The 41,562-nt window shown below is 36.1% G+C and carries 41 protein-coding genes, 1 pseudogene and 1 riboswitch; of the genes and pseudogenes, 16 read left to right on the forward strand and 26 right to left on the reverse strand.

The window, feature by feature from the left end; translation table 11 throughout:
* Positions 1-122: 122 nt before the first annotated feature.
* Together recQ and ACQKIH_RS19850 are read right to left on the reverse strand one after the other, a co-directional pair.
* Positions 123-1,889 (reverse strand): DNA helicase RecQ, encoded by a 1,767-nt coding sequence (recQ, locus tag ACQKIH_RS19845; protein ID WP_427768379.1) that lies wholly within the window; start codon positions 1,887-1,889, stop codon positions 123-125.
* 121 nt (positions 1,890-2,010) lie between these two features.
* A complete protein-coding gene (locus ACQKIH_RS19850) occupies positions 2,011-2,865 on the reverse strand; it encodes a hydroxymethylglutaryl-CoA lyase (RefSeq protein WP_427768380.1) in 855 nt (284 codons plus the stop codon).
* A gap of 295 nt (positions 2,866-3,160) precedes the next feature.
* On the opposite strand from ACQKIH_RS19850, the gene ACQKIH_RS19855 reads away from it, so the two are divergent.
* Positions 3,161-4,402, forward strand: a complete 1,242-nt coding sequence (locus ACQKIH_RS19855; RefSeq protein ID WP_427768381.1) for an MFS transporter — start codon at positions 3,161-3,163, stop codon at positions 4,400-4,402.
* 83 nt (positions 4,403-4,485) lie between these two features.
* Here the strand turns inward: ACQKIH_RS19855 and ACQKIH_RS19860 are convergent, their stop codons facing one another.
* Complete coding sequence (locus ACQKIH_RS19860) at positions 4,486-5,670, reverse strand: hypothetical protein (RefSeq protein ID WP_427768382.1); 1,185 nt, start codon at positions 5,668-5,670, stop codon at positions 4,486-4,488.
* A gap of 256 nt (positions 5,671-5,926) precedes the next feature.
* On the opposite strand from ACQKIH_RS19860, the pseudogene ACQKIH_RS19865 reads away from it, so the two are divergent.
* From ACQKIH_RS19865 to ACQKIH_RS19875, 3 genes and pseudogenes are all read left to right on the forward strand, one after another.
* A pseudogene (locus tag ACQKIH_RS19865) lies at positions 5,927-6,136 on the forward strand (Type 1 glutamine amidotransferase-like domain-containing protein); the annotation flags it as partial.
* Positions 6,137-6,410: 274 nt separating this feature from the next.
* Entirely contained in the window at positions 6,411-6,992 is a 582-nt protein-coding gene (locus ACQKIH_RS19870) for a copper resistance CopC family protein (RefSeq protein ID WP_427768383.1), read from the forward strand.
* 958 nt (positions 6,993-7,950) lie between these two features.
* Positions 7,951-9,555, forward strand: a complete 1,605-nt coding sequence (locus ACQKIH_RS19875; RefSeq protein ID WP_427768384.1) for an ABC-F family ATP-binding cassette domain-containing protein — start codon at positions 7,951-7,953, stop codon at positions 9,553-9,555.
* Between the two features lie 193 nt (positions 9,556-9,748).
* Here the strand turns inward: ACQKIH_RS19875 and ACQKIH_RS19880 are convergent, their stop codons facing one another.
* The 3 genes from ACQKIH_RS19880 to ACQKIH_RS19890 form a co-directional block, all read right to left on the reverse strand.
* Complete coding sequence (locus ACQKIH_RS19880; RefSeq protein ID WP_427768385.1) at positions 9,749-9,934, reverse strand: hypothetical protein; 186 nt, start codon at positions 9,932-9,934, stop codon at positions 9,749-9,751.
* A gap of 157 nt (positions 9,935-10,091) precedes the next feature.
* Entirely contained in the window at positions 10,092-10,607 is a 516-nt protein-coding gene (locus tag ACQKIH_RS19885) for a glycoside hydrolase family protein (RefSeq protein WP_427768386.1), read from the reverse strand.
* Between the two features lie 286 nt (positions 10,608-10,893).
* Complete coding sequence (locus ACQKIH_RS19890; RefSeq protein ID WP_427768387.1) at positions 10,894-11,496, reverse strand: hypothetical protein; 603 nt, start codon at positions 11,494-11,496, stop codon at positions 10,894-10,896.
* A gap of 447 nt (positions 11,497-11,943) precedes the next feature.
* Here ACQKIH_RS19890 and ACQKIH_RS19895 point away from each other — a divergent pair, with 447 nt between their 5' ends.
* The 3 genes from ACQKIH_RS19895 to ACQKIH_RS19905 all read left to right on the forward strand — a co-directional run bounded on the left by ACQKIH_RS19895 (position 11,944) and on the right by ACQKIH_RS19905 (position 14,662).
* Complete coding sequence (locus ACQKIH_RS19895) at positions 11,944-12,423, forward strand: DUF2691 family protein (RefSeq protein ID WP_427768388.1); 480 nt, start codon at positions 11,944-11,946, stop codon at positions 12,421-12,423.
* Between the two features lie 244 nt (positions 12,424-12,667).
* The gene (locus ACQKIH_RS19900) at positions 12,668-13,441 is read left to right on the forward strand and encodes a GNAT family N-acetyltransferase (RefSeq protein ID WP_427768389.1); all 774 of its coding nucleotides are present in this window, start codon (positions 12,668-12,670) and stop codon (positions 13,439-13,441) included.
* A gap of 951 nt (positions 13,442-14,392) precedes the next feature.
* Positions 14,393-14,662 (forward strand): hypothetical protein, encoded by a 270-nt coding sequence (locus ACQKIH_RS19905; protein WP_427768390.1) that lies wholly within the window; start codon positions 14,393-14,395, stop codon positions 14,660-14,662.
* Positions 14,663-14,864: 202 nt separating this feature from the next.
* Here ACQKIH_RS19905 and ACQKIH_RS19910 read toward each other — a convergent pair whose 3' ends face one another.
* Genes ACQKIH_RS19910 through ACQKIH_RS19940 form a run of 7 tightly spaced genes read right to left on the reverse strand, consistent with a single transcriptional unit; the run spans position 14,865 to position 17,555 of the window.
* A complete protein-coding gene (locus ACQKIH_RS19910) occupies positions 14,865-15,449 on the reverse strand; it encodes a tyrosine-type recombinase/integrase (RefSeq protein ID WP_427768391.1) in 585 nt (194 codons plus the stop codon).
* Positions 15,446-15,886 carry an ArpU family phage packaging/lysis transcriptional regulator gene (locus ACQKIH_RS19915; RefSeq protein WP_427768392.1) on the reverse strand — a complete coding sequence of 147 codons (441 nt, stop codon included), beginning with the start codon at positions 15,884-15,886 and terminating at the stop codon, positions 15,446-15,448. Before ACQKIH_RS19915 ends, ACQKIH_RS19910 begins: the two co-directional genes overlap by 4 nt.
* Before the next feature lie 12 nt (positions 15,887-15,898).
* Complete coding sequence (locus ACQKIH_RS19920) at positions 15,899-16,186, reverse strand: hypothetical protein (protein WP_427768393.1); 288 nt, start codon at positions 16,184-16,186, stop codon at positions 15,899-15,901.
* A 38-nt stretch (positions 16,187-16,224) separates the two neighbouring features.
* Positions 16,225-16,653, reverse strand: a complete 429-nt coding sequence (locus tag ACQKIH_RS19925; RefSeq protein ID WP_427768394.1) for a hypothetical protein — start codon at positions 16,651-16,653, stop codon at positions 16,225-16,227.
* Entirely contained in the window at positions 16,653-16,850 is a 198-nt protein-coding gene (locus ACQKIH_RS19930; RefSeq protein ID WP_427768395.1) for an XtrA/YqaO family protein, read from the reverse strand. The genes ACQKIH_RS19925 and ACQKIH_RS19930 overlap by 1 nt, the downstream gene beginning before the upstream one ends.
* A 59-nt stretch (positions 16,851-16,909) precedes the next feature.
* The gene (locus tag ACQKIH_RS19935; RefSeq protein WP_427768396.1) at positions 16,910-17,155 is read right to left on the reverse strand and encodes a hypothetical protein; all 246 of its coding nucleotides are present in this window, start codon (positions 17,153-17,155) and stop codon (positions 16,910-16,912) included.
* A complete protein-coding gene (locus ACQKIH_RS19940; RefSeq protein ID WP_427768397.1) occupies positions 17,142-17,555 on the reverse strand; it encodes a hypothetical protein in 414 nt (137 codons plus the stop codon). The genes ACQKIH_RS19935 and ACQKIH_RS19940 overlap by 14 nt, the downstream gene beginning before the upstream one ends.
* A 266-nt stretch (positions 17,556-17,821) precedes the next feature.
* Between ACQKIH_RS19940 and ACQKIH_RS19945 the strand changes: the two genes are divergently transcribed.
* The gene (locus ACQKIH_RS19945; protein ID WP_427768398.1) at positions 17,822-18,325 is read left to right on the forward strand and encodes a DUF3231 family protein; all 504 of its coding nucleotides are present in this window, start codon (positions 17,822-17,824) and stop codon (positions 18,323-18,325) included.
* Positions 18,326-18,537: 212 nt separating this feature from the next.
* On the forward strand, positions 18,538-18,738 hold the full coding sequence (locus ACQKIH_RS19950) for a hypothetical protein (protein ID WP_427768399.1): 201 nt from the start codon (positions 18,538-18,540) through the stop codon (positions 18,736-18,738).
* Between the two features lie 23 nt (positions 18,739-18,761).
* On the opposite strand, the gene ACQKIH_RS19955 is transcribed toward ACQKIH_RS19950, so the two are convergent.
* Positions 18,762-19,196, reverse strand: coding sequence for an ASCH domain-containing protein (locus ACQKIH_RS19955; protein ID WP_427768400.1), 435 nt, complete (start codon positions 19,194-19,196; stop codon positions 18,762-18,764).
* Between the two features lie 111 nt (positions 19,197-19,307).
* On the opposite strand from ACQKIH_RS19955, the gene ACQKIH_RS19960 reads away from it, so the two are divergent.
* Positions 19,308-19,751: a carboxymuconolactone decarboxylase family protein gene (locus ACQKIH_RS19960; RefSeq protein WP_427768401.1), complete on the forward strand. Its 444-nt coding sequence runs from the start codon at positions 19,308-19,310 to the stop codon at positions 19,749-19,751.
* Positions 19,752-20,237: 486 nt separating this feature from the next.
* A complete protein-coding gene (locus ACQKIH_RS19965) occupies positions 20,238-20,912 on the forward strand; it encodes a hypothetical protein (RefSeq protein ID WP_427768402.1) in 675 nt (224 codons plus the stop codon).
* 63 nt (positions 20,913-20,975) lie between these two features.
* Here the strand turns inward: ACQKIH_RS19965 and ACQKIH_RS19970 are convergent, their stop codons facing one another.
* The 3 genes from ACQKIH_RS19970 to ACQKIH_RS19980 form a co-directional block, all read right to left on the reverse strand.
* On the reverse strand, positions 20,976-22,331 hold the full coding sequence (locus tag ACQKIH_RS19970) for a TraB/GumN family protein (protein ID WP_427768403.1): 1,356 nt from the start codon (positions 22,329-22,331) through the stop codon (positions 20,976-20,978).
* A gap of 260 nt (positions 22,332-22,591) precedes the next feature.
* Positions 22,592-22,792 (reverse strand): cold-shock protein, encoded by a 201-nt coding sequence (locus ACQKIH_RS19975; protein ID WP_427768404.1) that lies wholly within the window; start codon positions 22,790-22,792, stop codon positions 22,592-22,594.
* 218 nt (positions 22,793-23,010) lie between these two features.
* Positions 23,011-23,301, reverse strand: coding sequence for a DUF1033 family protein (locus tag ACQKIH_RS19980; RefSeq protein WP_057985267.1), 291 nt, complete (start codon positions 23,299-23,301; stop codon positions 23,011-23,013).
* 121 nt (positions 23,302-23,422) lie between these two features.
* On the opposite strand from ACQKIH_RS19980, the gene ACQKIH_RS19985 reads away from it, so the two are divergent.
* The 4 genes from ACQKIH_RS19985 (at position 23,423) to ACQKIH_RS20000 (ending at position 27,600) form a co-directional block, all read left to right on the forward strand.
* Positions 23,423-25,150 (forward strand): methyl-accepting chemotaxis protein, encoded by a 1,728-nt coding sequence (locus ACQKIH_RS19985; RefSeq protein ID WP_427768406.1) that lies wholly within the window; start codon positions 23,423-23,425, stop codon positions 25,148-25,150.
* Positions 25,151-25,252: 102 nt separating this feature from the next.
* Entirely contained in the window at positions 25,253-25,513 is a 261-nt protein-coding gene (locus tag ACQKIH_RS19990; protein ID WP_427768407.1) for a DUF1115 domain-containing protein, read from the forward strand.
* Positions 25,514-25,836: 323 nt separating this feature from the next.
* Entirely contained in the window at positions 25,837-26,484 is a 648-nt protein-coding gene (locus ACQKIH_RS19995) for a 5-bromo-4-chloroindolyl phosphate hydrolysis family protein (protein WP_057985239.1), read from the forward strand.
* A gap of 3 nt (positions 26,485-26,487) precedes the next feature.
* On the forward strand, positions 26,488-27,600 hold the full coding sequence (locus tag ACQKIH_RS20000) for a toxic anion resistance protein (protein WP_427768408.1): 1,113 nt from the start codon (positions 26,488-26,490) through the stop codon (positions 27,598-27,600).
* A gap of 70 nt (positions 27,601-27,670) precedes the next feature.
* Here ACQKIH_RS20000 and ACQKIH_RS20005 read toward each other — a convergent pair whose 3' ends face one another.
* The 9 genes from ACQKIH_RS20005 to ACQKIH_RS20045 form a co-directional block, all read right to left on the reverse strand.
* The gene (locus ACQKIH_RS20005) at positions 27,671-27,868 is read right to left on the reverse strand and encodes a DUF6501 family protein (protein ID WP_057985235.1); all 198 of its coding nucleotides are present in this window, start codon (positions 27,866-27,868) and stop codon (positions 27,671-27,673) included.
* Between the two features lie 391 nt (positions 27,869-28,259).
* Positions 28,260-28,994: an amino acid ABC transporter ATP-binding protein gene (locus ACQKIH_RS20010; RefSeq protein ID WP_057985234.1), complete on the reverse strand. Its 735-nt coding sequence runs from the start codon at positions 28,992-28,994 to the stop codon at positions 28,260-28,262.
* Positions 28,995-29,006: 12 nt separating this feature from the next.
* Positions 29,007-29,741, reverse strand: coding sequence for an amino acid ABC transporter permease (locus ACQKIH_RS20015; protein WP_057985232.1), 735 nt, complete (start codon positions 29,739-29,741; stop codon positions 29,007-29,009).
* Between the two features lie 94 nt (positions 29,742-29,835).
* Positions 29,836-30,696 (reverse strand): transporter substrate-binding domain-containing protein, encoded by an 861-nt coding sequence (locus tag ACQKIH_RS20020; protein WP_427768410.1) that lies wholly within the window; start codon positions 30,694-30,696, stop codon positions 29,836-29,838.
* A gap of 165 nt (positions 30,697-30,861) precedes the next feature.
* Positions 30,862-31,044, reverse strand: a riboswitch (Lysine riboswitch).
* A gap of 150 nt (positions 31,045-31,194) precedes the next feature.
* On the reverse strand, positions 31,195-32,442 hold the full coding sequence (gene odhB, locus ACQKIH_RS20025) for a 2-oxoglutarate dehydrogenase complex dihydrolipoyllysine-residue succinyltransferase (protein WP_057985229.1): 1,248 nt from the start codon (positions 32,440-32,442) through the stop codon (positions 31,195-31,197).
* A gap of 86 nt (positions 32,443-32,528) precedes the next feature.
* A complete protein-coding gene (locus tag ACQKIH_RS20030) occupies positions 32,529-35,333 on the reverse strand; it encodes a 2-oxoglutarate dehydrogenase E1 component (protein WP_427768411.1) in 2,805 nt (934 codons plus the stop codon).
* A 233-nt stretch (positions 35,334-35,566) separates the two neighbouring features.
* Positions 35,567-36,967, reverse strand: a complete 1,401-nt coding sequence (locus ACQKIH_RS20035) for a HAMP domain-containing sensor histidine kinase (RefSeq protein ID WP_427768412.1) — start codon at positions 36,965-36,967, stop codon at positions 35,567-35,569.
* On the reverse strand, positions 36,964-37,635 hold the full coding sequence (locus tag ACQKIH_RS20040) for a response regulator transcription factor (protein WP_057985223.1): 672 nt from the start codon (positions 37,633-37,635) through the stop codon (positions 36,964-36,966). The genes ACQKIH_RS20035 and ACQKIH_RS20040 overlap by 4 nt, the downstream gene beginning before the upstream one ends.
* Positions 37,636-37,784: 149 nt before the next feature.
* Positions 37,785-39,833 carry a sensor domain-containing diguanylate cyclase gene (locus tag ACQKIH_RS20045; protein WP_427768415.1) on the reverse strand — a complete coding sequence of 683 codons (2,049 nt, stop codon included), beginning with the start codon at positions 39,831-39,833 and terminating at the stop codon, positions 37,785-37,787.
* A 1,062-nt stretch (positions 39,834-40,895) separates the two neighbouring features.
* Here ACQKIH_RS20045 and ACQKIH_RS20050 point away from each other — a divergent pair.
* Positions 40,896-41,444: a GNAT family N-acetyltransferase gene (locus tag ACQKIH_RS20050; protein WP_057985219.1), complete on the forward strand. Its 549-nt coding sequence runs from the start codon at positions 40,896-40,898 to the stop codon at positions 41,442-41,444.
* Positions 41,445-41,562: the final 118 nt, after the last annotated feature.

Below are 41,562 nucleotides of genomic sequence, written 5' to 3' on the forward strand. Positions count from 1 at the left end.
AAGCGAAATTAAACAACCAGTCGCCGGTTCAATACCGACAACTGGTTGGATAAATACTTTTTTGACCTCTGTCTTATATACGGGGGTCAGTCCCACATGGCGTTCCTGCTCTTTTTTATTCGCTATTCATACGCTATAATCGCATCCACGAATGTTTTCCCGTATTTCTCTAACTTACTTTCCCCAACACCGCTTACTTCTAAAAATTGCGTGCTCGTTTTCGGGCGACGTACACACATATCCTTCAGTGATTTATCTGAGAAGACGACGAATGGTGGAACCTTTTCTCGATCAGCAATTTCTTTACGAATTTTTCGTAACTCTTCAAATAGCGGATCATTTTCCTCAAAGACTGTTTTAATTGGCAACATCGCCTTACGTAGCACCTGTTGTTTCCCCATTAACACCGTTTTCCCCTCATCAGAAATAAATATCGTTGGGAATTGCCCATTACTCACTTGAATGAGCTTTTCAGCGATTAGAAACTCAATAAAGCTGGCAATTTCTTTTGCATTCATATGTCGTAAAATACCATACGTCGGCAACTTTTCAAAGCGAAACTCTAATACCTTTTTACTTCGAGAGCCTGCTAAAACAGACGCGGTTATTTGTTTACCGAATTTTTGACCCATGCGCACGATACAAGACAACACTTTTTGTGCATCCTCTGTGACATCCTGCTTCGGACGCTCATCCAAGCAATTCGCACAACGACCACAGTCCGAATGATTTTGCTCATCATCAAAATAATCTACTATATAGCGTTGTGAACATTGTTCTGTATGACAATAGTCAATCATTTTATGCAACTTTGTAAGCTCCATCGGAATTCTCGAACGATCCTGTGCCTGGTCGATTAAAAAGCGCTGTGTTTGTTCATCCGCTGACGCATACAGTAAAATGCATTCACTCGGGAGACCGTCACGCCCTGCACGCCCTGCTTCCTGATAATAGCTTTCGATATTGCGCGGCATATTGTAATGAAGGACAAAACGCACATTCGTCTTATTAATCCCCATACCAAAAGCGTTCGTCGCAACCATCATTTGCACTTCATCATTTAAAAAGCGGTTTTGCTCATATGTGCGGTCCTCTTCAGCCATCCCACCATGATATTTGGCCACCTTTATACCAGCACGTGCTAATAGCTCATAAACCGACTCAACCGATTTTCGTGTTGAGGCATAAATGATACCCGCTTCATTCGCATTATTTTTAATAAAACTTTTAATAAATGCTTCCTTATTTTCACCAAGCAATACGGAAAACTTTAAATTATCACGTTCGAAGCCTGTAATAAACGTGCTATGAAGTTCAATGCTTAATAATTCACGAATATCTTGGCCTACTTCTTTTGTTGCTGTAGCAGTTAGCGCAAGAATCGTCGGCTTATTGTCCCATAATGTCAGTAGCTTTTGAATCGTTCGGTAGCTCGGGCGGAAATCATGCCCCCATTGCGATATACAGTGTGCCTCGTCAATTGCAAGAATCGGCACTTGAATTTGAGCGAGTTCCTGACAAAACCGTTCATTTTCTAAACGCTCTGGTGCTATGTATAACAGCTTCACTTGCCCACTTCTCACACGGTACATCACATTTTGTACTTCCTCGAAACTTAACGAACTATTAATAAACGCCGCATCAATCCCACTGGACACAAGCATATCCACTTGGTCTTTCATTAGTGAGATAAGTGGTGAAATAACGATTGTTGTCCCATCCAAGCACAGTGCTGGGATTTGATAACACAATGATTTCCCGCCACCTGTTGGCATAATTACGAGTGTGTCATTACGATTTAAAACATTTTCGATTACGTTGGATTGTCCTGGACGAAATGCATCGTAGCCAAAATACGTTTTCAATTGTTGCAATGCAAGATTTAACATAGTACCTCCAGTAAAAAAACATAGTGAATTTATTATACTATTTTTTTAGCAAGGTTACGAACTAATTTAGTTTACATAATATAATTATGTAAACTAAATATTTTTATTCGTTCATTTTTAGTTATTCAAACAGTGTTTTAGTATAAGTACTAGCTTGAGTTAAGCATTGTTCATCTATCCCCGTTTCAATGCCCATTTGATGCAGCATCGAAACGACTTTTTCGGTTGCTACATTACCTGTTGCTCCTGGTGAAAATGGACAGCCCCCTAACCCGCCGATTGACGCATCAAATCTTTCAACACCAGCTTGTATAGCAGCCAAAATATTTGCCAGTGCCAAGCCATTTGTATCATGAAAATGGCCCACAAATACAGTCTGTGGGAAATCCTCTTTTAATTTCGTAAAACGCTCAAAAATAATTTTTGGATTTGCTTGCCCATTCGTATCACCAATTGAAATTTCATCTACCCCATGCCGGGCAAAATGACTTACAATTTTTTTTACTTGATCATAAGAAATGGCTCCTTCATAAGGACAGCTAAAACACATGGACACATAACCCCGGATAAATAGTCTCTCTTCTTTTGCCCGAGCAAACATTTCTGTGCACTCAGCTAATGATTCATCAATCGTTCGTCGAATATTTTTTTGATTGAACGTTTCCGATGCACCTACAAAAACAGCAATTTGTGGCACGTTATTTTGAATGGCCAGTTCAAGTGCCTTCAAATTCGGTGTTAACGCTAAAAAGGACAATCCTTGTTCCAAACTAAAACGTGCCATTTCCGTTGCATCCGCCATTTGTGGTACTGCCCTTGGATGCACAAATGAAGCGGTTTCAATCCGCTGCACCCCTGTTTTTTCTAATAGTTTAACAAGTTTTTGTTTTTTTTCAGTAGATACAAAAGTTGATTCATTTTGGAGCCCGTCACGCGGACCGACTTCGATGATTTCAATTTGCTTTGGAAAATGCATCTTGTCCCTCCTTTTGAAATTTGCTCAATTTTTTTTGTGAAAATCGGTGTCTTTAGTTGTTTATTACACATTAATTTGGTAAATCCTTTTTTCTTGGTGGCTATTTTAGTCTTTATCCTTTTAATATATAGTGTCGTATAATATGTATTTGTATTGTAAAGTTCAATATATATACAATGAGCTCCTTTTCACTTAAAATAATGATTAATCTAAAAAATCTAACAGTTTACTAGCGAAAAAATTTAGTTGTAGATCATGTACATATCCAAAAATAGACAGAGATAGGATGAGTGTTATGAAAAAAATTTATTTTGGCTGGTATATGGTATTAGCAGGATCTATTATGGTCGTATTGACAATGGGAATGCGTATGGGGATTGGACCATTTGTTGAGCCAATTATGACGGAGCTTGGCTACTCTCGAACGGCACTTTCAACAGTAATTGCAGTTGGCATGATTTTTTATGGGATCGGGATGCCAATTGCTGCTTATTTTTATGCGAAATTTAATGCGAAAGGCATGCTATTATTCGGTTTAGGTATCTTAATTTTATCTGTCCTGGGCACGATTTCTTTTGCGAACTACTGGCTTTTTATGCTAAATTACGGCATTTTAATGTCCATCGGTTTAGCTTGTTTAAGCAATATTGCGCTCTCTCCACTCATTAGTAAGTGGTTTATTCGCCAGCGTGGTAAAGCATTATTTTATCTTTCTACAGGTGGAATGGCTGGATTAGCTGTGATGACGCCCCTTTCTACTTTTTTAATCGATTCTTTCGGATGGAAAATGACTCTGGTCATTATTTCGGCGATGTTTGCTGTTCTCGTCATTCCAATGGCTTTTTTCATTATTAAAGAAAACGCTCCAGACGGCGCAGACTTAATACCTGGGCAAAAGCTTGCTAACAAAATTAACTTCGATAGTGGTGCTCGGATAACAGATGTTGTGAAAACATTACCGTTTTGGCAAATTGTTATCGGCTTATTTGCTTGTGGGTTTGGTATGAATTTACTTGGCTCTCACGGTGTACCGATGCTGATGAGTCATGGATTTGATGCGAAAACAGCTGCCTTTGGAATCGGCATGATTGGTTTTGTTGCGATATTTGGTTCGTTATTTTTAGCGCAACTGGCCGATCAATTTCCGCGCAAAAACTTACTCTTTATTGTGTATTTTGTTCGAGGGTTGGGCTTTATTTTTCTTGTCCTTTCCACAACGAACATGCAATTATTTACCGTTGCACTTTGTTGCGGCCTTGTTTGGTCGGGCTCGATTGCAATGTCTACTGCTTCTTTAGGTGATTATTACGGATTAAAATTACTGGGACCGCTTAATGCATGGGCATTTTTCATCGGACATCAAATTGGTGCAGCATTTGGTACATTTTTCGGTGGTTGGATATATGAAACGTACAATACGTATATCGTGTCATTTTCAATTGCCGGCGTTCTCTGCATTATCGCCAGTGTTGTGTGCTTCCTTCTACCAAAATCATTTACGATTAAAGTACCCGCTACATCGGTCATGAAATCATAAAAAAGCTGCGCGGTTTTGAGTTCACCGCGCAGCTTTTTCTTCTAACTAGGTTTAGCCGTCTGCCCGTAAATTCGACCTAGCTTTCACTCATAATCCCATGTGTAGTTTTGCTGCTTTCCACCTGAGCATCCTACTAATTGAACCTTCATTTGTGATTCATTAAAGACAAGTTCCTTACAATCAAACGATTTTTCTGTCCCCTCCATTTTTACACTGATTTTTTTATCCTGATGCTTCAAATAAAATATCGTTTGATCTACGGGTGACTTTAAGTTAATCGCAAGTACATGCTTGCGTAAAAACAGTTGCAATACAGTTTTTTGTTCCTCTATTGCCTCTTTTTGCAGCATAATCACTGGTGTTTTTTCATCCTCAATTTTCGACTCTTCAATTAAATTCGTTCCTATCACTTGATAGTGCTCTTGCTGTTTAATAATCGACAGACGTACTTCCCTTTTTTCTGCATCCACCCCATTGACAAAATAATAGACTCCTTCCTTTTTGGCCTCTTTTATTTCATACTTTTCAATCGGCTTCTTCACATATTGCAAGTATTCCAAAACATCATCTGACGCAACAAAGGGTTCTAGATTCTTTAAATTTTGTGCTTCAATTCCAGCATTCAATTGTGTTATGAACGTCATTGCAAAGTTTTTCAACTGATCCGGATTATAGGTGAAGATATTTTTTTCGTAAAAATTTGTAATCGGTGTTTCTGAACTTACGATTTCTGCCGTTTCCAACTGAGCATTTTTCTCAAAACGTTCCTGCCATTTTAGTGGCTTCTCTATCGTTTCTTTTAATAAGTTTTCAATTGCTTCTTTTGGAGCGCGAGTGGAATCACTATCAGCTATATAATATTGCATTTCATTCGTTGTCACATTGACCCCGCCCACAATTGGTGTATCTACTAGCTCCATCACATGAAAATCATGGCTATTTCGCATACGAATGATGGCCAAATTATGCTGCACATCAATTCCTTCCACCCCTCCAATGAGCATCAATTGGTCATGAATCAGCACATTTGGATGATGCGAAACGTCACGCGCATTCGTTAAAATCCATTTATTACGTTCATCCTCCGCAATAACAAATCCCGTTGTTACACTATTTGTTGTATAAATTGACACTTGTGAATTATAAGTTGGTGGTGTTTCCTTTTCCTTACTCGGGAGCATTTGAGCAACCGACATATTTTCTTCTGGCTCTGAACAAGCTGCTAATAACAGCATTACACATAGTAATAGTAATAGTAATTTCTTCATTCCATTCTCCTTAACTATAAATATATTATGTAAACTAAAATTCTACTCATTTTTAGATTTTCATCACTATGTTAGTAAAGCATATTCTACTAAGTGTGACAATGGAGTTGCCGCGCTCGCCTTTTCTTTACAGTACGATTGTGTAATCCTCGTTAACTGAATTGCAATTAACACCGAATATTCCTCATAAGATTAATGTGAGTTATCTTATAAGAATTTGCTTCTAAAAAATACTTTTCTATAAAGGAGTAAATAGATGAGACAAATAATCGCACTTGGTGGTGGTTTTTCAATGGAACCGGATAATCCATTGTTAGATCTATATATATTGAAACAAGTAAATAAAGCAAAGCCACAAATTTGCTTTATCCGTACTGCAAGCGGAGACTCTGATAATTACATAGCAAGATTTTATAACTCTTTTAATCAACAAAATTGTACCCCTTCACACCTTTCGTTAACCAAATAACACCACATAATGCTATTGCAACTATAGCTGTTCCATTTTCCTTACTTGAAGTTCAAAAAAACGGACAATCTATTGGTTGAACTATTGATTATTTTAAATAATAAAAACCACTTCCCTGATTAGTATGCTGTCATCAAATATTTCTACAGATTTTGGGTCATACTAAAATTATCACTCCATTTATCAGGAATTTTAATTCCAAACTTGGAAAAGTGGGTTTATCACTACAATTAGGAGTGGGTAAAAATGATGATGAAAGGAAGTTATTTAAATGTTAAAACAATTAATGTTTACGCTTGTTGCTACATTTTTACTAGTTGTACCAAAGACTTATGCACACACGAACTTAGAATTAACAAATCCAACAGATGGTGCGACAGTCACAGAGGAATTACAAACGATTGAATTAAACTATTCAAGTAAAATTGAAGATGGCAGTTCCTTTAAAGTACTTGCAAGTGATGGTTCAGAAATGGCAATGGAATCGTTTGCAATAAATGATGATGTACTAACCGGTAATATAGCTTCACCTCTTCCAAATGACAACTATACAGTTAAATGGGATATTATTAGCCAAGACGGACACCCATTATCAGGTTCATTTACTTTTACAATGAATGCTCTAGTTGCTTCTGAGTCTGATAATGATAAGATTGCTGGATCTGATACTAATGAAAAAATAGCATCAGATGTAACAGAAATTGTAGATACATTAAAAACTGAAACCGATTCTGAAGATGGTAATTCAATATGGGCTTTAATATCTGTCATTGTAATAATTTTAGTTGTTATAACTGTTATAACTATTTATACGTATAAGAGAACTTATGTAAAGCGCAAAAAAAATAAATAACCATTTGATAAAGGTCAATTTATTCCTCAATAATAGGAATCAGTAAAAAAATTTGAAAATAGGTCGGTTTATGGTCATAAGTTTCGTATTCCTATGCGGTGGATGGGTCGTCACGATGTTGCTCTCGGATGAGTTACTTTACAATTTGGCGTGCCGGGAGTTCAATACTCTATCTGATTTAATTGACAAGCGTGTGTGCATTTACGCTTTAAAATAGGAAATTCATCGGTATTCGCACGTATCTTTCAAAAATTGCACATATGCCGTATGAAATCGCACATATCTTATGTAAATTCGCCCTAATTTAGGGAAATTTGCACAAACGCTTGGTTGAATAAGAGTAGCACCAAATACTGGGTTTCGTTGCAAAATAATGCCCTGATTCATATGGCATTACTAACAGTGGTAGAGTCATGTATATCATGGCTCTAACGCAGTCATGCACTAGTCCGCCAAAGTGAGTGATTATCGCAAGTCCAATAAAAAAACGAAAAGGACGATTGAAATTCGATAGCCGACTGACCGAAATTAATATTCCTTATTCGTTCATATGGAATTGTTTAGATTGTAAAGCTAAGTAAAAATAAAAAAGTGAACGTAACGTGTCCCCCTAAATCTAATACTTACCTACCATATATTTTTCTTTCTATAATGGTAATGATAAAGAAGGCTTAAACGAGAAATCATCAATTTGTAACTCTTTTACTCTCCTGTTCATTTCAACTTCCCCATCAAATTTTATTAGGTAATAATCAGAGATTTTCTTAAATTTTTACATCCCTATTCTTTTCCATTAATAACTCAATTTACATACCCATTAACTTTCACATTTTAATGATTTCATCTTTATACTTAATTTTCCCCACCCGATGTGGTATAATGAAAAGCATTGTGTAAAAAGGTTTTAATCGTTAACAAACCACAAAATAACAATCTAAAATATCAAGGAGGTACTTGCATGATTCAAGTATCAGGTGTTGGTCTTCGTTATGGCGACCGTAAATTATTTGACGATGTAAATATTAAATTCACACCAGGAAACTGTTACGGCCTTATCGGTGCAAACGGTGCTGGTAAATCAACTTTCATTAAAATTTTATCTGGTGATATCGAAGCCCAAGAAGGTAACGTATCAATGGGTAAAGACGAGCGTTTATCTGTCCTAAAACAAAACCACTTCGAATACGATGAGTTCAACGTATTAGATACAGTTGTGATGGGGAACAAACGTTTATGGGAAGTAAAAGCAGAAAAAGACGCAATCTATGCGAAAGAAGAATTTTCTGATGAAGATGGCATGCGTGCTGCTGAATTAGAAGGCGAATTCGCAGACTTAAACGGTTGGGAAGCTGAATCTGAAGCCGCAACATTACTTGGCGGTTTAGGAATTGGCGATGAATTACATTACATGATGATGGCTGACCTTGAAGGTTCGGACAAAGTCAAAGTATTACTTGCTCAAGCATTATTCGGCAAACCAGACGTTTTACTACTGGATGAGCCTACCAACCACTTAGACATTAAAGCAATCAAATGGTTAGAAGATTTCTTAATGAACTTCGATAACACAGTAATCGTTGTTTCGCATGACCGTCACTTCATAAACAAAGTATGTACACATATCGCTGACTTAGACTTCGGTAAAATTAAGCTATATGTTGGTAACTATGACTTCTGGTATGAGTCTTCTCAATTAGCTCAAAAGTTAATGGCTGACCAAAATGCAAAAAAAGAAGAGAAAATTAAAGAGCTAAAAGAATTCGTTGCCCGTTTCTCTGCAAACGCATCAAAATCTTCTCAAGCAACATCTCGTAAAAAGATGTTAGATAAAATTGAACTAGATGATATCCAACCATCAAGCCGAAAATATCCATTCATCAACTTCCAAATTGGTCGTGAAATCGGGAATGATGTGTTAACAGTAGATGGTTTAACAGCTTCTCATGAGGGGCAAAATGTATTCAAAGACATTCGCTTCAACATGAACAAAGAGGACAAAATCATTTTATTAGGTAGCCCAATTGCGAAATCTGCGTTAATGGACATTTTAATGGAGCGCAAAGAAGCAGAAGCGGGTACATTCAAATGGGGTGTTACAACATCTCAAAGCTATTTCGAAATGGATCATGATCAATACTTCGGTGGCGGTGAAAAATCATTAGTAGAATGGTTACGCCCTTACTCACCTGAAGACGAAACAGAAAGCTTCTTACGTGGCTTCCTAGGTCGTATGTTATTCTCTGGTGAAGAAGTTAAAAAATCTCCTGGCGTTCTTTCAGGTGGAGAAAAAGTACGTTGTATGTTATCAAAAATGATGTTAAACAATTCTAACGTTTTATTACTAGATGAACCAACAAACCACTTAGACCTTGAGTCAATCCAAGCGCTAAATGAAGGTTTAATCCGCTTCAAAGGTGCCATGTTATTCACATCTCATGACCACCAATTCATCCAAACAATCGCTAATCGCGTAATTGAAATCCGTGAAGACGGTTCAATCCTTGATAAGCCATTAACTTATGATGAGTTTTTAGAGTGGAAGGATAAAGAGAAAATTAAGTAACCCTCTTAACTCCCAAAGCCTTGATATATCAATGTTTTGAGGGATGGGTAATTTTCCCACATTGCCATATTCCCCCGTTCTCCCCCACTTATTTTGGGGCGGATTTTATTTAAAATTTTGCATGGCAGGTGCATTTTTTTATAGGGACAAAAAAATAATAGCCATCCACAAATCAGTGGATGGCTTATTTTTTTTACGCCTTTTGTTTATATAAAATCTTGATGGCATCGTATCCATATTGTAACTTGATTTCCTTCAAAAGTTCGGCATCGGTCATCGGTATAGTTGCACCCTCATCAAAAAATAAAGCAGAAGTTCCCTCAACGATAAGTTCTTGATATTTATAATGAAACTCGACTATAACTATTGTTTTTCTCATTCGCATGCTCCCCCTTCTAATGTCTTATTAGATTATTCTATTTATAATTCTAAATACCCTTTAAATATACAGAATTCTCACAAAATACGTTTTGTAGTTTATAAATGCAAAAAATCCCGCCACAACTGTATTTTGTACAGCGTGACGGGCTTTGAATTTATTTGAAAGTACGATTAACCACAGCAGCTTGATAGCTTAATAATTCCGTATCTGTGTATGCATTGATCTTTTCATCCGTGTGAAACGCTGTATCGATAATTTTGGCTTTACGTGCTTTTTTTAATAATTCACGGATTTCTTTTCGTCCTGTTTCGTTCAATTTTAACACTTCCTTTTTATTTACTGTACTTGATTTTAAGAATAATTCTGCTTCCTCTTTACGGCGATCCACTAGACCTTGGAGGACCTTTCCACCACTTTTGTTATACAGCTGCATAACTCGCGTTGTATTCGCCCAATCCTTGGCATTGATATAAGCGTCCGCCAATAACTTAATAAAATTCACATATTTACTAACTGTATCAACCAGATTAAATCGGCCAAGACCAACTCGCTCAATTACTCCCTCTTCTACTAATTGGCGAACACGACGACTAGTCATATTAAACATTTTTGCAATTGCTTCTGTATTTAAGACAACCGCATTGTCTACTTTTGACTTTCCATTGGACATTATTTTCACTCCCAACAATTCAATATAATTTTTGAAAATCTAAAAGGTTGGAAGGAACCAACTTTTTTGCATTATATCTAGACCGTTTCTGTGCCTCGCGAGACCCGCAGGAGATGCAAAGGTCTCCAGGAGGACCCAAAAATATTATTCTAGCCAAACAAAAAGACGACGCAGCTTGTGCCGCATCGCCGATCGTTATGTTGTTTGATATTTATTACATACTACTATCTTAACATGGTGAAACAGAAAAAGTCTGCCAACTTACTGCCACAATCCTGCCAAAGTATCAGTTTCTAACCTTTTCTCCATAAAAAGTGAAATATTTTTTATTCAAAACATCCCATCTATAATATTTTAACTTTCCAAAGCCCGATTCAACAATCCTTGTAAGTAAGTCCCTTAAATCTTCTGCGCCATTTAAATAGTCAATTTGATGATATAGAATAGTCCAATTTAGCAGTGCGTCGTTCCACCCTACCTCTTTTTGGTTAATAACAAAAATAAATTTAGGTGGTTTAATTTTTTCCTTATTAAAGATTTTTCTTATCGCAGAAGATATTTTTTGGTTATCTGTACCACATGCAGAGATCGCTAAATAAATAGGTTTCTTTAATCTTTGCAGTTTTAATAAAGGTAATAATGAATTCGCAACTTCTTCCCACATTAAAAAATCTTTCCCCAAAGCTAGACCATCATTGTTTCCATGACAGCTGATATGTATACAAATTTGCTCTTTTTCATCTTCATCGTCAACGTAATCATCTATAGTTGCAATATAATTTATCGCAGTATCAAATTCATTTGAAGACTTTACAAAAAAACTTGTAACACTATGTTGCATCGTCTTACATATTTCCTCTAACGCTTTACTTTCCGAAACTCCGCTCATTAAGTCTAGCGGTGAACTTCATTCTAATACAAATACTTTCATATTCAAACCTCCCATTACGAATATGATAATAATTTTACCATGCCTTAATGACATTAACATATCTTATATTCTGTTAATCTCAATACAATCCCTCAAACCTTGTCATACCAATACTTATCCCCTTATATTATTTATGAGCTTTACATGTTCTTATTGAGTAAATGTTATTCATGCATTAACGTATGAAAGCGTATTAATTTTATAAGCATTTCCTAAAAACAATAGGCTATGTTAAAGGTAAAGGTTGATTTTTCATATAATGGTATGATGGCTACTACCCTAAACGCAAATGGATATTTATGTTAAAATATAATGGGTTTGTGAAATAATGTACTTAAACTAACGAAGCAGGTTAGTTCAACAAGATAGTAAGTGCTTGGACAAAAGATAGATGGAGGTTTACGAATGAGAGGTATATCGTTTGAAATTCCAAATGCTTATGGGAAATATTTGTTAGAACTTTTAGATGAGCTCAATATAAAAGAATGGACTTGGAAAATTGGTGCTGGAGAGTCTTATGTGATTCAAAGGGATACCTTAGGAAAACCACTATTTCCAACCAAACCCTTGTTTTCAACTGCTTGTCTATTAGATGGGGAGGAGCTTTATAGGAATATTTCAATGGATGATTATTACCTTATATTTGTTGATTTAAAGGCATTTTCTAAAACCTCAAATGTGCGAGAGATTGCAACTTATCAGGAATTTGTTGAAAGTGATTGCCAGTTTGTGCTCCTTATTGTCGATTGCTCATATGTAACTATTTATGCCAAAGACCAAAACACAATTCAGCATTTATTTCTGAAGGCAACAGCTAATGGTTATGGAAATACAGAGTATATTACAGATGCAAATGATGAAAGAACAACTTTAATTGCTTTTTAAGGTAGTAATTACAATCCTATTCAATCAGAAGTTTGTGAAGCTTTTAACTCAGACTAACAGGGGCTTTAGTGAAAGATCCTTTCAAGAATCTCCCAAACGACGCTTTGGGAAGATTTGTATTCAAATTAATGCAGCGGAATTCTTCAATTAATACTTTGTACAATAAAAAATATGGTAATTATACCTTTTTTAGGTTATTATGGATGATGTAAGTGAAAATTATGTGTAAGAAAGAAGGAATTTAATGATATTTGAAGCAGATTTACATGTAAGGCAAAAATTAATCCCGATGTTTGAAAAAATTGATAGCACGATAATTCTCTCATGCCTTCAAGGACATATGGGAACTGCTTGGGTGGATGACCTTGAGAATCCGACTGTTGCTCAAATAACAGTGGGGATTTTTGTGTTTTTTGCTGGAAATGCAGACACAAAAGCAGCTGAAAAATTACTTAATAATCTACCTGATTTTACTCTTGCAATTGTTGATTCAGAGGAATGGAAAAATCGTATCGAAACGGTTCACGTTGGTTCAATAGAGAAGTTTCCACGATATAGATTTGAAAAGAATCTGGAAAATTTAAATAAAAAACATATACAAAGTCTAATATCAACACTACCTGATGGATATGAGATTAAGCGAATAGATAAAACGATAGCACAAGACCCCTCTTTCCATGAACTTTCTGAGGACTTCGTAAGTCAGTTTGATTCTATTGATGATTTTATTAATAGAGGAATAGGTTATGCGATTATCAATAACGGTCAAGTTGTTTCTGCTGCAACGTCGTTTAGTATATATGATGATGGGATTGAGATTGAAGTTGCTAGTCACCCTGATTATAGAAGGCAAGGTTTAGCAACAATTATCGCTGCTACTTTAATATTACATTGCTTAGATAGCCGAAAGTACCCTAATTGGGATGGTGCTAATGAAGAATCCGTTAAATTAGCTGAAAAAATTGGCTATAAACTGCAACAATCATATGATACATATTTTATTGATTGTCAAAAATAAGCAGGTTTACTTTAACATATTTCAGAAAATATTATTTGAACACTATGTTTAATAAACGTTATACGAGTCTATACAAATAACGTCCCCAAATTAAAGCTTGGTAACATTTCAAACAGCGACAAACACTGTTAAATCGGTGTTTGTCGCTGTTTTTTATAGAAAATAACACTCTGAAACGCTGCGAAAAATAATTTTAAAGAAGACTGTTCGATTCACTTGTTCTGAATGGTTGTAACATATAAATAGAATCTCAATGAAAGTAGCGATTGGATAAATTTTGAAACAAATAAGAAATTCAATCGTATACTAGTTACTAAATACTTTAGGGTGGTGTTAGAAGTTATGGGAGGTTTAATAGCGTTATTGCTTATATTGTATGGGGTTATAATTTGGACTTATTTCAAGACGAGAGATATACAAAGAAGAACCTGAAATAACTGAAAATGCAATTAGGGATATAAAAATGAAAGCTTTAATCACTATTATTGTCTATCCGATAATTTTTATTTTAATTTTCGTTTATAGTTACAGTTAATGGAAATTTATACATTATGCAATATAAACCTAAATAACGTTCCCAAACGCAAGTTTGGGGACACCATAAAACACTCAAAACGTTGTCACATCAATTTTTTAGGTGTTTTTCTGTATTTTATTCATATACACCTATTTATGCATTATCGTTTAAACTTTGATACAACAAGGCTTTCAACGCTGTTCAAACGAAAATACACTGGCACATATTTTGTATAAAATCTTGCATACGCAGCTCAATTCTTAACGTTGTAAATCCGCACTTTTCTGATGGGACCCCTATTGAGATTGTTAAAGAATGTATTTAAAGTAACGGAGCAGGTTAGTGGGACAAGGGATATCTAAATCGCTTGGAGAAATAGATGATAGAAGCGGATGAAAACACGGAAAGAAAATTTTTAGTTTGGAGGAAAAAGAATGAAAAGGACAGTAATTGGCGGTTTTATAATGTTAGGGGGATTATTTACTACATTAACTATAATTGTGGTGGCAGCATTATATATTCCCAGCATGACTAGTTGGTCTGGTTCACAGTTGTGGTATGCAATTTTTGGAGGAAAGCAATATGGGAATGAGTCTGTTGAAAGTTTATTCCTAGGTTTCCCATTTATTGTAGGATTGTTGTTGTCGATTTTGGGGCTAGTAATACTAGTAATGGAGTATTTTGACAAGTCCTTTTTAAAGTGAGTTTTTTACTATCGGATGCTTTAGTAAATAAAACGGATATCAAAATACAACGAGCTTAGAGATATATTTGCCAGCTCATTTTTTAATGAAATTTAAATTAACCAATACCTTTACCTTTTACATAGCTAAACAATAAAATAAAAGCATCCCCTATTTGAGATGCTTCACCTATTCAATGATTTAATTATGAGTGGCTGCTTATTTATATCCTCAAATTATTAAGGGCGCTGTATGCTTCCTCAATTGCATCTTGATTCACCCCGATATATTTCAAAGTAATGTACTGGGAACTGTGGTTAAAAATATCCTGCAGTAATGCCACATCTTTATCATTTTGGTAGACAAGATAGCCAAATGTTTTACGTAGCGTATGTGTACCAATCTCTTTTAAGACACAATGATGAGCTGCTTCTCTTAAAATATCATATGCTCTCACTCGTGTGATCGGACGATTCTTCCCTTGCCTCGACTTAAAGAGATAATCTGTTTGGTTCATGTCCGCGCAATAGTTATTAATAAGCCGTTGAAGTTTCGTTACAATGGGTACTCTTTTACGTACTGTGTGTTTCTTACTTCGCTGCTTTGCTTTTTTGGTCTTCTGTTCGATTATATAAAAATGGTCTTCACCAAGCACATCCTGCACTTTCACAGACAGAATATCACTGATCCGCAATCCAGTGAAAATACCAAAGCAGAATAATAATTCGTCCCGTTTATTTTTATTGGCCAAGAATGCTCGGACTTCTGAAATCTTTTCTAAATCCCGTATCGGTTGTACGAAATTCATGAAGACTTCACCTCTTCTTCGTAAACTTCCACACGTAATGCCAATGCGAGCTTGTATAATGCCTGTTGCTTCATGCGATAAAATGTACGTTCGCTAATGCAAAGCTCATTCGATATTTCGTAATTAAACTTTGGGACTTCTTCTAAAAATGACATGATGATCAATTGACGTTCCTTTTTAGTTAGCTTATAAAAGCCACGGTTAAATCGATCAAAGAATTTCTCGGCTTGGAGATAGTGTTCAACGTTTTTAATTGCCGCGCTTTCGACTTTTGAATGTACCCCTCCACCAAATGAAGGCATGTCCAATGTATATTTTGGTGTAATTGTTGGCAGTATATCTTCTGGCGTCGTTAGCTGATACGTGCGATATTGTCTCAACACTTTTTCAATCGCCTGTTGAGTTGCTTTCCCGTCAATACTATTTAAAATTTCCATTGTGAAAACCTCCTATTTTCTTCGGATCGCTCCATTTTTACGTGTATAGATATCTCGTCTAATCCCCATTAACTCTTCAATCTCACGTGTGCTCAGTACTTCTTTTTTCTTTGGTGGAGGTTGACGTCTTTTTGTCGCCACCTTCTTTTCCTTATTGCATAAACCATGTCGAACAATTTCTGAACGTATCGTGCGCATCATGCTCACCCCTTTATGCCAAAATGGAATGTTGCTTTCTCTGTCTTTGCGATAAAATAAAAAAAGAGGACAACAAAAGACGGCAGCTAATACTGCTATCAATCGTTGTCCTCCAGATGGCTGGTAGAACTTCACATTCTTTATTTTTTATCGAAATTCTCTATAAATTGAAAAATAGTTATTACTTTTAAGATTCTATTATTTTTAATTACAAATTTTTTATCCATGTAAATTAAATAAATTGGTATATATAGATAGATAAAATATGACATTATTTTCAAAAATTCAACATTAGAGTTAGTAAAAGCAGTTGCAATAGCTACTAACATTGCAACTATTGCTATTTGTCTAGCATACCAGTTACTATTTATTTTATACTGTTCACGAAGTTGTTTTAAAAGAAATTTCCTTTCCTTCTTTGTATATTTACTTTTTATTTCTTCGATTTTAAAATCATAGTACATATCATTCTCTATAGTATACTTTTTTTCCATATATTTATATTCCGTAAAAAATTCATCAATAAACCCGTTGATATCATTTTCTAAAAAATTATATGGTCTATTCATCAAAACTCCTCACCCTCGTCCCACTTTACTCGTTTCACCTGCCCTTGATGTGTGACGATTTTGGTTTCGGCAAATGCGGGAAGCTCGGCGACTTTAGCTATACCGTGCGACAATATGATCACACAACTGTCAGGCAGTTCCATTATATCAGCAATTAGCATCCCATCTACATTTATTTTCAGTTCTTGCATTCTCATCCAAACACCCCTCTGATATAATATTACTGACGCTATCAAAGGGTCGTTCTAAATCCAAGCTAACGGGTGCAACCGTTAGCTTTTTTTGATGGGTAAATGACAATTCCGCTGACAAATTGATAACATTCTTCTAACGTCCTGAAAAGAAGGTGTTCGTCATCGTTTTCTACTTCAAAGTATTTTTCTGTTTTACGAATAACGTTGTGATCAATTTGAATTTCGCTATTGTTTGGGATTTTGCATATAGAATTGTACACTGGGTCTGTATTAAGCCCTATTACATGAAAAATATTAAGTTGATTCATAGATTTGTTCCTTCCACCAAATTTTCGTGATACCATTTGCACGCTTGACTCTATCTACATAGCCCTTCGTTTGCCCATACGACAACGCCACCTGTGTATCTGTAAGACCTCGTTTCTTAAAACTTATATACATGTGTATATTTAAATCTTGTGGAGGCCCTGCTGCTTCAATCGGTTTAAATATTGGATTTTTATTTTTCCCAAATGGACTTCCCACTGAATAATAAACCTGCTGCTGCAATTGCTTACCCACTTCATAAATTTGCTTTTGAATTTCAACGCTATCCATCATATCTGTTATTTCTGTAAGTTGAGTTTGTAAGGCATCTAGTTTGTCATACAACTCGATACGTTGCTGTTTAATCGCTTTACGCATTTTCCTTTTCTGCTGACTTGTCATAGATACACCACCTTAAAAAATTTTGTTCGAAATGAATTTATTACTATAATAGACCTGTATAGTTTTGCTGATCTGGGTGTGAGCTCAGGTCTTTTTTTATGCTTATTTCCCACGCAATATTTTCTAAATATTCAGCTAATTATATTTGCCACTTAATTTTCACATATTGTTCAGTGAAATTAATTTTTCAAGAATTATATTTCTGATGTAGCTCATACTACACTTGTTCCGAAATGGAAAAATAAAATCGAAAAGGAAGTGCAAGTATGGGTATTTTAAGCGGTAAAGACGAACCATTACATTATGGTGAGGTATTCAGTATCTGGACAAATCTTGCTGCAAACTATGGCATGATTGCTGGGTATCAAACATTTTATAATCATGCTGGTGATAAAGACTTGAAATTAATTCTAGAAGAATTTATTCAAGGCGCCAAAGAGGAAGTTAAGCCTTTAGAAAAGATTCTAAAAGTAAATGGCATTGCATTACCTCCTGCACCGCCTGAACGTGCAGATGCAAGACTAGAAGATATCCCTCCTGGTGCAAAGTTTAATGACCCTGAAATTAGTGCCGCAATATCATTAGACGCTGCTGCTTGTTTGGTTGCATGTAGTCAAGCAATGGGTATGTCTATTAGAGAAGACATTGGCTTAATGTATGGTCAATTCCATACAGCTAAAGCGCTGCTTGGCGCTAAACTATTACGCCTTAATAAAGAAAAAGGTTGGCTAGTACCTCCACCATTACATGTAAATCATCCAGAAAAATAATAAGTATTTATTAATCTTGGTTAACCCGCCAAATAATTATTTCCCCAGTTTATAGCTGGGGATTTTTCAATTAGACTGAGCTTTCAGGAGATTTATATACTTCTCATTTTTTACATATTGTGCAGTAAATGTATCATTCCATCTTTTCAGATATTACCCAATTATGTTATCCTTATATAGTTAATTACCTATATGTCAGGAGTTGTTATGCAATGAAAACAATGTCTACACTTGGATGGATTATATTTATTTTTGGCATTACTTTGATTATAAGTGGAGTGGGAAGATTATCTGGTTTCTTTGAATATGATTCAGTTATTCCAAATAAATCTGTTGCACTAATATACATTTCTATGGGCGTTTTTGTAATGTTCATTTCTTACTTTGTTAAACCCAAAAAAGAAAAAGGTTAATAGTTTTACCAATCAATATTGTTCTATTGCTCCCAATTCCATAAACTCAATTGCCCTTTAGCTGGTACTGGTTCCCCTAACGCCTGCACGTCAGCCAGTTCCCATGCGAAACAATCTTCATCGTAATACCCAAACCAATATTCATCACCTTCGATTTTCGACCCCTTATCAGTCTCTGCCACACCAAACTCGCACCAATCTTTTATTACTTTATGACATTCAACTATTACAGCTGTGGCGACAACTGAACCAGTTGGCAATTCTTTATATGACGTAATGCCATGTTTTTTTAGTGCCAACTTAATTTCTATATCTTCACATGCTCCTTTATCCACTGATTGTCCTGCGTGAATTGCTAAAGGACCACGATGTTTCGTTTGCCAGCTACGTGTTTCAAATTTCTTTTCACCTAGAGCAATTAGTGTTGCCCACGGTTGTTTAATAGTAATTGCTTTCATATTTCACCTTCCCACACATTTTCTTTCAAATGTATTGGAGCTAATAATTAGCACAAATGTTCGCATAGCGTTATAATTGTCTTATCTTAAAAACAAAAGGAGTCTTGCCTTATGAATCAAAGAGTTGATTACTACGATATTGCACCTGAAGGTATGAAAATTATGATGGATATGGAAAAATACACTAAAAAGTCTACAATTAACCGTGCAACTAGGGAACTTGTCAAAATTAGAGTGTCTCAAATTAATGGATGTGCGTTCTGCATAGACATGCATACATCCGAAGCACGTAAAATGGGAGAAACCGAACAGCGTATTTATTGTTTAAATACTTGGAATGAATGTACTTTCTATACACTTGAAGAGAAGATTGCACTCGAACTAGCTGAGCATTTAACTCTAATTCCTACTAAAAGAGTTCCGGATGACCTATATAAGCGAGTACGTAAATTTTATGACGAAAAACAGTATGTTGACCTGGTTCTAATTATCAATCAGATCAACAGTTGGAATAGAATTTCTATCGCAATGGGGAACACAGCAACTGTAAGATAATAACTCTTTAACGAACATCTAATGGTGTTCGTCTTTTCCTCGTTTTTTCGTAATTCCATTTTTGTAATTGACAAAGTGCTTAGTTATTTTGTAACTGCTATATATCTCATATGTCGTAATCTATAATGCGTCAAAAACCATGCTACAACCGTCTGCTCGTCTCCATCTACGTGTCTTAGAGTAATCATTTAAAAAAACTCCTTTACTTAACAATTTAGTTCAAATGCTTAGTTAGCTTAAAATGAACTTTTCGTGATTAACAACATGCATCACTGTATTCCCCCGTTCTCCCCCACTTATTTTGGGGAAGAACGGGAGAATTTTTTATTTATCCATGAAGAAAACTAGCAAGTATCCGCCCATTATACTCTCACAATTTTCTCACAAACTATTGTTTCAACTTTCACATTCCGAGGAATATTAACTATACATCGACTCATACAATATAAACTACGGTGAATGACACATGAAAGTGAGTGACGGATGATGAAAACAAGATTCTTTTTTTTACTCGTTTTACTTTTAACAGGATGTACACAAACAGATACGCTTTCGAACGATAGTGAATCAGCAGAACCAAATACACTTACAAATACAGCATTTACCTCAACCGATGTTGCTTCTGAATATAGTAGCGCGTATGATAACGCATATGAAATGCAAATATTTATGCATGAAGATCTTTCTACCTTAACATTTGAAGGTACTGGTAATGAGTTTGCGAGCTATCAGGTGAAAACGAACTGGCTATCGGCTAATTTAGTGCGACAAGTCGTCGACAATGGTGGCTCCATCATGACGCGCTATTACCGAGTTGGTGAGCATGGGATTACATTAATAAAAGAAGTTGAAAATGAAAATACACCCTTAACTGCGGAACAATTAAAAGGTCTTCCTTCTATTTCAACACTAATTGGTTCACCACTGGAAGTTGGTCAGAAGTTTGATAACTGGACAATTGAAAAAATGAACATGCCCTATGAAACACCGTATAAAGCATTTGAGCACGTGATGGTCACGATGAAAAATGAAAATAATCAAACAATGCGAAACTATTTTGTAGCAGGAATTGGCTTAGTAGCCACTGAATTCGAAATATTGAATGAGGATGGCACGTCGGATGTTATTTCATCCAAGCTCAAGTCCATAGAATTCCAGTAAAAAAGAGGTTGCGCTGTAAGTAAAATCCTTACAGTGCAACCTCTTTTTCGTAATCGCTATTTTTTATTGATAAAATGGAACAACTTTATAGCCCTTTTCCTCTAAATGATAACGAATGTTTTTGTCGACTAAAAAGTGGCCTGCCCCGACAACTAGGAAGTACGTTCCCTCATCTTCCTCTAAAACCGTTGCAATTTTTTTTGCCATCTCTTCATCACGCTTTCCAAATAGCATCGTATTCATTTCTGATGGTTCGCCTTCCATTGCGTTGAAACTCTTCGCAAATCGTTCCGCATCTCCTATTTCCCAACTAGTAAACCATTCTTTCAGTAAAGCATTACTTTCATCTATTTTTTCATCAGAAGGATTTAATAGGCTATCTAGCACTTCTTCTAATGATTGGTCTTGCGCTTCCGCTGAAATAGAATCAAACATGTCGAATTGCGCGTTCACGCCCTCTAGCTCATAAATTGGTTTTTGTTGCAGCATTGCGCTTAATAAAAAATGCATATCAATACCGTGCATTGACATTTCCTGGGTAGATAATCCAAATGTATCATCCGTTAGCAAAAGTGATAGTTCATTTGAGATTGACCATGGTTTTTGGGAATGAAGCTCCTCTATTGGTACCTCTAATTCCTTTGCCACTTTTTCAAGTTTTTGATAGGTTTCTTCACTTAGTACATCTTGAATTGTTGTTCCATCTGTAAACATTGCTTTTTCAAGGTAATATTCTGCGCCTTTAGGATCGAGCACATTCGCTTCAACAAAAAGCCCTTGGGACTCATTAAAAGCAGTTGTTAACTGAGGATGCATCGGATACAAGTCAGGAATCCCTATATGGATTGAGCCTAATAAATAAATTTTCGTATCCTCATCTTCTACTACCCACGCAACACCTTTTGCCCCTTGTTCCGCTTGGGCATACGTATCTTTAATAAGGCGTGATGCAAATAAAACGGCCTGTTGTGTCGTAGCTTTTTGATCGAGCAATAGGCCTTTTTCTGAACCTTGTAATACTTGGCGAGCCTGTAAATAGGCAACTGGGTCCTTACTTGCGTTGGCATCATATTGCGCGATAATATTATATAGGCGATTAACGATATCACCACGTGTATTATTCCCTTTCACAGAAACAGGCTTAAACTTTCCATTTTTAGGTAAATTTAATTCTGCAATTTTTTGTTCCGTTAAATTCAGTAAGCTGTTTAAGCGCTCCTCTGTAATTGTCGATTGAAAGCCATCATAATACCATTCCATTGGGAAAACTCCATACTTTTCTCCTTCATGGAGGGTTTCAACGGCCCATGGACTGATGTCTTGCACAGCTTGCTCTGCTTGAATTGCTGGTACTACGGAAGTAAAGATTAACGTAGTCCCTAATGCTGTGGCTAACACATGTTTCTTAATTTTTCTCATCTCATTTGCCCCCAAAAATTATAAATATATTTAAATTATCACTTACATCAGCTATTATACTATAAACGATACAGATAATCCCAATTAATTCGCCATATTTATGTATTTTTAGTAAATTTTATGTATTATTCGTTAAAAATCATTCAAAATGCTTCATTACTAAAAAGAAAAAGCAATACGATGAATGCTTTCGCAAACATTGTATCGCAATAAATTCGGGTGAAGAAATTTTTTTGTCCTCATTTAAACCGACTTTAAATTTAAAGTTTAGTTAAGTTCGCTGCTTGTGGACCACGGTTGCCGTCCACAACTTCGAATTCTACTTTTTGACCTTCATCAAGTGTTTTAAAACCTTCACCTTGGATAGATGAGAAGTGTACAAATACGTCGTTTTCCCCTTCTACTTCGATAAAACCAAAACCTTTTTCTGAGTTAAACCATTTTACTGTACCTTGTTTCATTTAAAAAACCTCCAAAATTAAAGTAAACAATTAAAAAAGTTCTTTAATAAAAAAAACTCCTATATTAAAAGTATCGAAAACTAGTATCGATCACTTAAATAATATGTGAGTCCGTTGTTTCGAGTAGAGCAATTTAATTGTTAAATTTAGTATATATATCTTCATAATATATGTCAATCCCAATTGTTATAATAGTTAAAATATTCAAGTCGTTATTGTTACAAAGATAACACTTTAGGTGTTTGAATAATAATGCCGTGATAAATTTGTGCATCCTCATCACATGCCTCACAAAATTCACATTCCTCTTCTGACCAAAACGCATAATAACGCTCATGCTTACTTGCTTCATTGTTGTATTTTTGACGAAATTGACTGATCAGTTCGGTAAAGGCATTGTTAAATTGTTGTTCACTTGCAAATTTTTGTGTCGAAACAATATGCTCTTCCCACCCATCAAATTGCCACCATGGCTCATAATCCGCTTTTATATAAGTAATTTTATACATATTCATTGTCCTTTCTAATTCCCTTTCATTTTAAACTTTTCGCACAGTTATGTCTATTATTGCTTACTTTCCTATGATAGACTATTTGGTAATACATCAAATATAACGGGGGAACAATTATATGTTTTCTAAATTTAAACCAAAAGCTGAACTACAAGATCTTTTTGAAAGAGGGACTGACTTAACTGCAACTGCACGCTTTTTAAAAACGCTCACTTTCAATAATTTCAAACAGGTTGATCAAGATAATCTTGTGACAATATATGAGCGAATCCAAACATTAACACCGACAATGAATGTCATTTTTAATACATACTTAAATGAAATTGCTCCAAATGGTAAAAACCCTATTTCCGAAGCTCAAATTGAACGGTATTTAAAGCAATTCTTTTTAGCTGAACGTAATGATGATTATGCGGATCAGTCCATTCATTTTTTCAACTTATTACGTGAAAATCGATTCGAACCAGGGAAACTCATTGTCGTATTTAACCAATTTTCATTTTATGTGACAACTTTAATTTTACATAATTTCGCATTAAAGCCAAATGTCGCATTCAACTATATGAAATCTTTATCCGCTGCTGTGAATATTGACCAAGAATTATTAGTAGAAGTAATGACTGAGCGGTTAATTGAAAATGTCATTGAAGAGCTTTCATCTTTAACGGATGCAAACGCCAATATTATGTATATGAAAGATTTAATTCATAGTCTAGACACGCAATCCGATGATATTGCAAGCTCTACTGCTGCTTCCCAAGAGCTAGCGGCTTCCATTGCAGAAGTTGCCCGCTCGTCGTCCGCGATTGCAGAAAAAACAAACGAATCGGTTGAAAACGCTATAAAAGGTAAGCAATCCATTGAACATGCACTCAATGAAATTTTTACGACAGAAGAAACATTCACAGAAATTGTTCACAGTTTTACTGAGTTACAAAAACATGTAAATGACATCGAAAGCGTTGTCACATTAATTAATCAAATTGCCGACCAAACGAATTTACTTGCGCTAAATGCTTCTATTGAGGCAGCACGTGCTGGTGAACACGGAAAAGGGTTTGCGGTTGTTGCACAGGAAGTTCGAAAATTAGCAGAAAATACAGTATCTGCACTTAGCAATGTATCAACGAATGTTCAATCGTTAAAGAGCTATTCTAATAATGTTGCTTTCTCGATTTCTGAAACAACGACGATTATTCGTGAAGCAACAGATGAAGCAAAGGAATCCTTACCTTTATTAAATTCCATCGTAGAGATTATTGAAAGCATTAATGCCGATGTAACAATAACAGCTTCCGCATCGGAGGAACAAGCAGCTTCCATTGATGAAATTTCTGTACGTATGGTTCAAATTTCAAACTTACAAGAAGATATACGTGCATATGGCAATGATACATCCCGCGATATCCATAAGCTAGGTCAAGAAATTACGCGCTTTAGAAATGACATCACAACGAATAATAATGTCCAACTTTCAAGTATTTCTTTACTACAACTGTCAAAAGCAGATCATATTTTATGGAAATGGCGTGTCTACAATATGTTCTTAGGTTTAGAAAGATTATCATCAAGTGACGTATCTTCTCACCTTGATTGCCGTTTAGGGAAATGGTATACATCTGATAAAACCGTTGCTCGTTTTAGCCAACATGATTCATATAAACAACTAGACCACTACCATATGCAAGTGCATAATTGTGCCAAATCGGCCGTAGAGCAATTTAACGCTGGGAATCGTATGAAGGCAGAAGAACATTTACTTGAAATCGAGGCGGCATCTAAAAAAGTAATTAGCTATATTAATGATTTAATCGTACTTATTAACAAAGAGCGCCTCGTTCATTAATCCATAAAGAAAAGCAAAACTACTAAACGTTTTGCTTTTCTTTTGACTGATTTTTTTTGATGCAACGAAGACATATCACAGACAATATAAAGGAGACAACCGATGAAGGCACACGCAACGATTTGTATTCATATACCTGTCCAAGTCCCCTCTCACTATGTCCATACAATGGCCTTAGAACTCTCGTTAAAAGGCACGATCGACATCCATGAACAACAATGGCTCATTCGTGTAGAGGGTAGAAGAACGGCAATTAATGAATTTGTTAGATTAATGCTACACATCGCAGAATTTTCGGAAATCAACATGACAATCAATCAAACATTACAGCATTTTGATACGCTTACCATTAATATTATGTAATAGTCAGTTCGTTTTACTTTCTACTAACTCAAAAAAATTGTAGGATAAGAGTAGATAAATCAATTACGCCTTGGCGTAATTGTGTCCAGATTTTTTTTGAGCTTGGGGCCACAGGACGTGGGTCAGTCAGCCGGTGTCACACGACGTGACGGGTTTAGCCTTTGTTCCCCTACTTCAGCAAGTGTTTGAAACCACACTGAATAGTATTGCCTATATAGCATTCATCCCCATACATATAGAAAAAGGAGATTTCTGCTGAATTAAGTTGAAACTTTTTTGACGCATAAACGTAGATATAGTATCGAGTAAAGGAGGTACCAAAAATGCTTGGTCCTATCAATTTTATAACACGCCATTTAATTAACTCACTAGCCGGTTTCACAGCATTCGTCGTATCGGTAATAAACATTTCAGGATTTGCAATGACTTTGTCACTACCGCTTGCAATAGGTGCCTATTATTTATCTAATAGAATTACATTTGCAGTGCAAAAATCGAGTCAGCGAAAGAAAATTGGCTTATCCAAATCGGAATATCATTTAATCGAAGCTCAGCTTAAACAAGCAAAAGCTCATGCCCAAACATTAACACAGCAAATTGTGCGTGTTAGATCCGTTCGTTCATTTAAACAAATAAACGACATGTCAAAACTGACAAAACGGATTATCAATATTGTTCAAACCAATCCGCAAAAGTTCTATGCGGTAGAGGATTTCTTCTATGCACATCTTCCGTCAGCTGTTCAGTTATCTGATAAATATACATTATTAACGAAAGAGCAAGTGACTGGCAACGAGATACATTTAGCGCTTGAAGATACACGAAAAACGTTAAAAGAGCTACATGTTACAATGGAAGAAGATTTAAAGAATGCATTAGCTTCTGATATTGAAAATTTAAGAATTGAGCTTGATTTTGCAAAAATGTCAAATGAAAAACGCAAAGAACGATTAAAAGTCGGCGGTGAATAAATCATGGGAACAGAAATAAACCCTTTCGATGCTTTCACATCTAGTGGAAGTACCGATATTCAAGCTTCACGAGAACAATTTGCGGTGAATGTTGCTAACAATGCAACAACACCGCTTTTTACGTCACTTAGTACCATTTCTAAACAACGGGCTGTACATTTGGCAGCCGATTTACCGATTCATCAATACGATCAAATTTTAGCATTCGGTTTACCCGCGCAAGAAGCATTGAAAAAATTCACTGCTCAAATGCTTAATTATATCCAGCGCAAAGATGTTTCAAGAGTCGGTGAAGTACTGTCTGATTTAATGCGTCATTTGGCAGAAATCGACCCAGATGCATTAGTGGAAGTAGAAAAAGGATTTTTTGCACGTATTTTTAGTCGACCAAAACAATCCATTCAAGAAATTATGACCCATTACAACAAGCTCAGTAAACGGATTGATCGGCTCAGCATCCAATTATCACATACACAAAATGGATTATTGGCAGACTATCAATTTTTAAATGAGTTGTATGCAGTGAATGAAGAATATTTCCAAGAGGTTAATGTTTTTATTGCATCGTTAGAAATTAAAAAACAGCATCTTCAAGAAGTTATTTTACCTACAATTCAACAAGCTTTGTTTGAAAGTACAGACCCCTTTAAACAAAATGAGTTGAATGACCTTCATATGCAAATCGAGTGGCTTGACCGAAGAATGTACGATTTAGAAATATCGCGTGAGGTAGCAATCCAATACGCACCACAAATTCGATTAATTCAGCAAACAAATCAGTTGCTCATCGAGAAAATTCAAAGCTCGATTATGAACATGATCCCGCTTTGGCAGTCACAAATTGCGATGCTTCTTAGTATGAATAACCAACGCCGCGCCATGCAGTCCCAGCAGCGCTTAATGGACGCCTCAGAGGAGCTTCTACGCAAAAACGGCAAGATGCTCGAGACAACATCTAAAAGCAGCAAACGACCTACTGTGAACCATGAGGACATTGATCGTTTTAAACAAACCCAATTAAGGCTGCTACAAGATATAGAAGATACGTTGCGCGTGCAAGTAACAAGCAATGAAAAGCGCCATGAAATCGAACATATTATAATTGATCAAAAATAAAAAACAGCTCGTCTTCGTGAAGTATCCCCTTCACTAGACGAGCTGTTTTTCTCATTTCATTTAGTAGCTATTATGCGAAATACTCTTTGTAGTATCCGCCAATTTGACCTGTATTGTCGATAACAAAAATGAACTCTTCCGTTTCATTTTTCACTTCGTATTCTTTTCCAACTGTTAATACATTTGAAACTAAATACTTTGCTGCGTTTGTGTGCACACATTTCACAGTACGAATCGTCGGTGCATCTTTCCATTTTAAATGTAACATTTGTCTACCTCGCTTTTATATAACTTGTATATTATCATTATCTATTTTATACGATTTTGTCCTAAGATGATAGTACCTATACAAAGGAACCGCAATTTTTCCCCTCAATTACGGACTTTATGCCTTCCATTTCAAAATAAAGATGCATTCTCCGCGAAAGTTTGAGACCCCCCACTTATTAAAGGTTCACCATATGCAATTGTCGGTTTGAATGTCCTTTGTAATCATGCTACACTACTTTTAAGAGGTGGACTTCATGACTTTTGGTAGTGTTCCGATGTGGTTTTTCGCAATTGCCATTGCTTTTGCTATTATTTTTTTCATCATATCTGAATGGAACTCTAGAAAATAAGCTTGCAAAATTTTTGCAAGCTCTTTTTTATATGCGCGATTATGCTAACGTACGTTTTAAAAATTCTTTTGTGCGGTCATGCTTTGGATTGACTAACACTTCACTTGGATGTCCCTCTTCCACGATTACCCCTTTATCCATGAAAACAATGCGGTCCGAAACTTCTTTCGCAAATTCCATTTCATGCGTCACAATCAGCATTGTGTTTCCTTGGTCCGCAAGCATACGCATTACTTTTAATACTTCCCCTACCATTTCTGGGTCTAATGCTGACGTCGGTTCATCAAAGAGCATCACATCTGGATCCATGGCAAGTGCACGCGCGATTGCCACACGCTGTTTTTGTCCGCCTGATAGTTGACGAGGTTTTGCATTTTTATAAGCGCTCATACCCACAATTTCTAAATATTTAAGTGCTTTTTCCTTTGCCTCTTCCTTAGAGCGTTTTAACACCTTCACCTGACCAACTGTACAATTCGTTAACACATCTAGGTTGTTAAATAAATTAAATTGCTGGAACACCATCCCTAAGTGTGTACGATACGCTTCAACGCTCTTGAGATCCTTTAAGATGTTTTCCCCTTTGTATATGATTTCACCACCACTAGGCGTTTCTAAAAGGTTTACACAACGTAAAAGCGTTGACTTCCCCGAGCCAGATGAGCCGATTAGACAGACTACCTCGCCTTTATTTACACTAAAATTAACATCCTTTAACACTTCATTGTTGCCGAATGATTTATTTAAATGTTGAATGTCTATTATTTTTTCCATTGTTGATGCTCCTTACATTATGTTTTCAGGTTTGCGTACAACTTCCATTTTATACGCTTCAGGACCATCTAATCGCTTTTCTACCCAACGTAAAATACGAGTAGCTGTAAATGTCATGACTAAATAAATCATACATGCAATGAAGAAACTTTCTGCAAATTTGAAGTTTGCCCCAGCAACAGACTTTGTTTGATAAAAAAGTTCCGTAACACTAATAACACTTAATACAGCTGTATCTTTAATATTCATCACTAATTGATTCCCTGTAGCAGGTAAAATATTGCGGGCTACTTGAGGTAAAACGACATAAATCATTATTTGGAGATGGTTCATCCCAACGGCTTGTGCCGCTTCATATTGACCTTTATCAACGGATACGATTCCACCTCGAACAATTTCAGCCATATAAGCACCGGTATTTAATCCAACAACGACTAAAGCCGCAATAAATCGATCCAATTCTAAACCGTATGATGCTAACCCATAGAAAACAACCATTGCTTGTACAATCATTGGTGTACCACGGAATACTTCTACATAAACCGTTAAAACAAAGTTGAAAGTTTTTAAAATCATGCTTTTAAATGATTTTTTCTTCATCGGAATCGTATGCATAATTCCGATAAAAAATCCGATAAACGCACCGATAATTGTACTAATGATGGCAATTGCCAAAGTCATATATGCGCCACGTAGGAACATTTCCCAGTTATTTTCGAGTATCGTTAAAATAGTTTCTAAACTCATAAGAAGTCCCCCTAACAGCATTAGCTGCCTTATATGTACCTAACTAATAGAAAAAGTCCGCTCAATTGGCGGCCCTTTTCCATTAATAGTTTAATTATTGAGCGGCTGGTTGATTGGCAATTGCTGCTTCCATCAACTTTTGACGCTCTTCTTCAGAAATACCTTTTAATATTTCATTAATTTTATCCGTTAAATCATAGTCTTTACGAACCCCTACTGCGATTGAAACATCTGCTTCTTCTACATCAAAGCCATCCTCTAACACTGAATACGTAAAGTTTTCATTTGCTGCTGCTGCAGAAATAGCTTCTGGACGCTCTGCTATATAACCATCAATCACACCTGATTCAATAGCAACACGCATTGCTGGGAAGTTATCCATTGCTACTTGTTGCTTCACATCTGGAATTTGATCGATTACTTTATAGTTTGATGTATTTAATTGAGCTGTAATTTTTGCCCCCGCAAAATCGGCTATTGTTTTCGCATTTTCATATTTACTACCTTTTTTCGTTACGATGACGAAATCCGATGTATAATAGTTTTCTGTGAAATCAATTGATTGTTTACGGTCTTCTGTGGGGCTCATCCCTGCAATAATGGCATCAACGACACCTGATTGAAGCGCCGGTACTAAACCATCCCATTCTGCTTTTACAATGACTAACTCTTTGCCTAAACCTTCAGCAATTTTTTTGGCAATTTCTACATCGTAGCCACCTGCATATTCTTTTTCACCATTAATTTGTACGCCACCATTTGAATCATTCGTTTGCGTCCAGTTAAATGGCGCATAGCCTGCCTCCATACCAATTTTGAATACTTCTTTCGATTCAGTAGTAGAGTCAGACCCTTCCGATCCACTTGTAGTGTCTTTTTCTTTGTCTGCGCCACATGCTGCTAATACAAACATGGCCATCATTACTGTAAACAATAATACTAGTCTCTTTTTCATAGTCATTCTCCCCCTATTAATTTCATATTTTTGAGCTATTTTATTATTGGAAAAACATATTTCAATCAAAGTAGATGAACATAAAATTTTTGCCAATTAAAAAACGACCTAAAAGAAGATTTTAGGTCGCTATATTTATAAATAGCTCAAATCCCCACAATCCCATATTGAGATAGCACAACTCGATTATCATGGAGATAATCGAGACAGTTCTGCAATTATTCACTGCAAACCCAGCTTAAAAAGAAAGAGCTCTTTTAAACTTCGGCGGTAGTTCCTTCTTTTCCATCTCGTTGCATGCTCTATGCTCCATGAAAAACTAATAAATACCGCGCCTCTACCCCACAAGATTGTGAGGTTATTATTAAATTGTTTAATGTATGAATAATACTATAATTCAATACTTTCTGTCAATAGTAATTATTTTGATAGTTATATTTACATAGAAAAAACGGACACATCCCCATTTGGAGATATGCCCGCCTTTTAAAGTGATAATTAAGAGTTTAATAATAAATCTTCTGGGTTTTCAATCATTTCTTTAACTGTTTTTAGGAAACCAACAGAATCTTTACCATCGATAATACGGTGGTCATAAGATAATGCCACGTACATCATTGGACGGATTTGAACTTCACCGTTAATCGCTACTGGACGGTTAACGATTGAGTGCATACCTAAAATACCAGCTTGTGTACCGTTCATGATTGGTGTAGACATTAATGAACCGAATACACCACCGTTAGTGATTGTGAAAGAACCACCAGCCATGTCGTTTAAGCCTAATTTTTTGTCGCGTGCTTTACCAGCTAATTCTCCGATATTTCTTTCGATTTCAGCGAAGTTTTTGCTGTTTGCATCACGTACTACAGGTACTACTAAACCTTCTTCAGTTGATACCGCAACACCGATATCAAAGAATTTATTTAAGTGAATTTCGTCACCGCTAATTTGTGCGTTCACGTATGGATATTTTTTAAGTGCTGCAACAACAGCTTTCGTGAAGAATGACATGAAACCTAATTTGATGTCGTTATCTTTTACGAATTGCTCTTGTTTGCGTTTACGTAATGCCATGATGTTTGTCATGTCGATTTCGTTAAATGTTGTTAACATTGCCGTTGATTGTTTAACTTCTAATAAACGTTTTGCAATTGTTTGACGACGACGAGACATTTTCTCAACTGTTACACGGTCAGAATCGCCTGCAGGAGTGAATACCATTGGGCCGTTTGCTGATACCGCTGCAACTGCTGCTTGTGCTACTGGAGCTGTACCGTGAGCTGATACATCTTGTACACGTACACGACCTTGTGGATCTACAGGAGAAATTGCCGCTAAGTCAATTCCTTTTTCACGAGCTAATTTACGTGCTGCTGGTGAAGCAATTACACGATCCGTAGACTCTTCTACGATTGGAGCTGGTGCTACAGGTGCTGCTGCAACCGGAGCCGCTGGAGCTGCAGGTGCCGCTTCTTGAACTGGTGCTGCTGGAGCAGGTGCTGCGCCTTCGCCAGCTTCAACTACTGCGATTACTTGACCTACAAGAACTGTATCGCCTTCTGGAGCTAAAATTTGAGTTAATACACCCGCTTCTTCAGAAATGATTTCAGCGTTTACTTTATCTGTTTCTAATTCTACGATGAATTCGCCTTTTTCTACGCGATCTCCAACTTTTTTCACCCACTGAGCAATTGTACCTTCTGTAATTGATTCTGCTAGTTCAGGGACTTTAATTTCAGCCACTTTAATTTCCTCCTTTAATTACCTATACAAGTTTGTATAGATAGGCTACCTGCTATACAAGTAGCCTTTTTAATTTCATGATTCGATTATTTATCTAATGCTTCTGTAATTAATTTAGTTTGAGCAGCTTTATGAGAATCGCCGTCTCCTTCAGATGTCGAGCTCATTGCAGGACGTCCAACATAACTTACTTTTTTGCCTTCAGCCATAGCATATAAAGTTTCAAGAACATACATCCAAGAACCTTGGTTTTTCGGCTCTTCTTGTACCCAAACGATTTCTTTCACATTCGGGAAGCGCGCAATAATGTCCGCTACTTGTTGTGTCGGGAATGGATAGATTTGTTCAACACGTACGATGTGTAGGTGGTCGAAACCTTCGCCGTCCTTCACACGTTCCGCTAAGTCAATCATAACTTTACCCGTACCAAGTACTACTTTTTCTACTGCTGCTACGTTTTTGCCTAAGCCTTCTTGCTCAATCACTTCTTGGAAGCGGCCTGTTGCAAGTTGTTCCGCACTAGCTGCTGCTAATGGGTGACGTAATAATGATTTAGGTGAAACGACAACTAATGGACGAACGCCTTCTGTACCTAATAGACCGGCTTGACGACGTAATAAGTGGTAGTAGTTGCCTGCATTTGAACAGTTAGCTACGAACCAGTTATTTTCAGCTGATAATTGTAAGAATCGTTCCATACGGCTAGATGAGTGCTCTGGACCTTGACCTTCATAACCATGTGGTAAAAGGATAACGAAGCCAGATTTTTGACCCCATTTAGCGCGCGCACTTGAAATGAAGTTATCGAACATAACTTGTGCCATGTTAGCGAAGTCACCGAATTGTGCTTCCCAAATCGATAGTACATTTTCATTTTCTAAGTTATAACCATATTCATAGCCAACAACACCCGCTTCAGTAAGTGGTGAGTTGCATACTGTGAATGACGCTTTTACGCCATCAACATGGTGGATTGGTGTATATTCACTACCATTGTTTTTATCATGTAACACTAGGTGACGTTGAGAGAACGTACCGCGCTGTGCATCTTGACCTGTAAAACGAACTGGTGTAGCGTCTTGCGTAATTGTCGCATAAGCTAACGTTTCCGCATGACCCCAATCAATTTTTGCAGTTGCAAATGCATCGCGACGTTTTTCTAAAATTTTACCTAGTTTGTTTTGTGGTTCGAATCCTTCCGCAAACACTAATAAATCTTCATTTACTTTGTTTAAGCGATCAAAATCAACAGCTGTAGCGATTTCTGGGAAGTCCACCTTTAATTCTTCTGGCATTTCGATGGCTACATGCTCATCTTTTTCTGCCATTGCTTTTACATGATCATACGCTGCTTGCATTTCTGCATATACGTTCGTATCAATTTCTTTCACTTGCTCAGCTGTGATAACATTAGCAGCTGCTAATTCAGCACCATAAAGCGCGCGAATTGGCTCATGTTTTGCAACTAACTTATACGTTTCTGGGTTTGTTACTGTCGGATCATCCGTTTCATTGTGACCATAACGGCGGTAACCGATTAAGTCAATCACGATGTCCTTAGCAAATTTTGCACGGTATTCCGCGATGAAACGACCTACTTGTGCAACCGTTTCTGGGCTATCTGCGTTCACATGGATTACTGGAATATCATAGCCTTTTGCAGGGTCTGATGAATAGACAGATGAACGTGAATCATATAATTCCGTTGTGAAACCAATCATGTTATTCGAAATGATGTGAACCGTACCGCCCGTAGAGAAGCCTTCTGTTTGAGAGAAGTTAAAGCCTTCTGTTACGATACCTTGACCAGCAAATGCTGCATCACCATGAAGTAAAATACCTACTGCTTTTGACGCATCATGTTTAGCCGTACCTGGAGCTGTTGTATCGTCTTGTACAGCACGAGCCGCACCTAACACAACAGGATTCCCTACTTCTAAGTGTGATGGATTGTAAGCAAGTTTTACATTCATACCTGTTGAACGCATATAAGATGCACCCATGTGGTATTTCACGTCGCCCGTCCAGCCTTTTGTAATTTCAAGACTGCCGTCTGCAGGCATAAATAGTTCATTTGAAACATGTGCAAAGTCAGAGAACATCATGTCATATGGTTTGTTTAAAATATGTGTTAATACATTTAAACGGCCACGGTGAGCCATACCAATACGTGCGTTTTTCACGCCATTGTTTTCTGAACCTTTTAAAATTTCATCTAATAAAATAATTTGTGTATCTAACCCTTCACCAGAGAAGCGTTTTTGACCAACAAATGTTTTGTGAATAAATTTTTCGAAGTTTTCAACGCGTGTTAAACGCTCTAACACAGCCTTCTTTTCGTCTGTAGATAATGTATTTTTAAATACGCCTGACTCAATTTTCGATTGAATCCACTCACGCTCTACATCATTTTGTAAATGTGAATATTCAACGCCCACTTTATCAGTGTAAATAGCTTTTAAGTAAGCGATCGCATCTTTACCGTTTGCAATGCCAGCTGGTACATTTTTGAAAAATACTGTTGCTGGAATAGCTGCTAAATCTGCGTCAGTTAAATTGAATACGCTTTCTTTAATTCGAGTCGTGTCTAATGTACGGTTTTTTAATGGATATAAATCCGCAGCTAAATGACCATATTCACGAATCGCTGCAGCTAATTTTACGGCAGCTAAAACTTTCGTGTAATCGCCTGTGCCTGTTGTGTCCCCTGAAACAACAGTCTCACCGTCAGAAAATACCGGTGCGCCATATGCTTGGAATAATTCTACTAATTGTAGTTCTACCTCTTCAGGAGATTGCAAGTATAGGTCATACTGTTCCATCACATAACCTAAGTTAGGACCAGAAAATGCTGACCATACGGAACCTGCAGGTAATACATTGTTCGACATGAAAATAACCTCCAAATTTTGCCTATTGGTTGTTCCAATAATTGACCAAAATAAAACAAATAACGTTTTATCATTCTTCTACCCAATTCTATGCATTCGCAATAATCATTATAGAAGAACATTTTTTCCATCTCAATCTTACTACTCTTCACAGAAAATACAACTCTTTTTAGCAAATTAAGCATTTTTTTTCGTTAACTATTGAAATTTAAATTAGAATGGCTAAAATTCGTCTATTTCAAAGGAAAATTGAGAATAAAAGAGGTTCCATCATTTACAGAACTTTTCACTTCTATCTCCATTTGATATTTTTCAGCGAGCATTTTTGAAATACTTAATCCTAAACCCGTCCCACCAATATGATTTGTACGCGCTTCATCTACTCGGTAAAAACGATCAAAAATATAAGGCAAATGCTTTTCTGAAATACCCATTCCATTATCACGTATTGTGACAATAATAGCTAGCTCAGTATAATGAATGGATAATTGTATTTTTGGTTCTTTATCATTATAACGAATACCATTACTCAGTATATTTCTAAAAATTTGCGCTGCTGCTTGTTCCGTAATCGAAGCAAGACTCTTCTGTCCTATAACATCACACTCAAATTGGACATTCGGATGCAGTTGCAATAATTCTTGCTTGACATTTTTCAGCACAAGTTCCAAATCTGCCATCGCATTTCCGTCTACTTCTTCCCTTCTAGCAAGCTGCAATAATTCCTCAATCATTTTTTTCATACGGACAATTTCTTTAAGCGATGTATCGAGCGCCTCGGAGAAAACTTCAGGGTCATCTTTCCCCCATCGTTTAATTAATGAAAGATGGCCTTCAATTACTTGGATTGGCGTACGCAATTCATGAGAAGCATCCGCGACAAATTGCTGCTGCTTCGTAAAGGATATTTCAAGCTCATTCATCATCGACCTGTACATCGTTAATAAATCCCCAATTTCATCATCTGCCTGGTAATTAAATGGCGGTTGAGCTGAAAAACCCCTTTTCCGCACATCAATCATCGCATCCCTTAGCTGAACAAGCGGCTTAATTAAATAGTTGGCCAAATAATAGCTAATCGAAACGGAAAATAACAATGCCCCCAGCCCAACAATAATAATCGTCGTCAAAATATACTTTAACATGGCATGAAACGCCGTTAACGGATGGATCAATTGCATAATCCCTTGAAACGGACCGATTTGAACGATTTTATGGACAACAAAGGCGTCCGTCGTTTCAACCTTTTGCTGTTTAATAGTAGTAGTAAAATAGTCTTCAGTCTTTTGTGGAAAAGGCGCTGCACGCATGACATCATTAATACGTATTACCTCAACGCCATCAAAATTAAAAATCCGAACGGTCTGCTCTTGATTTAAAATGGCTTTCATCAGAGCCGTATTATTTTGTAATTGCTGTATTGTAACAGTACTATCTTGAGACTCAAAAAAGCCTGTAATATCATCTACTGTACGCATCGCATTTTTTTCTTCATTGTGTAAAAGCCATGTTTGAAGTGCAATAAATAATACGATGGATATAATGGCATAGCTTATAAAGATTGTGGCCCCTACTGTTAATGTCCACTTCGCTTTCAAAGATAAATTTAAGATCATTTGCTGGAGCTTTTTCATCCTCTCACCACATATCCTACGCCGCGTACCGTTTCAATATAGGGTGCCTCGGTTGTTTGCAGTTTTGAGCGCAGATGTCGGATATACACATCCACTACATTTGTCTCTACCTCGTTATCAAATCCCCAAACCATTTCTAAAATCAATTCTCTCGTACAAACACGATTTAAATTTTCTATTAATAATTTTAGTAAATCATATTCCGTCCGCGTTAATTCTAGCTTTTGCTCTTCAAAAATCACCTCATACGCCTCTGTATCTATGATTAGCTCACGGACTTGTAGCCGTTCACTCGCTGTCACTTGCCCAACACGTCTCAAAATCGAACGAATTCTTGCTAGTAATTCTTCAATGGCAAATGGTTTTACAATATAATCATCCGCACCCGCATCCAACCCTGCAACACGATCCATCACCGCATCACGTGCAGTTAACAGAAGTACTGGTACATCACTGTGTTTTCGAATTCTTCGACACACTTCAATGCCATTGAGTTCAGGCAACATGACGTCTAATAAAATACAATCAAATGTTTCGTTCATGGCCAATTCAAGCCCTGCTCTGCCATCATATGCGACAGTCACCTCAAATTGCTCATGCTTTAATTCGAGTTCTAGAAATCGGGATATATTTTTTTCGTCTTCTACTACAAGTATTTTTTGATTCATCTCATAACCTCTCTACTGGTTCAATTGCTTTATTATACTTTCATCTTAACACGACAGCTATTTTGTTCACATGAATTTGAATTTACTTTCCAAAACAAAAAAAGCTTGTTGTACATGTTCCTGCACAACAAGCCTCTTTAATATCATTTTCAACTATTTGCAATAACATCGCAAATTTTATAATTATTTTTACATTTCTGTTTGGCTTTATATAAAGCGCGATCTGCTAAATCAATTAGCTCATCTAATGTATCCCCGTGTTCTGGATACATGGAAATACCGATTGAAGATGTTGGTGAAAAATGATGGTTGCGAATTTCCCAACCAATTTTTAATGTGGCTCGAATACTTTCAATATAATTTTCCATTTGCATTAATCGAATATTTTCATAGCGCGATAAATCGGTAATGACGATTAAAAATTCATCCCCGCCTAGTCGCACAACTAAGTCTTCACTTTTGACACTTTTCACAAGGGCTTGTCCAAATTCTGTCAAAAATTCATCGCCTATATCATGACCGAAATCATCATTGATTTTTTTAAAATTGTCCCCATCAATATAAAATAATGCTACTGATTTAAAATTGGCATTTGCTTTATCTATAATAGGGATGAATTCCTTATTTAATAAACGGCGGTTTGGCAAATGTGTTAGGCTGTCGTGGTAAGCCATAAACATAAGCTTATTTTCTAATTCCTTCCGCTCGGTAATTTCACGAGAAACCATAATAATTTCAGAAATTTCATTTCGGGAAAAATCGAAAGTAATGGTGTAGTTTCCTTCTGTCCATATTTTTTCATTTTCCTTTGTTTCAAGCAATAAATCAATTTTATTTTCTACATTATAATTATGGCAAGTTTGCGCTATCATTTGACGCCATTTATCTAAGCTTTCTCCACATAGTAATTGTTCATAAGGCATGCCTAACAGTTCAGTTTCTAAATAGCCTAATTTTCGGATATACGAAGGTGAGGCATATTTAATTTTACCTGTTCGATCTGTCATAACGATAAAATCATTCGTGTTTTCTGTAATCGCCTGGAAAGTTTGTTCGACTTGATACAGCTCAGACATCAATTTCTTTTTAGCTGAAATATTAAATTGTATCGTCAAAAACTGATGAATTTCCCCAAACTCATTTACCATAGGGATTATAGTGGAATCTACCCAATACATCTCGCCATTTTTTTTACGATTGCACACTTCATTGCGCCAAACTTCTCCTGCATTTATCGTTGTCCATAAATCCTTAAAAAATTCATCTGGATGGATACCCGAATTGAAAATAGTATGTGTTTGGCCATCCAACTCTTCCCATGTGTAACCGGTATTTTGGATAACCCGATCATTCACTTCAAAAATTTTGCCTTTCCTATCTGCAAAAATAACGTCCGCAGCAGAATTTATCGCCATTTTAAATGTTTCAAATCCATGCGATGTCATTTTTAACGCTTCTTTCTGTTGAATGAATTGCGTAATTTCTTGCATAATCACGAAAACAGCAATAACTTGATCATTACTTGTAAGTGCAGAAAACGTCGCTGTAAAACATCTGCGCACTTTATCATTATCTATAAAATAGAGCATTTTTGACGTAATATTCGCACCGTTTTGAGCTTCGATTATATATTTTTTAAATAAAGGGGCACTTTCTTTATCAATACAAGGTAAATCAAAGATACTTCCCTTTTGTATATCCGATAGTTCTATATTAAAATCTTCAACGAATTTCGGATCGGCTTCGAGTAATTGGAAATCTGTCGAGATTAATACAGTAGACAAAAACGAATTAAAACAAACTGAGCGCATGAATAAGTATTTGTCTTTGATATTACGATCAACGGAAATATCCTTCGTTGTCGCCAGGATAAACTGATTATTCCCTTTTCCAATCGGAACAACTGACGTTTTTTGCTTGCGTATTTCCGATCTTTTATACGTAAAATCTTCAAAATCAACTTGCTCTTGTTTTTCAAATGATAGATTGTAATAATGTATAATATTTTTGGATAAATGAGGAGGTATTGAATGACTGACCGTTTTTCCAATTGGATTCATTTCAATTAGTTTCATCGCTGCATTATTTAAATAGATATACTTGTAATCATCATCTATTTTTTCCATATAAAACACTGCATCGCGACTATTTTCAAATAGCATATTTAATTGTTCGTATGTATAGTCTGCGCTAGCCATTTTTTCCCCTCCTAACCCCTATTTCAACACATCAAAATTCCCATTTTATGTTTTTCAATTATATGCCATTTTTAACATTGTACAATTTCACCCAGCATTACACAACTAATTGACTAAATTTTCAGATTGATTTTTTCAATATATAGGAGTCTATTATTATAATATTTCAAATAAATAACAATCCCAACATTCCATAGGGATAATGTCCGATGATTTTTGTTATTATTAATAAAGCAATTTAATTTTGCATTTCATTCAGAGACTTTCATCACTGTACTACCTACATTAGTAAATCCTACACCATGTACGTAGATTCATACAAACATATCGACCTCGAATAGGGCTAACAATAACTTACATTTACCCCTCCAGGAAAAAAGGTCCGTTTCATTTTTTACATACACTGCTTATTTTTCTTAATGGGGGTATATTAGCTGTACTTTTTGTAAACAATAACTATATAAATGAGGTATGGCACAAATACGGATTAAATTGGAATGTTAATTACGAAATAAATTCATTAAAAAGAACCCAATTTACCTCCTGCTCATATAATGAATGGATTCCCTTATCCATAATCCTTCATTACTTAGTACAGCATAAATCCCCCTTCCTGTTTCATATAATATCTCTACCTTAAAACGACAGCTAATCTACATTTCTGATTATTTCGATTGATCTGAATAAATTAACAATCGAAAGAAAATAATTGTTTTTTCGAGTATTCTACTTGCTAAGTGAGTTTATTTTATTATAAAATAACAGTATTAATCTTATTTCGATATTGTTTTTCAAAGCCAAGTATAGATCGCAACAACGGAAGCCAAAACCATAGTTTAACGTCTATTTCTTTTAGATTGGATCAAGTTCGAAATGACTACTGCCTTGTGATTAGAAAAACACCACTCAATCACCATTGATTAAGTGACTGCCATTCCTTATGTGGATTTTCCAATATGAGTAATCATTCATCCACTAAAAAGTTTTTCTATTTTAGAAAAGCTTATATTTCTAACACTTTCAAACAGGCTCTACCATTTTCCTTAAAAGGAGGCGTTTCACATGTTAAAACAACGAGAACTATACGAAACTGCAGAACTATACGAACTTTTAAAACACCCTGCTGTATTTCCTTATGTTCGACAAAAAGCAACTTCTGCTGAAGAATATCTATTTATGACAAAACAATTAATGGAAGAAGAATTTAACGAAAAAGCCATTTCCCGAACAATTACTGATGAATGGGGTATCCCGATTGGTACCATTAGTATTTTCGATATTCAAGAAGGCGCTGGTTTTTTAGGTACATGGATTGGCAAGCCTTATCAAGGTTTAGGCTATAATCAGAAAGCGAAATTAGCCTTCTTAAACGAACTCTTTTTTGAGTATGACTTCAACACGGTTTTTTTGCGCATTCGCAATGAAAATGAACGCTCAAAAGCTGCCGCATTAAAATTACCTTATGTTATTGATGCGGAGCAAACGAATCCAGTCCTTTTCGAACAAATTAATCAAGGTGAAACTAAATTTCATCTTTTTAAAATACCGAAAGATTTATTCTATATCACAACTGCGCACACGCAAAGTGATGAAGAAGAGCAAGCAATGTGAAATGACCAACCACCTGTTTTCATAAGAGGGCACTGAAAAACTTGCGTTTTTTATATCCCATTGGCGAACGTAAATTAAAAAAGACGCTATTTTGTTCGATTCGAACAAAATAGCGTCT

This window comes from Solibacillus cecembensis (genome assembly GCF_050272495.1).
Classification (GTDB): Bacteria; Bacillota; Bacilli; order Bacillales_A; family Planococcaceae; genus Solibacillus; species Solibacillus cecembensis.

Coding starts and splice junctions, on each gene's coding strand:
- ACQKIH_RS19915 (WP_427768392.1), bottom strand. CDS start 15,886: ATGGAAATTTTAAATAGTATTGACGGGAAAGCAACTCAACAGGCGATT.
- ACQKIH_RS20045 (WP_427768415.1), bottom strand. CDS start 39,833: ATGGCTAGCGCAGACTATACATACGAACAATTAAATATGCTATTTGAA.
- ACQKIH_RS19970 (WP_427768403.1), bottom strand. CDS start 22,331: ATGAGAAAAATTAAGAAACATGTGTTAGCCACAGCATTAGGGACTACG.
- ACQKIH_RS20005 (WP_057985235.1), bottom strand. CDS start 27,868: ATGTTACATTTAAAATGGAAAGATGCACCGACGATTCGTACTGTGAAA.
- ACQKIH_RS20040 (WP_057985223.1), bottom strand. CDS start 37,635: ATGAATCAAAAAATACTTGTAGTAGAAGACGAAAAAAATATATCCCGA.
- ACQKIH_RS19925 (WP_427768394.1), bottom strand. CDS start 16,653: ATGAATAGACCATATAATTTTTTAGAAAATGATATCAACGGGTTTATT.
- ACQKIH_RS20050 (WP_057985219.1), top strand. CDS start 40,896: ATGTTAAAACAACGAGAACTATACGAAACTGCAGAACTATACGAACTT.
- ACQKIH_RS19950 (WP_427768399.1), top strand. CDS start 18,538: ATGAAAACAATGTCTACACTTGGATGGATTATATTTATTTTTGGCATT.
- recQ (WP_427768379.1), bottom strand. CDS start 1,889: ATGTTAAATCTTGCATTGCAACAATTGAAAACGTATTTTGGCTACGAT.
- ACQKIH_RS19995 (WP_057985239.1), top strand. CDS start 25,837: ATGCTTGGTCCTATCAATTTTATAACACGCCATTTAATTAACTCACTA.
- ACQKIH_RS19990 (WP_427768407.1), top strand. CDS start 25,253: ATGAAGGCACACGCAACGATTTGTATTCATATACCTGTCCAAGTCCCC.
- ACQKIH_RS19910 (WP_427768391.1), bottom strand. CDS start 15,449: ATGAATTTCGTACAACCGATACGGGATTTAGAAAAGATTTCAGAAGTC.
- ACQKIH_RS19890 (WP_427768387.1), bottom strand. CDS start 11,496: ATGAGCGGAGTTTCGGAAAGTAAAGCGTTAGAGGAAATATGTAAGACG.
- ACQKIH_RS20010 (WP_057985234.1), bottom strand. CDS start 28,994: ATGGAAAAAATAATAGACATTCAACATTTAAATAAATCATTCGGCAAC.
- ACQKIH_RS19960 (WP_427768401.1), top strand. CDS start 19,308: ATGAATCAAAGAGTTGATTACTACGATATTGCACCTGAAGGTATGAAA.
- ACQKIH_RS19940 (WP_427768397.1), bottom strand. CDS start 17,555: ATGACAAGTCAGCAGAAAAGGAAAATGCGTAAAGCGATTAAACAGCAA.
- ACQKIH_RS19955 (WP_427768400.1), bottom strand. CDS start 19,196: ATGAAAGCAATTACTATTAAACAACCGTGGGCAACACTAATTGCTCTA.
- ACQKIH_RS19975 (WP_427768404.1), bottom strand. CDS start 22,792: ATGAAACAAGGTACAGTAAAATGGTTTAACTCAGAAAAAGGTTTTGGT.
- ACQKIH_RS20000 (WP_427768408.1), top strand. CDS start 26,488: ATGGGAACAGAAATAAACCCTTTCGATGCTTTCACATCTAGTGGAAGT.
- ACQKIH_RS20035 (WP_427768412.1), bottom strand. CDS start 36,967: ATGAAAAAGCTCCAGCAAATGATCTTAAATTTATCTTTGAAAGCGAAG.
- ACQKIH_RS19895 (WP_427768388.1), top strand. CDS start 11,944: ATGAGAGGTATATCGTTTGAAATTCCAAATGCTTATGGGAAATATTTG.
- ACQKIH_RS19900 (WP_427768389.1), top strand. CDS start 12,668: ATGATATTTGAAGCAGATTTACATGTAAGGCAAAAATTAATCCCGATG.
- ACQKIH_RS20020 (WP_427768410.1), bottom strand. CDS start 30,696: ATGAAAAAGAGACTAGTATTATTGTTTACAGTAATGATGGCCATGTTT.
- ACQKIH_RS19870 (WP_427768383.1), top strand. CDS start 6,411: ATGTTAAAACAATTAATGTTTACGCTTGTTGCTACATTTTTACTAGTT.
- ACQKIH_RS19980 (WP_057985267.1), bottom strand. CDS start 23,301: ATGTATAAAATTACTTATATAAAAGCGGATTATGAGCCATGGTGGCAA.
- ACQKIH_RS20015 (WP_057985232.1), bottom strand. CDS start 29,741: ATGAGTTTAGAAACTATTTTAACGATACTCGAAAATAACTGGGAAATG.
- ACQKIH_RS19930 (WP_427768395.1), bottom strand. CDS start 16,850: ATGAGAATGCAAGAACTGAAAATAAATGTAGATGGGATGCTAATTGCT.
- ACQKIH_RS19945 (WP_427768398.1), top strand. CDS start 17,822: ATGGGTATTTTAAGCGGTAAAGACGAACCATTACATTATGGTGAGGTA.
- ACQKIH_RS19885 (WP_427768386.1), bottom strand. CDS start 10,607: ATGTCCAATGGAAAGTCAAAAGTAGACAATGCGGTTGTCTTAAATACA.
- ACQKIH_RS20030 (WP_427768411.1), bottom strand. CDS start 35,333: ATGTCGAACAATGTATTACCTGCAGGTTCCGTATGGTCAGCATTTTCT.
- ACQKIH_RS19905 (WP_427768390.1), top strand. CDS start 14,393: ATGAAAAGGACAGTAATTGGCGGTTTTATAATGTTAGGGGGATTATTT.
- ACQKIH_RS19855 (WP_427768381.1), top strand. CDS start 3,161: ATGAAAAAAATTTATTTTGGCTGGTATATGGTATTAGCAGGATCTATT.
- ACQKIH_RS19860 (WP_427768382.1), bottom strand. CDS start 5,670: ATGAAGAAATTACTATTACTATTACTATGTGTAATGCTGTTATTAGCA.
- ACQKIH_RS19850 (WP_427768380.1), bottom strand. CDS start 2,865: ATGCATTTTCCAAAGCAAATTGAAATCATCGAAGTCGGTCCGCGTGAC.
- ACQKIH_RS19935 (WP_427768396.1), bottom strand. CDS start 17,155: ATGAATCAACTTAATATTTTTCATGTAATAGGGCTTAATACAGACCCA.
- ACQKIH_RS19985 (WP_427768406.1), top strand. CDS start 23,423: ATGTTTTCTAAATTTAAACCAAAAGCTGAACTACAAGATCTTTTTGAA.
- ACQKIH_RS19880 (WP_427768385.1), bottom strand. CDS start 9,934: ATGAGAAAAACAATAGTTATAGTCGAGTTTCATTATAAATATCAAGAA.
- ACQKIH_RS19965 (WP_427768402.1), top strand. CDS start 20,238: ATGAAAACAAGATTCTTTTTTTTACTCGTTTTACTTTTAACAGGATGT.
- ACQKIH_RS19875 (WP_427768384.1), top strand. CDS start 7,951: ATGATTCAAGTATCAGGTGTTGGTCTTCGTTATGGCGACCGTAAATTA.